At 68.9% G+C, this 57,207-nt stretch carries 47 protein-coding genes and 1 pseudogene (1 of these 48 only partly in view); 11 read left to right on the top strand and 37 right to left on the bottom strand.

What is annotated here, in order from left to right:
• The 5 genes from ACO2Q2_RS06370 to ACO2Q2_RS06350 all read right to left on the bottom strand — a co-directional run.
• On the bottom strand, window positions 1-754 hold the 5' portion of the coding sequence (locus ACO2Q2_RS06370) for an MFS transporter (protein ID WP_423254922.1). Its footprint begins 884 nt before the window's first position; only the first 754 of its 1,638 coding nucleotides appear in the window; its start codon is at window positions 752-754; its stop codon lies off the left edge, out of view.
• A 378-nt stretch (window positions 755-1,132) separates the two neighbouring features.
• Window positions 1,133-1,312: a hypothetical protein gene (locus tag ACO2Q2_RS06365; RefSeq protein WP_423254921.1), complete on the bottom strand. Its 180-nt coding sequence runs from the start codon at window positions 1,310-1,312 to the stop codon at window positions 1,133-1,135.
• A gap of 426 nt (window positions 1,313-1,738) precedes the next feature.
• Complete coding sequence (locus ACO2Q2_RS06360) at window positions 1,739-1,978, bottom strand: hypothetical protein (protein WP_423254920.1); 240 nt, start codon at window positions 1,976-1,978, stop codon at window positions 1,739-1,741.
• 78 nt (window positions 1,979-2,056) lie between these two features.
• The gene (locus ACO2Q2_RS06355; protein WP_423254919.1) at window positions 2,057-4,363 is read right to left on the bottom strand and encodes a transferrin receptor-like dimerization domain-containing protein; all 2,307 of its coding nucleotides are present in this window, start codon (window positions 4,361-4,363) and stop codon (window positions 2,057-2,059) included.
• 105 nt (window positions 4,364-4,468) lie between these two features.
• Window positions 4,469-5,425 carry a M14 family metallopeptidase gene (locus ACO2Q2_RS06350; protein WP_423254918.1) on the bottom strand — a complete coding sequence of 319 codons (957 nt, stop codon included), beginning with the start codon at window positions 5,423-5,425 and terminating at the stop codon, window positions 4,469-4,471.
• Window positions 5,426-5,597: 172 nt separating this feature from the next.
• On the opposite strand from ACO2Q2_RS06350, the gene ACO2Q2_RS06345 reads away from it, so the two are divergent.
• The 3 genes from ACO2Q2_RS06345 (at window position 5,598) to ACO2Q2_RS06335 (ending at window position 6,988) form a co-directional block, all read left to right on the top strand.
• Window positions 5,598-5,789, top strand: a complete 192-nt coding sequence (locus ACO2Q2_RS06345; protein ID WP_423254917.1) for a hypothetical protein — start codon at window positions 5,598-5,600, stop codon at window positions 5,787-5,789.
• 78 nt (window positions 5,790-5,867) lie between these two features.
• Complete coding sequence (locus ACO2Q2_RS06340; protein ID WP_423254916.1) at window positions 5,868-6,647, top strand: tryptophan halogenase family protein; 780 nt, start codon at window positions 5,868-5,870, stop codon at window positions 6,645-6,647.
• Window positions 6,581-6,988, top strand: coding sequence for a tryptophan 7-halogenase (locus ACO2Q2_RS06335; RefSeq protein ID WP_423255079.1), 408 nt, complete (start codon window positions 6,581-6,583; stop codon window positions 6,986-6,988). The genes ACO2Q2_RS06340 and ACO2Q2_RS06335 overlap by 67 nt, the downstream gene beginning before the upstream one ends.
• 70 nt (window positions 6,989-7,058) lie before the next feature.
• On the opposite strand, the gene ACO2Q2_RS06330 is transcribed toward ACO2Q2_RS06335, so the two are convergent.
• Window positions 7,059-7,673, bottom strand: coding sequence for an OmpH family outer membrane protein (locus ACO2Q2_RS06330; protein WP_423254915.1), 615 nt, complete (start codon window positions 7,671-7,673; stop codon window positions 7,059-7,061).
• A 400-nt stretch (window positions 7,674-8,073) separates the two neighbouring features.
• Here ACO2Q2_RS06330 and ACO2Q2_RS06325 point away from each other — a divergent pair, with 400 nt between their 5' ends.
• A complete protein-coding gene (locus tag ACO2Q2_RS06325; RefSeq protein ID WP_423254914.1) occupies window positions 8,074-8,667 on the top strand; it encodes an OmpA family protein in 594 nt (197 codons plus the stop codon).
• Here ACO2Q2_RS06325 and ACO2Q2_RS06320 read toward each other — a convergent pair.
• Both ACO2Q2_RS06320 and maiA read right to left on the bottom strand, forming a co-directional pair.
• Window positions 8,550-9,089 (bottom strand): annotated as a pseudogene (locus ACO2Q2_RS06320) (hypothetical protein); the annotation flags it as partial. The gene ACO2Q2_RS06325 and the pseudogene ACO2Q2_RS06320 sit on opposite strands and share 118 nt — an antisense overlap.
• 133 nt (window positions 9,090-9,222) lie before the next feature.
• The gene (maiA, locus tag ACO2Q2_RS06315; protein ID WP_423254913.1) at window positions 9,223-9,888 is read right to left on the bottom strand and encodes a maleylacetoacetate isomerase; all 666 of its coding nucleotides are present in this window, start codon (window positions 9,886-9,888) and stop codon (window positions 9,223-9,225) included.
• A 162-nt stretch (window positions 9,889-10,050) separates the two neighbouring features.
• Here maiA and ACO2Q2_RS06310 point away from each other — a divergent pair, with 162 nt between their 5' ends.
• Entirely contained in the window at window positions 10,051-11,229 is a 1,179-nt protein-coding gene (locus tag ACO2Q2_RS06310; RefSeq protein WP_423254912.1) for a phosphoglycerate kinase, read from the top strand.
• 159 nt (window positions 11,230-11,388) lie between these two features.
• Here the strand turns inward: ACO2Q2_RS06310 and ACO2Q2_RS06305 are convergent, their stop codons facing one another.
• Together ACO2Q2_RS06305 and tkt are read right to left on the bottom strand one after the other, a co-directional pair.
• Complete coding sequence (locus ACO2Q2_RS06305) at window positions 11,389-12,561, bottom strand: DegT/DnrJ/EryC1/StrS family aminotransferase (RefSeq protein WP_423254911.1); 1,173 nt, start codon at window positions 12,559-12,561, stop codon at window positions 11,389-11,391.
• 69 nt (window positions 12,562-12,630) lie between these two features.
• On the bottom strand, window positions 12,631-14,649 hold the full coding sequence (gene tkt, locus ACO2Q2_RS06300; RefSeq protein ID WP_423254910.1) for a transketolase: 2,019 nt from the start codon (window positions 14,647-14,649) through the stop codon (window positions 12,631-12,633).
• 517 nt (window positions 14,650-15,166) lie between these two features.
• Between tkt and ACO2Q2_RS06295 the strand changes: the two genes are divergently transcribed.
• Entirely contained in the window at window positions 15,167-15,760 is a 594-nt protein-coding gene (locus ACO2Q2_RS06295; protein WP_423254909.1) for an outer membrane protein, read from the top strand.
• 286 nt (window positions 15,761-16,046) lie between these two features.
• Here the strand turns inward: ACO2Q2_RS06295 and ACO2Q2_RS06290 are convergent, their stop codons facing one another.
• From ACO2Q2_RS06290 to ACO2Q2_RS06275, 4 genes are all read right to left on the bottom strand, one after another.
• A complete protein-coding gene (locus ACO2Q2_RS06290; protein WP_423254908.1) occupies window positions 16,047-17,054 on the bottom strand; it encodes a class I fructose-bisphosphate aldolase in 1,008 nt (335 codons plus the stop codon).
• Window positions 17,055-17,371: 317 nt separating this feature from the next.
• On the bottom strand, window positions 17,372-17,809 hold the full coding sequence (locus ACO2Q2_RS06285; RefSeq protein ID WP_423254907.1) for an energy transducer TonB: 438 nt from the start codon (window positions 17,807-17,809) through the stop codon (window positions 17,372-17,374).
• Window positions 17,810-18,066: 257 nt separating this feature from the next.
• Window positions 18,067-19,542 (bottom strand): pyruvate kinase, encoded by a 1,476-nt coding sequence (pyk, locus tag ACO2Q2_RS06280; protein WP_423254906.1) that lies wholly within the window; start codon window positions 19,540-19,542, stop codon window positions 18,067-18,069.
• Between the two features lie 76 nt (window positions 19,543-19,618).
• Window positions 19,619-20,491 carry a S1/P1 nuclease gene (locus tag ACO2Q2_RS06275; RefSeq protein ID WP_423254905.1) on the bottom strand — a complete coding sequence of 291 codons (873 nt, stop codon included), beginning with the start codon at window positions 20,489-20,491 and terminating at the stop codon, window positions 19,619-19,621.
• Window positions 20,492-20,682: 191 nt separating this feature from the next.
• Here ACO2Q2_RS06275 and gap point away from each other — a divergent pair, with 191 nt between their 5' ends.
• Window positions 20,683-21,684 (top strand): type I glyceraldehyde-3-phosphate dehydrogenase, encoded by a 1,002-nt coding sequence (gene gap / locus ACO2Q2_RS06270; protein WP_423254904.1) that lies wholly within the window; start codon window positions 20,683-20,685, stop codon window positions 21,682-21,684.
• 421 nt (window positions 21,685-22,105) lie between these two features.
• Here the strand turns inward: gap and tpx are convergent, their stop codons facing one another.
• From tpx to hppD, 9 genes are all read right to left on the bottom strand, one after another.
• Window positions 22,106-22,609 (bottom strand): thiol peroxidase, encoded by a 504-nt coding sequence (gene tpx / locus ACO2Q2_RS06265; protein WP_423254903.1) that lies wholly within the window; start codon window positions 22,607-22,609, stop codon window positions 22,106-22,108.
• A 131-nt stretch (window positions 22,610-22,740) separates the two neighbouring features.
• Window positions 22,741-24,627 carry a sulfate adenylyltransferase subunit CysN gene (gene cysN, locus ACO2Q2_RS06260; protein ID WP_423254902.1) on the bottom strand — a complete coding sequence of 629 codons (1,887 nt, stop codon included), beginning with the start codon at window positions 24,625-24,627 and terminating at the stop codon, window positions 22,741-22,743.
• A 252-nt stretch (window positions 24,628-24,879) separates the two neighbouring features.
• Window positions 24,880-25,815, bottom strand: a complete 936-nt coding sequence (cysD, locus tag ACO2Q2_RS06255; RefSeq protein WP_423254901.1) for a sulfate adenylyltransferase subunit CysD — start codon at window positions 25,813-25,815, stop codon at window positions 24,880-24,882.
• 133 nt (window positions 25,816-25,948) lie between these two features.
• Window positions 25,949-26,935 carry a fumarylacetoacetate hydrolase family protein gene (locus tag ACO2Q2_RS06250; protein ID WP_423254900.1) on the bottom strand — a complete coding sequence of 329 codons (987 nt, stop codon included), beginning with the start codon at window positions 26,933-26,935 and terminating at the stop codon, window positions 25,949-25,951.
• A gap of 10 nt (window positions 26,936-26,945) precedes the next feature.
• Window positions 26,946-27,350 (bottom strand): TA system VapC family ribonuclease toxin, encoded by a 405-nt coding sequence (locus tag ACO2Q2_RS06245; protein ID WP_423254899.1) that lies wholly within the window; start codon window positions 27,348-27,350, stop codon window positions 26,946-26,948.
• Complete coding sequence (locus ACO2Q2_RS06240; protein ID WP_423254898.1) at window positions 27,344-27,586, bottom strand: hypothetical protein; 243 nt, start codon at window positions 27,584-27,586, stop codon at window positions 27,344-27,346. Before ACO2Q2_RS06240 ends, ACO2Q2_RS06245 begins: the two co-directional genes overlap by 7 nt.
• Before the next feature lie 51 nt (window positions 27,587-27,637).
• Window positions 27,638-28,942: a homogentisate 1,2-dioxygenase gene (gene hmgA, locus ACO2Q2_RS06235; protein WP_423254897.1), complete on the bottom strand. Its 1,305-nt coding sequence runs from the start codon at window positions 28,940-28,942 to the stop codon at window positions 27,638-27,640.
• 138 nt (window positions 28,943-29,080) lie between these two features.
• Entirely contained in the window at window positions 29,081-29,494 is a 414-nt protein-coding gene (locus ACO2Q2_RS06230; protein WP_423254896.1) for an endonuclease domain-containing protein, read from the bottom strand.
• Window positions 29,495-29,761: 267 nt separating this feature from the next.
• A complete protein-coding gene (gene hppD, locus ACO2Q2_RS06225) occupies window positions 29,762-30,886 on the bottom strand; it encodes a 4-hydroxyphenylpyruvate dioxygenase (protein ID WP_423254895.1) in 1,125 nt (374 codons plus the stop codon).
• A gap of 130 nt (window positions 30,887-31,016) precedes the next feature.
• Here hppD and ACO2Q2_RS06220 point away from each other — a divergent pair, with 130 nt between their 5' ends.
• Window positions 31,017-31,496 (top strand): MarR family winged helix-turn-helix transcriptional regulator, encoded by a 480-nt coding sequence (locus ACO2Q2_RS06220; protein ID WP_423254894.1) that lies wholly within the window; start codon window positions 31,017-31,019, stop codon window positions 31,494-31,496.
• A gap of 144 nt (window positions 31,497-31,640) precedes the next feature.
• On the opposite strand, the gene ACO2Q2_RS06215 is transcribed toward ACO2Q2_RS06220, so the two are convergent.
• The 3 genes from ACO2Q2_RS06215 to ACO2Q2_RS06205 form a co-directional block, all read right to left on the bottom strand.
• Window positions 31,641-33,146: a peptide MFS transporter gene (locus ACO2Q2_RS06215; RefSeq protein ID WP_423254893.1), complete on the bottom strand. Its 1,506-nt coding sequence runs from the start codon at window positions 33,144-33,146 to the stop codon at window positions 31,641-31,643.
• Window positions 33,147-33,399: 253 nt separating this feature from the next.
• Window positions 33,400-34,908 (bottom strand): peptide MFS transporter, encoded by a 1,509-nt coding sequence (locus ACO2Q2_RS06210; protein WP_423254892.1) that lies wholly within the window; start codon window positions 34,906-34,908, stop codon window positions 33,400-33,402.
• A 53-nt stretch (window positions 34,909-34,961) separates the two neighbouring features.
• Complete coding sequence (locus tag ACO2Q2_RS06205) at window positions 34,962-35,840, bottom strand: tryptophan 2,3-dioxygenase (protein ID WP_423254891.1); 879 nt, start codon at window positions 35,838-35,840, stop codon at window positions 34,962-34,964.
• 434 nt (window positions 35,841-36,274) lie between these two features.
• On the opposite strand from ACO2Q2_RS06205, the gene pdhA reads away from it, so the two are divergent.
• The 3 genes from pdhA (at window position 36,275) to ACO2Q2_RS06190 (ending at window position 39,984) form a co-directional block, all read left to right on the top strand.
• Entirely contained in the window at window positions 36,275-37,375 is a 1,101-nt protein-coding gene (gene pdhA / locus ACO2Q2_RS06200) for a pyruvate dehydrogenase (acetyl-transferring) E1 component subunit alpha (protein WP_423254890.1), read from the top strand.
• A gap of 3 nt (window positions 37,376-37,378) precedes the next feature.
• Window positions 37,379-38,359, top strand: coding sequence for an alpha-ketoacid dehydrogenase subunit beta (locus ACO2Q2_RS06195; RefSeq protein ID WP_423254889.1), 981 nt, complete (start codon window positions 37,379-37,381; stop codon window positions 38,357-38,359).
• A gap of 200 nt (window positions 38,360-38,559) precedes the next feature.
• Window positions 38,560-39,984, top strand: coding sequence for a dihydrolipoamide acetyltransferase family protein (locus ACO2Q2_RS06190; protein WP_423254888.1), 1,425 nt, complete (start codon window positions 38,560-38,562; stop codon window positions 39,982-39,984).
• A gap of 92 nt (window positions 39,985-40,076) precedes the next feature.
• Here ACO2Q2_RS06190 and ACO2Q2_RS06185 read toward each other — a convergent pair whose 3' ends face one another.
• The 11 genes from ACO2Q2_RS06185 to ACO2Q2_RS06135 all read right to left on the bottom strand — a co-directional run bounded on the left by ACO2Q2_RS06185 (window position 40,077) and on the right by ACO2Q2_RS06135 (window position 57,010).
• Window positions 40,077-40,700 (bottom strand): TIGR00645 family protein, encoded by a 624-nt coding sequence (locus tag ACO2Q2_RS06185; RefSeq protein WP_423254887.1) that lies wholly within the window; start codon window positions 40,698-40,700, stop codon window positions 40,077-40,079.
• A 177-nt stretch (window positions 40,701-40,877) separates the two neighbouring features.
• On the bottom strand, window positions 40,878-42,254 hold the full coding sequence (locus tag ACO2Q2_RS06180) for a sensor histidine kinase (protein ID WP_423254886.1): 1,377 nt from the start codon (window positions 42,252-42,254) through the stop codon (window positions 40,878-40,880).
• The gene (locus ACO2Q2_RS06175) at window positions 42,241-43,638 is read right to left on the bottom strand and encodes a sigma-54-dependent transcriptional regulator (RefSeq protein WP_423254885.1); all 1,398 of its coding nucleotides are present in this window, start codon (window positions 43,636-43,638) and stop codon (window positions 42,241-42,243) included. Before ACO2Q2_RS06175 ends, ACO2Q2_RS06180 begins: the two co-directional genes overlap by 14 nt.
• Window positions 43,639-43,675: 37 nt before the next feature.
• Window positions 43,676-43,909 (bottom strand): type II toxin-antitoxin system RelE/ParE family toxin, encoded by a 234-nt coding sequence (locus ACO2Q2_RS06170; RefSeq protein WP_423255078.1) that lies wholly within the window; start codon window positions 43,907-43,909, stop codon window positions 43,676-43,678.
• A gap of 48 nt (window positions 43,910-43,957) precedes the next feature.
• Window positions 43,958-44,230 carry a CopG family ribbon-helix-helix protein gene (locus ACO2Q2_RS06165; protein ID WP_423254884.1) on the bottom strand — a complete coding sequence of 91 codons (273 nt, stop codon included), beginning with the start codon at window positions 44,228-44,230 and terminating at the stop codon, window positions 43,958-43,960.
• 76 nt (window positions 44,231-44,306) lie between these two features.
• Window positions 44,307-46,727 (bottom strand): ADOP family duplicated permease, encoded by a 2,421-nt coding sequence (locus ACO2Q2_RS06160; RefSeq protein WP_423254883.1) that lies wholly within the window; start codon window positions 46,725-46,727, stop codon window positions 44,307-44,309.
• A 2-nt stretch (window positions 46,728-46,729) separates the two neighbouring features.
• Window positions 46,730-49,171, bottom strand: a complete 2,442-nt coding sequence (locus ACO2Q2_RS06155; protein WP_423254882.1) for an ADOP family duplicated permease — start codon at window positions 49,169-49,171, stop codon at window positions 46,730-46,732.
• A gap of 5 nt (window positions 49,172-49,176) precedes the next feature.
• Window positions 49,177-51,630 (bottom strand): ADOP family duplicated permease, encoded by a 2,454-nt coding sequence (locus ACO2Q2_RS06150; RefSeq protein WP_423254881.1) that lies wholly within the window; start codon window positions 51,628-51,630, stop codon window positions 49,177-49,179.
• Window positions 51,627-52,391, bottom strand: a complete 765-nt coding sequence (locus ACO2Q2_RS06145; protein ID WP_423254880.1) for an ABC transporter ATP-binding protein — start codon at window positions 52,389-52,391, stop codon at window positions 51,627-51,629. Before ACO2Q2_RS06145 ends, ACO2Q2_RS06150 begins: the two co-directional genes overlap by 4 nt.
• Before the next feature lie 156 nt (window positions 52,392-52,547).
• Window positions 52,548-53,801, bottom strand: a complete 1,254-nt coding sequence (locus ACO2Q2_RS06140; RefSeq protein ID WP_423254879.1) for an efflux RND transporter periplasmic adaptor subunit — start codon at window positions 53,799-53,801, stop codon at window positions 52,548-52,550.
• A gap of 284 nt (window positions 53,802-54,085) precedes the next feature.
• Window positions 54,086-57,010: a phosphoenolpyruvate carboxylase gene (locus ACO2Q2_RS06135; RefSeq protein WP_423254878.1), complete on the bottom strand. Its 2,925-nt coding sequence runs from the start codon at window positions 57,008-57,010 to the stop codon at window positions 54,086-54,088.
• Window positions 57,011-57,207: the final 197 nt, after the last annotated feature.

Genomic DNA, 57,207 nt, shown 5'->3' with positions numbered 1-57,207 from the left:
GCTCCAGCACCGCCGCCGCACCGGCGGCGAGCAGGTAGCCGGCCGAGGTGCCGATGCCGCCCAGCGCCACCAGCAGCCAGCCGCGATGGGCCGCGGGAATCGCCTCGGCCATCAGGGTGAAGGCGATCGGCAGCAGACCGCCGGCCGAGGCACCCATCAGAAAGCACATCACCAGGTTCCAGCCGAACGACGGCATCGCGCCGCAGATCGCCGTGCCCATGAACATCAGCGCCGACAGCAGGATCGCCGCGCGCCGGCCGAACACGTCGCCGATGCGTCCCCACACCACCGAGCCCACCGTGGTGCCGGTCAACGCCACCAGCGCCAGCCAGGCGCCGCTCTCCTGGCTGATCGCGTACTCGCGCGTCATGCCGGGCATCACGAAACCGAGCGTGGCCGGCTTCATCACGTCCACCGCCAGCGCCACCACCAGCACCAGCACCAGGGTCCAGTGCTCGCGATTCAGCGGCACGCCGTCGGCGAGATGGAAACAGGCGCGGTTGCGCGAGCCATGCAGCGTGCGCCGCACCTGCTCGATGCGCGGCGCCAGGCCGTAGGCGGCCAGCGCCAGGCCCAGCGGAATCATCGCCATGCCGGTCAGCATGGTCGCATCCATCGGCATGCCGGCCAGGCGGTAGTGCATCGGCGCCCCCATCAGGAACATCGGCACATGCGCCAGCACCCCGGCCACCAGCAGCACACAGCCGGCCCAGAACGCCAGCGGATGGTGGAACGAAATGCCGTCGGTGCGCATGCCAGGGCCGGGGAACGAGGAGGCGACAGGCTAGCAGCCTGTCGGGCTTTGCTGGTCGAGGCGAGAAGTCGGCTGTGCGAGGACAGATTTTCGACGTTTCGCCGGCCCATAGTGGTGCTATGGGCCAAGAAGCGGCGGAAATAGGGACCGCACAGACGGATTCGCAGCCCGGCCGACCAAAGCCCGACAGGCTGCTGGCAGAGCGCCGTCGGCAGGCGGCGCTGGCGCGACAAAGTGAAAAGGTCCCGAACGGGGCCTTGCGGGAGTGGAACGTCCGCGGCACAGCGGGCACGACAAGGATGCGGACACGCGCCCCGGACGGCACTGGCCCGGGACACCGCGCGGCGGCCTGTCCCGGGAAACTTCGACGTGGCGGAGCTACCAGGTTGCCGGCACGTGATCGAGCGACCAGCGCTGCAGCTGCGCATGCAGATCGGCGATCACCGCCTCGGCCACGAACGCATCGGCATCGCGCAGGGTGTCGAAGCGCATCACCGGCTCGTCGCTGACCAGGTCATAGACGACGAAGCCATCCCGGTGGTTGCGCACGTCCAGCATGAGGGTCACTCCAGACAGAAAAAGCGCCCGGGGCACGGGCGCCAAAAGGCGGGCAATCGGGGGCGGCTGCCCAGCCATGCAGCACCCCGTCCGTCGGTTCCGCCAGGCATTCCGAGCCGGTCACTTGCACCAGGAAGCCTCGAAAAACCGCTCTTTGTTCGTCATTCCCGCGAAAGCGGGAATCCAGTGTCCTTGAGGGCCTTGGAGTCACTGGATCCCCGCTTTCGCGGGGATGACGAGCCTGATTTCGAGTTTTTCGAGGTTCTCACCAGACATCCGGCCGGCCTTGGTGCCGACTCGCGGGGTCGGTGCAGCATGCGCTCACGGCGAGGGGGGCTCCCATCGGCTATTGACTGACGTCGATGTAGGCCATTTCTGACGCACGGATGTGGCGAGGCGCCGGCAGCCGCAATGCGAAGCCCTGCCTCAGCCGCGCGACAGCGGCGTATCCGCCGCGATCTCCAGCGCCTGCAGCGACACCTGCTTGCCCGCGCCCAGCGTCTGCGTGCCCACTTCGCGAAAGCCCAGGCCGGCGTGGCATCCCGAGTCTGCATGCGGATTCCGGGTATTTTGAGGAGAGTGCGCGCCTTCGTCGGCCGCGGACCAGTAAAGCGATCGGCAGGAGTGGCGCCGACGCGTGATGCCGTCCGACCCAGCGGGCAGCACGCGGCGAGCGCCAAGGTCAAGCGGTCTGTATCGATGGCGCGGGGGTGCCGCGCCATCGCCCTGCCCCGCGCGTGCCGATCAGTGCCTGAGCAACGCCGTCAGCCGGTCGAGCCTGGCGCGATAGCGGTCGAGCACGCCGGCGGTGATCGCGGCGTAGCGGTCGGCCTCGGCCCAGCGCCGTCCCTCGATCGCCTCGCGCACGCCGGGCACGGTCTTCACGCCGTAGCCGGTGAGCATGCCCGGCGCGTAGATCATGTGCTGGAACCACGGACGTCCGGGCAGGCCGGCGGGACGGGTCAGCGCCTGCTCCATGCGGGCGATCTGCGTGTCGAGCGCGTGTCGCTGCGCCGCGGGCATCGTGAAGCCGCCGGCGGCGCGGCGCGCGTACGCCGCATCGAAGGCCTGCGCGCTCTGCCTGAGGCGTTTGGCGGCGAGATCCAGCGGCGCCAGCCGGATCGCCGGCATGTCCGAATCGCGCGCCGGCGGTTGCACCGGGCGGGTCGGGTCGCTGGCCAGCTGGTAGGCGTGGCTGTCGAGCAGCCGGTGCTGCGCCAGCGTGGCCTTGCGGGTGCGATCCACCAGCGCGTGCAACTCGCCCACGTAGCGATCCAGCGTGCGGCTGAAGTCGCCGAAGCGCAGCGGCAGCACGTTGGCATCGGCCGCGCGCAGCACGATGTGTCCGGCCACTTTCGACAGCGCCACGCCGTAGGCGAAGTCCGGATCGCCGAAGCGCAGGTAGTGATCGAACGAGTCGTAGCGCGAGTGGTAGATGCCGGCGTCGTCGTCCTCGCCGCCGAAGCCCAGGTTGAGCGAGGCGATGCCAAGGTGTTCGAGGAAGGCGCTGTAGTCCGAGCCCGAGCCCAGCGCGCCGATCGGCAGATCGCCGCCGGCAGCGGCCAGCTTGGCATCGGCCTTCGCTTCGGGTCTGGCCTGCGCGCCTGCGCCATCGAGCTGCATGCGCGCGCGCAGGCGCTGGCCGACGCTGGCCTGGGTTTCCGGATCGGTCACGCCGTCGATCACCTGATTGACCAGATGCTGCAGCGAGTGGCTGCCCTCGGCGCCCAGGAAACCGCGGCCGTTGGTGTCGGTGTTGACGTACATCACCGCCTTGGCCTGGAGCTCCTGCGCATGCGTCTCGGCCCATTCGGTGGAGCCGATCAGGCCCGGCTCCTCGCCGTCCCAGCTGGCGTAGACCAGGGTGCGCTGCGGCCGCCAGCCCTGCTTCACCAGCGTACCGATCGCCTTGGCCTCGGCCATCAGCGCCACGTTGCCGGCCAGCGGGTCCCACGCGCCGAACACCCAGGCATCGTGGTGGTTGCCGCGCACGATCCACTGGTCCGGCTCACTCGCGCCCTGCATCACGGCGATCACGTCGTATACCGGCTGCTGCGTCCAGTTCGACTTCACCACCAGGTGCGCCTTCGCCGCGCTGGGGCCCACGTGATAGGTGAGCCCGAGCCCGCCGCGCCAGCCGCCGGGCGCCACCGGGCCGCCCAGCGCGCGCAGCAGCGGGGTGGCGTCGGCGTAGGAAATCGGCAGCACCGGGATCTTCAGAATGGTGGCCGCGTCGGCGATCGACAGCCGCTTGGCGTCCGGCGTGGAACCGATGCCGGGGGTGAGCGGGTCGCCGGGGTAGAGCTGCATGTCCTGCACCGAGCCGCGCTGCACACCGTCGGCCGGGCGCCAGCCGCCTTGCGGATAGGCATCGCCCTGCACGTAGCCGTCATCGTGCGGATCGGAATAGATCAGGCAGCCGACCGCGCCGTGCTGCTGCGCCAGCTTGGGCTTGAGTCCGCGCCAGCCGCCGCCGTAGCGGGTAAGCACGATCCTGCCGCGCACGTCGATGCCGCGGCGGGCCAGCTCCTTGTAGTCGTCGGGCATGCCGTAGTTGGCGTAGACCACCTCGGCGGTCACGTCGCCGTCGCCGCCGTAGACGTTGTAGGGCGGCAGCGCGCCGTCGCGGATGTCCGAGGTGGCATCGCCGGCCACCGCCGGCTCGCTCAGCCTGGCGGTGTACGGCTGCAGACCCAGCAACTGCAGCGCCACCGTTTTCGGCGTGGGATAGAGCACGTTGAAGGTCTCGATGTGCGCATCCCAACCCCAGGCGCGGAACTGCGCCAGCATGAACTCGGCATTGGCCTTGTCGTGCGGCGCGCCCACCTGGTTGGGGGCGGCGGACATCTGCTTGAGCCAGGCGCGCTGGTCGGCCGGATCGAGCAGGGCGTCGAAGCGCTGCTCCAGCTGCCGCTGCGCGCTCGCCGCGTCGGTGCTGAAGCCGAACATGGCCTCCGGCGCGGGCTTGCCGTCCCCGGCCGCCAGCGCCGGGCCGAACGCGGCCATCAACGCCGCGCTGAGCAGCAGCGGCCGCCAGGTGATTCGCATCATCGGAACTCTCCCCTTCTGGATGCATCGTCGCGCCCCGACCGGTGCGGCCTGCGCGGTCTGCCGGATCGCGGCAACCGCTCGGTTATACACGTCGGCGCGGCGAACTCAACCCGGCCGGATGCCGGCGGCGGCCCGCGCACGATCATGGGCCAGCGCGAAATCGATCGCCGCGCATACCGCCGCCACCTGGGCGTCGTTGCACTGCGCGGGGGTGGCGCGGGGGCTGTCGGGGTAGACCTCGGTGGTGGTGGTGTAGCGCGCGTGGGTGATGCCGGCGCACAGGCCCAGCTCTTTCAGCGGGTACCGGATCACGCCGGGAGCCATCATCGGCGAGCCGATGATCTCGCCCTTCGCGTCGGCCGGTGCGATGTGGGTAACCCTGGCCACCGCCTCGATGATCGCCTGCTGGAACGCCGGCTGCGGGTTCTCGGTGTCGTCCACCAGGTAGAAGCCATCGGGAATCTCGCCGGGCTCGTACGCCACGCCGTCGCGGGCGGCCAGCGCGGGGCGGAATTCCGACTCGTCGCTGTCGGTGGTTTCGTGCAGGTCGATGTGCATGAGCACGCGCTCGCGCAGCGGTGCCAGCAGCCGCAGCAGCGCGGCCGATTCCTGCGCCGGGCTGGGCTCGCGGAACGAGCGGTTGGGATCGATCGCATCCGGGTTCCAGCGGTGGATGCGCTCGTACGCCCACGGGCTCACGCAGGGCACCACCAGTAGGTTCACGCGGCCGGCGTAGCGCGCCGCGTCGCGTTCCAGAAACTGCAGCGCGCCGTGCACGCCGCTGGTTTCGTAGCCGTGCACGCCGCCGGTGACCAGCATGGTGGGGCGTTCATCGCGCCAGTCGCGGCTGCGCACGGCATACAGGGGAAAGCGCTCCGGCGCATAGTCGAGCGTGCCGTATTCGCTGACGTCGAAACGGCTGCGCAGGCGCTCGATCGCGGTCAGCACGTCGTCGGCGTAGCTGCGTTGGCGGGTCTGCCGGGCGCGCCAGGCCGCCACCTCGGCAGGACCCCAGACCACGCCGGGCGTGCCGATCGGATAGGCAGAAAGGGGCTGGCTCATGCGTCGCTCCGGGTAAGGGAAAGCTCCGGACTTTAGCATCGGCCTCGCGCTGAGTTTTCCCGATTCGCGACAGCCCAGCTTGCCGCTTCAAATGCGAATGCCTATCATCTGCTGAGCGCCACAGTCGCCTCGCCCGCAAGGATCCTCGCGTTGAAGCCAGACCGTGGCGTTGATGACGCGCGCCACGCTGGAGGATCTCGCCCCGATCATCGGCGCAGCTCCGGAAGACCTGCTCGGGCAATTGCAGGCTCGCGGCTACAAGGCCAATTCCACCCGCGACACGCCTGGCGACATCGCCCGCGCCTCGGCGCTGCCGGCGAACGAGGTGCTGTTCGCGCTGATGCCGCCATCCGGCGGCAAGTAGTTGCGCCGACGAAGGCCGCCAAGCGCGCAACACCACACTAGAATCCCCGCTTCGACGAGGTTCGCGAGGGGATGGGGCATGGCGCAGATCGGCGACCGGCGCATACGCAGCGTGGTGATCGTGGGCGGCGGCACGGCCGGCTGGATGGTGGCCGCCGCGCTGGCGCAGGCGCTGCAGGGCAGCTGCCGGATCGAGCTGGTGGAGTCCGAGCAGATCGGCACCATCGGCGTGGGCGAGGCCACCATTCCGCCGATCAAGCTGTTCAACCAGACGCTCGGCATCGACGAGAACGCCTTCATCGCCGCCACCCAGGGCACCTTCAAGCTCGGTATCGAGTTCATCGGCTGGGCGCATCGCGGGCACCGCTACTTCCATCCGTTCGGCAGCTACGGCGCCGACTTCGACAAGGTGCCGCTGCATCACTACTGGCTGCGCGAGCGCATGCGCGGCGACCGCACGCCGCTGCAGGACTACTCGCTGGCCTGGGTGGCCGCGCGCGACGGCAAGTTCTCGCCGCCCTCGTCCGATCGTCGCCAGGTGCTTTCCACGCTGGACTACGCCTACCAGTTCGACGCGGGCCTGTACGCGGCGTTCCTGCGCAAGTACGCCGAGGCGCGCGGCGTGCGGCGCACCGAGGGCCGCGTGGTGGCGGTGGAACTGCGGCCGGAAGATGGCTTCATCGAGCGCGTGCGGCTGGAGGGCGGCGGCGCGCTGGAGGGCGACCTGTTCATCGACTGCAGCGGCTTCCGCGGCCTGCTGATCGAGGAGGCCCTGCACGCCGGCTACGACGACTGGCGCCACGCGCCGAATTCAACCGCCTCACCGCCCTGGAATACGAGCGCATCCGCGACTTCCTGATCCTGCACTACCACGCCAACCAGCGCGACGAGCCGATGTGGCGGCACGTCGCCCGCATGGACATTCCCGAGCCGCTGGCCTACAAGCTCGCGCACTTCCGCGGCCATGGGCGGCTAGCCGCCGAACCGCTGGAGTTGTTCCAGAACTCCAACTGGCTAGCGGTGATGGCCGGCCAGGACATCCACCCCGAGCGCTATGACCCGCTGGTGGACCTGCGCACCCAGGTGGACGCACCCGCACGGCTGGCCAGCCTGCGCGAGGTGATCGCCGAGGTCGCCGCGGCCATGCCCACACAGCGCGAGTACATCGACCGCCATTGCCGCGCGCCGGCGATCGGCTGAGGCCACACGCCAAGGTCGGGCAAGCCTGGCGGCGGCCGAAGCCGCCACGACGACCCGACGAACGACGTACCTACTTGCCCGGCGCGGGCGGCGGCGGGGCACCGGCCGGCAGCGGTTCGAGGTCGAAGCTGATGGTGGTGATCTTCGCGTCCAGCCCCTTCACCACGTCGGCGGTGAGGTCGTTGCTGGTATTGCCGCCGAGCACCGCGTCGCGGTTCAGCAGCAGACCGCAGCGATGGCTCTTGTAGCTGGCCGCGATGAGCGGCTGGGCCTGCGCGCCGATGCGCTCCATCGCCTTGGCCTGGGTAAAACGGACGCGCTCGGTCAGTTCACCCGCCTTGCCCTGGAACGCCTGCATGCGCTGCTGCAGCGCGCCGCCCTGCTGCTTGCGCTGCTCCTCGCTCAGCTTGGGGGCGTTCGCCTGGAAATTTTGGATGTCGGTATTCAGCGGGGCACGCTCGCTGGCGAGCTGGTTGCGCGCCTGCGACGCCAGCTGGTTCAGGCGCTGCGTGGCCGCCTGGCCCACCTTGGACTGCGCGAACACCGCCTCGCGCGACAGCATGCACAGCCCCGGCACGGCATTGCCGCCTAGTTCGTCCGCCGCGCGCGCCGACGACGCCGGCAGGGCGGACAGGCCGATGGCCGTGATGAGGGAAGCGGCAAACAGGGAACGGGAAGCGGTCATGGCGAGTCATCCAACGGGAGTGAACGGGAATCTTCCATCGACGCCTGCGGCGCCCGGAGGTTCCCGAGCATAGCGGGCGGTGGACGCCGGCGTGACACCCTCATCAACTTGCCTGCACAGACTGGCACGAACGACAAAGGCTGAGAAAAAAATCTCCCGCCTACTGCGTCTGCGTTTCGATGTCCCCGACACCATCGCATCCGCCATGTTCGTGCTCGGCGATCACATCATGCCCACGCGACGTTTACGGTTGATTGCGGTTCATTCTCCACGCGCAGGCGCGGGTTAGCCTGAAAAAATGCCATCTGCGCGCGAGGGGCGCGATGCAGATGCACCCGGCATGGCCTGAAGTACGCGATGACCCCTCTTCGCTACGGGCCCGATGCATGAGGAGACGACCATGACATTCCAAGCCGCACGCGTTGCATTCATTCCCCTGTGCCTGCTGGGGATCGCGCTGGGAGGCTGCTCCCAGTACGTCAAGAAGACCGACTACGACGCCGCCATCAGCGAGCTGCGCGCCAACGACCAGAAACAGCAGCAGCAGATCGATGCGCTCACGCAGGACATGCAGCAGCGCTTCGCCAAGTACGACGCCCAGATCACCGCGATGCAGGGCCGCGTCAGCGTCGACACCGCCGCGCACTTCGCCTTCGGCGACGCCACCCTTCGCGACCAGGACAAGCCGCTGCTCGACGACTTCGCCAAGGTGATCGGCCAGCACCATCCCGATGCCGTGATCACGGTGGAAGGCTTCACCGATCCGGCCGGCTCGGCCGCCTACAACAAGCAGCTTGGCCTGAAGCGGGCACAGGCCGTGCGCGACTACCTCGTCGGCACGGGTGGCTTGAACGCCGACAAGGTACGCGCCGTCAGCTACGGCGAGATCGGCAATCGCCAAGTGGCGAAGGGCCAAGTGCGTGACGCCGGCGCACCGAACCGTCGCGTGACACTGGTGGTGGACTTCGCCGGCAGCGAGACGCCGGCATCCTGAGTCACGGCGACGCTGGATGCGGGATCTGCGCGATCCCGCGCCGCCCGGTGAAGAAGGCGCCCGTGTGGCCTTCCTTTTTGCCCGCTCCCGGGGCGGTGGCAAGCCCCCGGTGGCCCGTGATCGCGCCACGTGTCGCACCGTCGGATCGCTGCGCAGGAAACCCGCGGCACACGTCGCGTTACCTGCAGCGTCTGAGCTTTGCGGACCCGCCGATCCACCTCGTCCGCGGCTTTCAGCAGGTGGCGGTCGCTGCGCCAGCGCCCCGCGCGGTAACCGTCAATGCCTCGTGATAGGCGATGTAAAGGTGCTTCGGATCCCATTTGGAGATGCCCAGCTCGCGATGGGTGCGGTCGGTGCACCAGCCGAGAAAAATCCAGCGAGCCGTCCATATTCTTGCGACTCTTGAACCAGCCATTCGCCTGGTGGTACTCCTTCCAGACCGAGTTCTGCGCCTGCGCATAGCCGTAGGCGCTGGAACGTTGCGGCTGAAGCCGCTTCTACAGCACACCCGGCTCCCTGTTGGAGGGGCTTCAGCCCCGACAGGCCTGGCCCGCCTCATCCCGCGACCGGCGCATCCGGCTGCAGCTCCGGCACCGCCGTGCGGAACGCCTCAAGCTCCACGCACGCCGCATGGATGCGCTGCACGTTGGGATACGGGTCAAGCGGAAGCTTCCAGCGCAGCGCGTTGTAGACCTGCGGCACCAGGCAGATGTCCGCCAGTCCCGGCGTGTCGCCGTGGCAGAACGCGCCGGTGGCGACGTTGTCGGCCAGCAGCGCCTCGATCGCCGCAAATCCCTGCGCCATCCAGTGCCGCACCCATTCGGTCCGCTGCGCCTCGCTGGCATTGAACTGGCGCTCCAGCTGTTGCAGCACGCGCAGATTGCCCAGCGGATGGATGTCGCAGGCGACGGCCTGCGCCAGCGCACGCACCCGCGCGCGGCCGCGCGGGTCGACCGGCAGCAGAGGCGGCTCCGGATAGGTCTCGTCCAGGTATTCGACGATGGCCAGCGACTGGGTGAACACGCGTTCACCGTCCTGCAGCACCGGCACCAGTTCCTGCGGATTGAGCGCGCGAAAACCCGCGCCGTGCTGCTCGCCGCCGTCGCGCAGCAGGTGGACGGGCCGGTTTTCCCAGGCCAGCCCCTTGAGTGCGAGCGCGATGCGCACACGATAGGCCGCGGTGGAGCGCCAATAGCCGTAAAGAGCGAGGTCCGAAACCATGCGTGCGTCCTCCGCGGAACGGTGGGTGGAATGCGCGGCAAGCATACCCTTGCGCGGGTTTGCATCGCCGGAAGGCGGCCACGACAATGTGCGGCTGCAGCGGGCAAGGCCGCGCGGTCTGCCCGATCCTTGCGCCACCCACGATCCCACAGGAGTCCTGCCGTGTCCTTTCTCCGCATGAGCGACCTCGATCTGCGCGGCAAGCGCGTGCTGATCCGCGAAGACCTCAACGTGCCGATCGAGGACGGCCGCATCACCTCCACCCAGCGGCTGGACGCCTCGCTGCCCACGATCAAGGCGGCGCGCGACGCCGGCGCGAAGGTGATGGTGCTCTCGCACCTGGGCCGTCCGAAGGAAGGCCAGTTCGACGAGGCTTCCTCGCTGGCGCCGGTCGCCGCCTGGCTGGGTGACAAGCTCGGCAAGCCGGTACGGCTGCTGCGCGACTACCTCGGCGGCGTCGAGGTGGCCGACGGCGAGGTGGTGGTGCTGGAGAACTGCCGCATGAACGTCGGCGAGGGCAAGGACGACGAGGCGCTGTCGAAGCAGTACGCGGCGCTGTGCGACGTGTTCGTGATGGACGCCTTCGGTACCGCGCACCGCGCGCAGGCATCCACCCACGGCGTGATCCGTTTCGCCAAGGTGGCCGCCGCTGGCCCGCTGCTGGCGGCCGAGCTCGACGCGCTGGGCAAGGCGCTGGAGCACCCGGCCAAACCGCTGCTGGCGATCGTCGCCGGTTCCAAGGTGTCCACCAAGCTCACGTTGCTGGAGAACCTGATCGACAAGGTCGACCAGCTGATCGTCGGCGGCGGCATCGCCAACACCTTCATCGCCGCGGCCGGCCACAACGTGGGCAACTCGCTGTACGAGCGCGACCTGCTCGATGCCGCCAGGAAAGTGATCGCCGACGCCAACCGCCGCGGCGCCGAGGTGCCGATGCCGGTGGACGTGGTGGTGGCGCCGGAGTTCTCGGCGCACGCCCCGGCCACGGTGAAACCGGTGGACCAGGTGAAGGACGGCGAGATGATCCTCGATATCGGACCGGAGACGGCCAGACGCTACGCCGAGCTGATCGCCAGGGCCGGTACCGTGGTGTGGAACGGCCCGGTCGGCGTGTTCGAGTTCGACGCCTTCGGCAAGGGCACCGAGACGCTGGCCCGCGCCATCGCCGCGTCGAGCGCCTTCTCGATCGCCGGCGGCGGCGACACGCTGGCGGCGGTGGACAAGTACGGCATCGAAAAGGAGGTGTCGTACATCTCCACCGGCGGTGGCGCGTTCCTGGAATTCCTGGAAGGCAAGGAGCTGCCGGCGGTGGCCGCGCTCAGGGCGCGCGCCAAGGGCTGATCACCGCTCGTGTAGGAGCGCACCCTGTGCGCGAACGCTCTCCGCGCTCAGGGCGCGCGCCAAGGCGCTGATCACCGCTCGTGTAGGAGCGCACCCTGTGCGCGAACGCTCTGGTTGCGGCATGGCAAAGAGCGTTCGCGCACAGGGTGCGCTCCTACCTCAGCTGGCGGGGGCGCCAAGGATGCGGCGCACGGCGGCGATCACCCGCTCGACGTCGCCGTCGGATAGCCCCGGTGACAGCGGCAGGCTGACCGTCTGCCGCCCCAGCCGCATCGCCTGCGGCCACCGCTCCGGCAGCCAGCCATAGCGCTGCTGGTAATACGGATGCTCGGGCACGGACAGGTAGTGCACGCCGGTACCGATCCGTGACGCGTTCATGGCATCGAGGAACGCATCGCGCGCGATGCCGCAGCGCGCCTCGTCGATCATCACGGTGTACAGGTGCAGGCCGTGCCGGGTATCCGCTTCCGGCGACGCCGGCAGGCCGACCGGCAGATCGGCGAAGGCCTCGTCGTAGCGCTGCCAGATTGCCTGCCGGCGCAGCCAGTGCGCTTCCACCCTGGCCAGCTGCGGCAGGCCGATCGCCGCCTGCAAGTCCATCATGTTGTATTTGAAGCCGCACTCCAGCACCTGGTAGTGCTTGTAGCCAGCGTCGCCGAAGCGGTGCCAGGCGTCCTTGCTCATGCCGTGCAGCGCGAGCATGCGCGCTCGCGCGATGCGCGCCGGATCGCGGCCCAGGATCATGCCGCCCTCGCCGGTAACCACGTTCTTGGTGACGTAGAAGCTGAAGCAGCCGAAGTCGCCGAAGCTGCCGGCCGGCTGGCCGCGGAAGGTGCTCTCGATGGCGTGCGCACAGTCCTCGATCACCACCAGGTCGTGAGCGCACGCGATCGCCATGATGCGATCCATCGCGCATGGCCGGCCGGCGAAATGCACCGGCACGATCGCCCGCGTGCGCGGGGTGATCGCCGCCTTGATCGCGTCCGGGTCGATGTTCTGGGTGTGCGGATCGACATCGGCCAGCACCGGCCTCAGCCCGGCATGCTCGATCGCGTTGACCGTGGCGCAGAAGGTCAGCGGCGTGGTGATCACCTCCGCACCGGGCTCCAGCCCGGCGGCCACCATGCTCACGTGCAGGGCGGCGGTGCAGGAATTCACCGCGGCGACCCGGTCGGCGCCCGCCTGCCGGTAGGCCGCGAACGCCTCCTCGAAGCGCGCGACGCGCGGACCGGTCCCGAGCCAACCCGAACGCATGCAGGCCGTGACCTCGGCGATTTCCTCCTCGCCGATGCTCGGTGCGCCAAAGACGATGTAGGGGTCGTGCTCGGCCATGCGGACGTCCTGGTGAAAGCGGCCGGGCCGCTCGTGCGGCCCAGCCGGGAGCGAGGTCAGCGGTTGAGGTCAGTGGTTTTGGCCGACCACGCGCCTGACCGCATCCACCACGTGGCTGACGGTGAAGCCGAAGTGCTCGAACAGCTGCGGCGCCGGCGCGGAGGCGCCGAAGCTGGTCATGCCGATCACCTCGCCATCGAGGCCCACGTACTTGCGCCAGAAATCGACCGTGGCCGCTTCCACCGCGACGCGGGCGCGGCACCAGAGCGGCAGCACCGCTTCGCGGTAGGCCTGCGGCTGGGCGTCGAACGCCTCGGTGCACGGCATCGACACCACGCGCACCGCCACGCCCTGCTGGGCCAGCGTGCGCATCGCCTCCATCGCCAGTTCCACCTCCGAACCGGTGGCGATCAGGATCGCCTGGAAGCGCGCATCGGCCGGATCGGACAGCACGTAGCCGCCGCGCACGATATCCGCCACCTGCTCGGCCGTGCGGTGCTGGTGCTTGAGGTTCTGGCGCGAGAACACCAGGCAGGCGGGGTGACCCTTGCGCTCGATCGCCGCCTTCCACGACGCCGCCGACTCCACCGCGTCGCACGGGCGCCACACCTGGTTGTTCGGGATGTAGCGCAAGGACGCGAGGTGCTCGACCGGCTGATGGGTCGGGCCGTCCTCGCCCAGGCCGATCGAGTCGTGGGTGTAGACGTGGATCGCATGCGCCGGGATCAGCGCGCTCATGCGCACCGCGTTGCGCGCGTAGTCGGAGAACACCAGGAAGGTGGCGTCGTACGGGATGAAGCCGCCGTGCAGCGCCAGGCCATTGGCGATCGCCGTCATGCCGAACTCGCGCACGCCGTAGTAGACGTAGTTGCCCTGGCCATCGGCACTGTTGCCGTTGCCGGCGTCCAGGCTGCCCTTCCACTTGGTGAGGTTGGAGCCGGCCAGGTCGGCCGAGCCGCCGATCAGCTCCGGCAGCAGCGGACCGAACGCGTCCAGCGTCATCTGCGAGGCCTTGCGCGAAGCCACCTCCGGGCCTTCCCGCTGCAGCTTGTCGATGTAGGCCTGCGACTTCTCGGCCCAGTCGGCCGGCAGTTCGCCGCTGAAGCGGCGCTGGAACTCGGCGGCGAGCTCCGGGTGCGCCTTGGCATAGGCCGCGAAAGCGTCGTTCCAGGCCTGCTCGGCAGCCGCACCCTTGGCCTTGTGGTCCCAGCCCGCGTAGATCTCGGCGGGAATCTCGAACGGGGCATGACGCCAATCGAGCGCGTCGCGCGCGCCGGCGATCTCGTCCTTGCCCAGCGGCGCGCCGTGGCTCTCTTCCTTGCCCTGCTTGTGCGGCGCGCCAAAACCTATGATGGTTTTGGCGCAAATAAGCGTGGGCTTGTCGCTCTGGCTTGTCGCCTGAACAAGTGCGCGTTGGATTGCCGCGGCATCATGCCCGTCGACACCGCGGATCACGTTCCAGCCGTAGGCCTCGAAGCGCGCTGGGGTGTCGTCGGTGAACCAGCCGTGCACCTCGCCATCGATCGAGATGCCGTTGTCGTCGTAGATCGCCACCAGCTTGCCCAAGCCCCAGGTGCCGGCCAGCGAGGCGACTTCATGCGAGATGCCTTCCATAAGGCAGCCGTCGCCGAGAAACACGTAGGTGTGGTGGTCGACCACGGCGTGGCCGGGGCGGTTGAAATGCGCGGCCAGCACCTTTTCCGCCAGCGCGAAACCCACCGCGTTGGCCAGACCCTGGCCGAGCGGGCCGGTAGTGGTCTCCACTCCGGGCGTCTCGCTGGCTTCGGGGTGGCCCGCGGTCTTCGAATGCAGCTGGCGGAACTTCTTCAGCTGCTCCATCGGCAGGTCGAACCCGGTCAGGTGCAGCAGTGCGTACTGCAGCATCGAGCCGTGGCCGTTGGAGAGCATGAAGCGGTCGCGGTTGGCCCACTTCGGGTTGGTCGGGTTGAAGCGCAGGAAATCGTTCCACAGCACTTCGGCGATGTCGGCCATGCCCATCGGCATGCCCGGGTGGCCGGACTTGGCCGCCTCCACGGCGTCCATGGCAAGGGCGCGCACGGCGTTGGCGAGTTCGCGGCGGGTGGTCATCGGCATCTCCGGAAGGGGCGTGAAAAGCCGTTATTGTCGCCGATTCCCGGAGGGCTGGTGCGGTCGTGCCGTGAAAATCCTGCCCACACGCCTTCAGCCGCAGAGCACCACGCCCGCGTAGTGGCCCCACGATTAATTGCCCCTTAATTTTTTCGGCCCGGATACCGGAACGCTTCAGCCTTGCCTTCGTTCAATGGCGTGGCGCCCATCCGGGCGCCCGGTCGCATCTGCCCCCAGTGCGGCCGGACAAAAACCAGAAGAAGGAGGAACCATCTCCATGAAGAAGTCATTGTCTGTACTTGCTTGCGCTGTACTTGCTTGCGTTTCCACCTCCGAGGCATCCGGGCACCGATGCTGTGTCCATTCTTAACTCGGGATTAATACTGTACTTCTCAGTATTGAATCTTTCCCGGCTCAACTCATCTCATTCCGGTGCGTTGCTGCCATGACGCACTCTCCGGCGGCCGCACCGGCGATCCCCACGCCGCGGCCGCAAACAAAACAAAGGAATATCCCGATGAAAAAGACTCTGTTTGCTTTCGCCCTCGTCTCCGCCGGCCTGGTGGCCGCCCCAGCCGCCTCCGCGCAGAACGCTTCCGCGGACAACGGCGGCTGGTTCGTCAACGGCAACGTCGGCCGCACCTCGATCAACAAGGGTCCGTACGACGGCCACGACACCGGTTACGCCCTCAACGGCGGCTATCGCTGGTCGGTGAATCCGAACGTGGCGCTGGGCGTGGAGGCCGGCTACAACGACCTGGGCAACATCCACGTCAAGAACGTCTTCAACAGCAATGACGTGGTCGACCACGGCAAGTCGCAGCTGCACGGCTGGACCGCCGGCGTGAACGGGCACTTCAATCTGACGCCGAACTGGTACGTCAGCGCACGCACCGGCCTGTACGCGTGGAAGGGTCACGGCCTGAGCAACGACGCCAACCCGATCCGCCAGAGCCTGGACAAGACCAGCTGGTATGCCGGCGCGGGCGTGGGCTACGACTTCAGCAACAACGTCAGCGTGGGCATCAACTACGACTACTTCGATGCCAAGAAGCACAACGTCGACCTGAGCACCGACATGGTTTCGGTGAGCGCCGAATACCGCTTCTGATCGATCCGCCATACGGCCTTCGGGCCGAACGGAAAAGGGGCGCCCGATGGGCGCCCCTTTTTTGTTTCCCGGCTTTGCCGCGTGGCGCGCGGCGGGCACATGTACGCAATTGCCATCAAGCATCAAGAATCCTGATGCCGTCATTCCCGCGGCTCCCTGCAGACGAGCGTCTGGTCGTCCATTGCCTCGTGCAGCCAGTGGATCCCCGCTTTCGCGGGGATGACGAGCAAAAAAAAGCAGCAGACGGTTCGCTGGAAAATCTCATCTCACCGGATGCGCTCCGGCATTACTTGCCGGTCCAGCGCCCCAGCGCGGCCTGGCCGTTTTCCTTCGCGCGGGCGGCGACGGTCTTCTGCGCCTCGGCGTAGTTGGCCTGCATGTCCTTCGCCCACAGCTTGAGCGCGGCCTGCTGCATGGCGCGGCCGTAGGAGAACGACAGCGGCCACGGATGCGGCCCGATGCGGTTCATCGCATTGAGGTGGGCGGTGGACTGCTCGTCGGTCTGCCCGCCGGAGAGGAACACGATGCCCGGCAGCGAGGCCGGCACGGTGCTCTTGAGCACGCGCACGGTGGCCTCGGCGACCTCCTCCACGTCGGCCTGCTCCTCGGCGTCCTTGCCGGCGATCACCATGGAGACCTTCAGGATGGTGCCCTCGAGCATCACGTTCTGCTCGTACAGCGCGTTGAACAGGCTGCGCAGCACGGCCTCGTGCACTTCGTAGCTGACTTCGATGCTGTGGTCGCCATCCATGATCACTTCCGGCTCGACCATCGGCACGATGCCCGCTTCCTGGCACAGTGCGGCGTAGCGGGCCAGCGCGTGGCAGTTCGCCTCGATCGCGGTGGAGCTGGGGTTGTCCTCGGAGATGTTGATCACCGCGCGCCACTTGGCGAACTGCGCGCCGAGCCTGGTGTACTCGGCCAGACGCTCGCGCAGGCCATCGAGGCCCTCGGTGACCACGTCGCCCGGGAAGCCCGCCAGCGGCACCGGACCCTTGTCCACCTTGATCCCCGGAATGATGCCGAGCTTCTTCATGACCTGGGTGAACGGCACGCCGTCCCTGGTCGACTGGCGGATCGTCTCGTCGTAGAGGATCGCGCCGGAGATGTGCACGTTCAGGCCAGGCGTGGTGAGCAGCAGTTCGCGATAGGCGCGGCGGTTCTCTTCGGTGTTCTCGATGCCGACGGCCTCGAACCGCTTCGCGATGGTCTTGGTCGACTCGTCGATGGCGATGATGCCCTTGCCGGGCGCGACCATCGCCAGCGCGATGCTTTCCAGATCTTCGATGCTCATGACGACTCCGTGGAAACGTTGGCGGCCGCACGACCGCGCCAGATGGATACCGCTCCACAGCGGGAGCGGCAAGGCTGAAAACGGCGGATTATAGGCCAGATCGCCCGCAGGCACCGGCGGCCGATGCCGGGCGGCGTCAGAGGCTGAGAAAAATTCGGCCGCCGTAGCGAGAGCGCCGCCAGGCGTTCGTGACAAGGTGCGTTGTGGGCCAATCCGGGGAGTTTGGTGAACCAAATGACCCGGATTGGCCCGCAGCGCGCCGCCGGCACGGGCGTTTGGCGGCGGTCGCAGTAGGCGGGCGATTTTTTCTCAGTCTCTCAGCCGGCGTCGTAACCCGGCAGCCGGCAGGGCGCCATCAGCGCCTGCTGGCCGGCCTTGTCGCTCGGCCCGTTGAACGGAATGATGTAGTAGGTGTCGATCGGCTCGCCGGCGCGATTGGTCAGCGACGGGCCGTAGGTGAAGTTCTTCACCGCGCTCTCGGCGACCTTGCCCAGGTCGCTGTCGGGCACCACCTTCACCGCCTTCACGTTACGCACCAGGCCATCGGAACCTACGGTATAGGTCACCGCCACGCAGCCGGGCTTGTAAAGGTTGCGGCCGCTGTTGGGCACGTCCACACCGACGTGCTGGTTGAGCAGGATCCAGTAGGTATTGAGCCGTTCCGGCGGCAGCCGGCGATTCTGCGCGGCAACCGGGAAAGCGGCCGCCATGGCGAGCAGGCAGAGCGGCAACTGCACGCGAAGCAGGGTGTTCATGGAAAGCCTCCGGGGATCGCGGATGAGGCGGCCAGTCTAGCAACCTGTCGGGCTTTGGTTGGCCGGGCTGCGAATCCGGCGGTGCGGTCCCTATTCCTGCCGCTTCCTGGCCCATGGAACCTCCATGAGAACCTCGAAAAACTCGAAATAAGGCTCGTCATCTTCGGTGTAGCCGGCGCGCAGCATGCCGCGATGGAGCCGTCGAACGCGGCGGGATGCACGAGCGCCGATCGATGGCGTATCCGCACCCGGCGGCCTCACAGGTCGCGCAGGCTGTCCACGATGCCGTCGGCGCCCACCAAGAGCAGCTTGAGCGTGTTGGTACCGCCGACGTGGCCGACGCGATCGCCGTAGGTGATGATCACGCGATCGCCCTCGCCCAGCTTGCCCTGATCGAACAGCAGGCGCACGGCGGCGCGGGTGGAGGCGGCCATGCTCTGCTGGTCGCCGTGGCTGAACGCCACCGGGTGCACGTCGCGCAGTACCTGCATGCGGCGGCGCGCCTCGCCGAACGGCGACATGCCGTAGATCGGCACCGCGCTGCGGTAGCGCGACAGCCATTGCGCGGTGGCACCCGATTCGGTCAACGCCACGATCGCGCGCACGCCCAGGTGGCCGGCCAGCACCATCGCGGCCAGCGCGATCGCCTGGTCGGCGCGATCCAGCTGCAGCCCGGCATTGAGCAGGCGGTCGTCCTTGGGCTCGAACTGGCGCTCGGCACCCAGGCAGATGCGGTACAGCGCGGCCACCGCCTTGTCCGGATGCGCACCGGCGGCCGATTCCTCCGACAGCATCACCGCGTCGGTGCCGTCGATGACCGCGTTGGCCACGTCGAGCACTTCGGCGCGGGTCGGGATCGGCGAGCGCACCATCGACTGCAGCATCTGCGTGGCGGTGATCACCGCGCGGTTGCGCTGCACCGCCTCGCGGATGATCTTTTTCTGCAGGCCGGGCAGTTCGGCGTCACCGATCTCCACGCCCAGGTCGCCGCGCGCCACCATCACCACGTCGGAGGCGTCGATGATCTCGCCCAGCACCGGGATCGCGTCGGCGCGCTCGATCTTGGCGACCATGCCGGCATGGCCGCCGGCCTCGTGCATGAGGCGGCGCGCGGTGTGCATGTCCGCTGCCGAGCGCACGAACGACACGGCGAGGAAATCCGCGCCGATCTCGGCGGCCAGCTTGATGTCGTTGCGGTCCTTGTCCGACAGCGCGTCGACCGAGAGCCCGCCGCCCTGGCGGTTGAGACCCTTGCGATTGGACAGCTTGCCGCCGATGGTGACGCGGCAGTGGATCTGGTCGCCGTCGATCGACACCACATCCATCGCGACCAGACCGTCGTCGAACAGCAGCACGTCGCCCGGATGCACGTCGTACGGCAGGTTGAGGTAACTCACGCCGACCCGGGTGGCGTCGCCATCGGGCGCATCGGCGCGGCAGTCCAGCGTGAACGCATCGCCCGGCTCCAGCATCACCGGGCCGTCGGCGAACTTCTCCACGCGGATCTTGGGACCCTGCAGGTCGGCCAGGATGCCGACCTCCACCCCGACCTTGGCGGCCGCTTCGCGCACCGCGTTGGCGCGGGCGCGGTGGTCGTCCGGCGCACCGTGCGAGAGGTTGAGGCGGGCCACGTTCACGCCCTGGGCGATGATTTTCTCGAGCATGCCCGGCGCGTCGGTGGCGGGGCCGAGGGTGGCGACGATCTTGGTACGGCGAAGAGGAGTCTGGGTCATCGGGCAAACCTAGCAGAAGCGGCGCTTCGCGCCATACTGCATTCGATTTCAATACGCGGCCGAACGGCCGTCCAAATCAACTGCCGAGCAGCTCGTTGAGCACCGCGGCCAGCCGCACCCCGCCCTGCTGCAGGCGGGTGCGCACCACCGGCCACGCGACCGCCTGGTAGCGCGCCGACCAGCCCGCCTGATTGCGCCCGTCCAGGTGCGCATAGGCCACGTCGCGGGCCAGGCGGTGCGACTCCATCGCCCATGCGACGGTCTGGGCGGACAGCTGCGCCGGCGCGCCGATGGCCGACCATGCGGCGCGGTCGGCCGGACGGATCGAAGCGTCCAGTAGCATCGCATCGGCCTGCACCTGGGCATGGTCGAAGGTGTAGTTCGGGCCGGGCATCAGGTTCAGTGCCTGGCGCAATACACCGCCATCCCACACCGCGTGCAGATTGGTGCCGCGCCCGAAGAACTGCAACTGCACGGTGTTGCCGCCCTTGTCGTCGTTGTCCACGGTATGCATCGGCTGGTGCACGTCGCCGACCAGATGCACCACCCACTTCAGCGCCTCCAGCCGCGCCGCCGGCGCCGCGGAACGATCCGCCAGCACCTGGCTGAAGTGGCTGATCTGCGCGATCACGCAATTGTCGAGGAGGCAGTCGCGCGGGGGCAGGTAGGCGTCGGCGCGCAGCGGGATGTCGACATAGTGCCAACCGCCGGTGCGGGGACGCTCCTTGCGGATGTTGTCGGCCCACGACGCGATGTCGTCCAGCCGGCTCCATCCTTCGAGCCGAAGCAGCGCCTGCACCTGCGCCGCGGCGCGCGCGTCCAGGTGCTGCTGGGCGATGTCGGCCACGATGGCGTGGCCCTCCGGGCCCCAGGCCTGGGCCAGCGGCGCGGCCAGCGCGAAGGCGCCGGCGCACAGGACGGAGGCAAGCCGGGGAAGACGCAAGAACATGAGGGGCAACTTGTGCAGGCCGGGGAAGCGCCGAAGTCTGCCACACGCCGGCGACGCCGGCGCGACGGCCTGCCCCGGTCCATCCTCGCCCACACTCCTAGACCAGCAAAGACCGAGACCAGCAAAGACCGACAGGCTGCTAGAATCGCACGCTGTTTCTCCAATCCACGCCAGGCGCAGGAGTCGAGGCAATGACGATCAAGGTGGGCATCAACGGCTTCGGCCGCATCGGGCGCAACGTGCTGCGCGCAGCCGTGCAGAACTTCCACGACGACATCGAGATCGTCGCGATCAACGACCTGCTCGAGCCCGACTACCTCGCCTACATGCTGCAGTACGACTCCGTGCACGGCCGCTTCAAGGGCACCGTGGCGGTCGAGGGCAACACCCTGGTCGTCAACGGCAGGAAGATCCGCCTCACCGCGGAACGCGATCCGGCCGCGCTGAAGTGGGACGCCGTCGGCGCCGAGGTGGTGATCGAGTCCACCGGCATCTTCCTGACCAAGGAAGGCGCGCAGAAGCACCTGGATGCCGGCGCGAAGAAGGTGATCCTGTCCGCCCCGTCCAAGGACGACACGCCGATGTTCGTCTACGGCGTCAACGACAAGAGCTACCAGGGCGAGGCGATCATCTCCAACGCCTCGTGCACCACCAACTGCCTGGCACCGCTGGCCAAGGTGCTGAACGACAAGTGGGGCATCAAGCGCGGCCTGATGACCACCGTGCACGCCACCACCGCCACCCAGAAGACCGTTGACGGCCCGTCCAACAAGGACTGGCGCGGCGGCCGCGGCATCCTGGAGAACATCATCCCCTCCTCCACCGGCGCGGCCAAGGCGGTGGGCGTGGTGATCCCCGAGCTCAACAAGAAGCTCACCGGCATGAGCTTCCGCGTGCCGACCTCGGACGTCTCGGTGGTCGACCTGACCTGCGAGCTGGAAAAGCCCGCCACCTACGCCGAGATCTGCGCCGAGATGAAGGCGCAGTCCGAAGGCGCGCTCAAGGGCATCCTGGGCTACACCGAGGACAAGGTGGTCGCCACCGACTTCCGCGGCGACGCGCGCACCTCGATCTTCGACGCCGAGGCCGGCATCGCGCTGGACGCCACCTTCGTCAAGCTGGTGTCCTGGTACGACAACGAGTGGGGCTACTCGAACAAGTGCCTGGAGATGGTGCGGGTGGTGGCGAGGTAAGCCTTCGCTTTCATTTTCATTGGCATGAAGAAAGGCGCCCTCGGGCGCCTTTCTTCATGCCGCGGCCTGGCGGAACCAGCAGGACCTGTATCGAGGCGCACTCTCCAGAATTCGTCATCCCGGCGAACGCCGGGATCCAGTGACTGAATGCATTCGGAGTACCGAAGCGCTGGATTCCGGCGTTCGCCGGAATGACGAGCATGTGAGGCACCGCGATGCTGTCCCACACGCAGATGCCCTAGGAGCGTGGGCCGTAGAAATCTTTGGGCTGCGATTGTGCTCTCATCCATAGGCTGTGCCTCTCGTCGGGTTTGCATAGTGTGACTATGCGCACCCTCCGATAGACGCATCCTATGGCGATAGCCCAATCTCGCTATCCAAAGTTTCTACGGCCCACGCTCCTAGAATCGAGTGATCGGCGTTACTTCAACACCGCCAGCGCCGCCTCGTAATCCGGCTCCCGGGTGATCTCCGGCACCAGCTCGGCGTACTTCACGTGGTCGTGCTCGTCCAGCACCACCACCGCGCGCGCCGCGAGGCCCGCCAGCGGACCGCTGGCCAGCGCCACCCCATAGTCCTTCAGGAAGTCGGCGCCGCGCAGGGTCGACAGCGTGACCACGTTGTCCAGCCCCTCGGCGCCGCAGAAGCGCGCCTGCGCGAACGGCAGGTCGGCCGAGATGCACAGCACCACCGTGTTGGCCAGCTGTGCGGCGGACTGGTTGAAATGGCGCACGGACGAGGCGCACACCGGCGTGTCCACGCTGGGGAAGATGTTGAGGATCTTGCGCTTGCCGGTGAAGTCGGCCAGCGAGACGTCGGCCAGATCCTTGCCGACCAGGCGGAAACCCGGCGCCTTGTCGCCGACGGCGGGAAAATCGCCGAGCACTTCGACCGGATTGTCCTTCAGGGTGATGTGATGCGACATGGGCGGACCTCGGGTCAGGGAACGGGACCGCTATCGTAGTGCGGGGTTGCACGCTTGACGACTCTTTCAGGGCCGTCATCCCGCCTTAGGGCAAGGCGCAGCCCGCCGCCCGACTGTCGCGGCCGCCATCGCTATTCGGCACGCAGCAATGCCTCGATCACCTGCTCGGCCAGCCGTTCGGGCGACTGATCGCCGCCGTGCAGATGCAGCTCCGGCGACTCCGGCACCTCGTAGGGCGAGTCGATGCCGGTGAAGTTCTTGATGCCGCCCGCGCGCGCCTTGGCGTACAGGCCCTTCACGTCGCGCGATTCGCAGATCTCGATCGGCGTGTCGACGAACACCTCGTGGAACTCGCCCGGCGCGAACAGCTCGCGCGCCATGCGCCGCTCGCCGCGGAACGGGCTGATGAAGGAGACCAGCACGATCAGGCCGGCGTCGACCATCAGCTTCGCCACCTCGGCCACGCGGCGGATGTTCTCCACGCGATCCTCGTCGGTGAAGCCCAGGTCGCGGTTGAGCCCGTGGCGCACGTTGTCGCCGTCCAGCAGGTAGGTGTGCCGGCCCAGCGCGAACAGGCGCTTCTCCACCAGGTTGGCCACGGTGGACTTGCCCGAGCCGGACAGGCCGGTGAACCACAGGCACGCCGGCGACTGGCCCTTGATCCGCGCCCGCGCCGCGCGATCGATGTCCAGGTGCTGCCAGTGGATGTTGTCGGCGCGGCGCAGGGCGAAGTCGAGCGTGCCGGCGCCTACCGTGGCGTTGGTCTGGCGGTCGATCAGGATGAACGCGCCCAGCTCGCGGCAGGCCGCGTAGGACTCGAACGCGATCGGCTGGTCCAGGCCAAGATTGCAGTAGCCGACCTCGTTGAGCTCCAGCCGCTTGGCGGCCAGCTCCTCCTGCGTGTTCACGTCGATCTTGTGCTTGATCTCGGTGATCTGCGCGCCCACGGTGCGCGTGCCGAGCTTCAGCCAGTAGCCGCGCCCGGGCAGCAGCGCCGACTCGTCCATCCACAGCAGGTGCGCGGCGAACTGGTCGGCCACCTGCGGCGGGTTGTGCGCGGCGGCGATCACGTCGCCGCGGCTGATGTCGCGCTCGTCTTCCAGCGTCAGCGTGACCGCGTCGCCCGTCGCCGCGCGCTTGCGGTCGCCGTCGGCGGTGACGATGCGCGCCACGCGCGAGCGCGCGCCGCCGGGCAGCACCACCACCTCGTCGCCGGGCGCGATGGTGCCGGCGACCACCTGCCCCGCATAGCCGCGGAAGTTCTGGTCCGGCCGCGCCACCCACTGCACCGGCAGGCGAAAGCCCAGCGTGTCGGCCGGGCGTTCGATCGCCACGGTTTCCAGCTGTTCGAGCAGGCTGGGGCCGGTGAACCAGGGCATCGTGGTGGCGCGCGCGCTGACGTTCTCGCCGCGCAGCGCCGACACCGGGATCGCGGTGACCTGGGCGATGCCCATGCCCTGCGCCAGCGCCGCGTAGTCGGCCTCGATGGCGCGGAAGGTGGTCTCGTCGTAGCCGACCAGGTCCATCTTGTTCACCGCCAGCAGCACATGGCGGATGCCCAGCAGCGCGGCGATGTAGGTGTGGCGGCGGGTCTGCGTCAGCAGGCCCTTGCGCGCATCGACCAGCACCACGGCGAGATCCGCCGTGCTGGCGCCGGTGGCCATGTTGCGGGTGTACTGCTCGTGGCCGGGGCAGTCGGCGACGATGAACTTGCGCCGCTCGGTGGTGAAGAAGCGGTAGGCGACGTCGATGGTGATGCCCTGCTCGCGCTCGGCCGACAGGCCGTCCACCAGCAGCGCGAAATCCAGCTCGCCGTTCTGCGTGCCGTGGCGCTGGCTGTCGCCCTCCAGCGCGGCGAGCTGGTCGTCGAACAGCAGCTTGGTGTCGTACAGCAGGCGGCCGAGCAGGGTGCTCTTGCCGTCGTCCACGCTGCCGCAGGTGATCAAGCGCAGCAGATCCTTCGCCTCGTGGCGCGCGAGATAAGCATCAAGCGACAGATCCGGATCAATGACGTTCATGGCGATACCTCCGCGCAGTGCAGCTCGCCTCAGGCTTCAAAGCACCGCTTCCCTTCTCCCCCCGGGAGAAGGTGCCGCAGGCGGATGAGGGTACGGGCGCAGCGATGAGTTGGGGTGTGAGGCCAGCCCGGCCCCTCACCCCACCCTCTCCCCGGCGGGGAGAGGGCTTCAAGGCGTCGCTCACCCCACCTTCTCCCCCGCGGGGAGAGGGCCTTGAGCTGATTTCGCTTGCTACGCGGAAGACCGTGCCCATCAGAAATACCCCTCCTGCTTCTTCTTCTCCATCGAGGCGGAAGGATCGTGGTCGATCGCCCGCCCCTGCCGTTCGGAAGTGCGCGCGATGAGCATCTCCTGGATCACCTTGGGCAGGTCGTCGGCTTCCGATTCGATGGCGCCGGTGAGCGGATAGCAGCCCAGCGTGCGGAAGCGCACCTTGCGCATCTGCGGCTGCTCGCCGGGTTCAAGCGGCAGGCGCTCGTCGTCCACCATGATCAGCGCGCCGTCGCGCTCCACCACCGGGCGCGGCGCGGCGAAGTACAGCGACGGCACCTCGATCGCCTCGCGATAGATGTAGAGCCAGATGTCCAACTCGGTCCAGTTCGAGAGCGGGAACACGCGCACGCTCTCGCCCTTGGCGATGCGGCCGTTGTACAGGTTCCACAGCTCCGGGCGCTGGCGCTTCGGATCCCAGCGGTGCTGCGCGTTGCGGAACGAGAACACGCGCTCCTTGGCGCGGGACTTTTCCTCGTCGCGACGGGCACCGCCAATGGCCGCGTCGAACTTGTACTTGTCCAGCGCCTGCTTGAGCGACTGCGTCTTCATCACGTCGGTATGCACGGTGGCGCCGTGGGTGAACGGGCCGACGCCCTGGCGTACGCCTTCCTGGTTGATGTGCACGATCAGCCTGGCGCCCACCTCGGCCGCGCGGCGGTCGCGGAAGGCGATCATCTCGCGGAATTTCCAGGTGGTGTCCACGTGCAGCAGCGGGATCGGCGGCGGGGCGGGATGGAACGCCTTCTGCAGCAGATGCAGCAGCACCGAGGAATCCTTGCCGACCGAATACATCATCACCGGGTTGGCAAACTCGGCCGCCACCTCGCGCAGGATGTGGATGCTCTCGGCCTCCAGCCGCGCGAGGTGGGAGACGTGGGCAGGCGGAGCAACGGGCGTCATGGGCGATCCGGTCATATGACCGCCGATTCTAGCCAGCCGCGCCCGCAGGCGTGATAACGAGTGCGCCTATGCATATGACGCGGCCGCGCGCAGCCGGCGGATCCGCAGGCGATCACTCCGCATGCCACGGCCCGCGGCCGCGCCGCGATCACGCCTTCAGCGGCGCGATCACCTGCTCGATGGCACCGAAGATCGAATGCCCCTGCGCATCGGTGACCTCGATGCGCACGGTGTCCTCGTACTTCAGGAACGGCGTGGCCGGCTGGCCGTCGCGCAGCGTCTCCACCGTGCGCTGCTCGGCCAGGCAGGAGGCGCCCTTGGCGGTGTCCTGGTTGGCGATGGTGCCGGAGCCGACCAGGGTGCCGGCGGTGAGCGGGCGCGTCCTGGCCGCATGCGCCACCAGCTGGGCAAAGTTGAACTGCATGTCCACGCCGCACTCGGCCTCGCCGAACCACTGGCCGTTGATCCAGGTGCGCATCGGCAGGTGCAGCTTGTCGTCTTTCCACGCCTCGCCCAGTTCGTCCGGTGTCACGAATACCGGCGACAGCGCCGAGCGCGGCTTGGACTGCAGGAAGCCGAAACCCTTGGCCAGCTCCCCGGGGATCAACCCGCGCAGGCTGACGTCGTTGACCAGGCCCACGAGCTGGATGTGCTCGGCGGCCTGCGCCGGCGTCACCGCCATCGGCACGTCGTCGGTCACCACCAGCACCTCGGCCTCCAGGTCGATGCCGTAGTCCTCGCTGGACACCACCACCGGATCGCGCGGCCCCAGGAAACCGGCGCTGGTCGCCTGGTACATCAGCGGGTCGGTGTAGAAGCTCGCCGGCACCTCGGCGCCGCGCGCCTTGCGCACGCGCTCCACGTGCGGCAGGTAGGCCGAGCCGTCGACGAACTCGTAGGCGCGCGGCAGCGGTGCGGCCAGCGCGTTGAAGTCCAGCGCGAAGCGGCCCTCGGCAGTGCCGGCATTCACCTCGTCGTACAGCGCGTTGAGGCGCGGCGCGGCGTTGTGCCAATCATCCAGCGCCGCCTGCAACGTCGGCGCGATGGCGGTGGCGCGCGCGGCGTGGGTGAGGTCGCGGCTGACGACGATCAGCGTGCCGTCGCGGCCGCCCTCCTTCAACGAACCCAGTTTCATCGTCTGTTCCTTACGTCGGTATCAGTTGGACCACGTCGGGGTGCAGCGCCGCCATGCCACGGTCCAGCGTGGCCAGACAGCCGCCATGGTGGCGTGCCAGTGCCGCAAGATAGGCGTCGGTCACCTGCCGGTGACCGAGTACGCCGTGCCACGGGACGCTGGCGTACGAGACGGCATCGGGCCAGAAACGATGGCGCGTATCGGCCGCCAGCCGCGCCAGTTCGCGCTGGGCAAGCTCCGTACCGGCGCGGCCTTCGATGCGCACGATCCAGCGCACCAGCGCGCCCTGCACGATCGGACAAGTGGCGAACGGCCCCCTGGTGGCGATGAACCAATCGCGCACCACCTCGTGGTGCACGTGATCGGCGTCGAACAGCGCGATCAGCACGTTGGCGTCGAGCAGACGCGTCAGCATTCGTCGTCCAGCGCCTTGACATCGTCGATGGTGATCGGACGGCCGGAGCGGAACACGCCCAGCCCGGTCTGTGGATCAACCCGGTAGGCCGGCGTGGCTTCGACCACGGTCGCGGGCGCCTGCAGCCCGCGGCGCGCCAGTTCCACCACCAGCTTGCTGAGGCTGGTGCGCTGCGCGCGAGCAAGGCTGGCGAACAGGGCATGGTCGCGCTCGGGGATGTCGATGGTGGTTCGCATGATCCGGCTCCTTCACGGGAGATTGCATCATGATGCGCATGCATCACGACATCAACCCGGGCCGGCGAAGTGCTTCGCGATGCCCTGCCAGCAGGTGTAGTAGTCGTCCTGCAGCTGCGGCGCGGACAGCGCCAGCGTGGTGGGGCGGATCACCTTGCGCGTCTCGAACATGAAGGCCATGGTACCGGTGAGGTGGTCGGGCCGGCTCACGTCGGCGGCGCTGGCCTTCTCGAAGCTGGCCGCATCCGGGCCGTGGCCGCTCATGCAGTTGTGCAGGCTCATGCCACCGGGCGCGAAGCCGCCGGCCTTGGCGTCGTAGGCACCTTCGATCAGGCCCATGAACTCGCTGGCCACGTTGCGGTGGAAGTACGGCGGGCGGAAGGTGTGCTCGGCCACCAGCCAGCGCGGCGGGAAGATCACGAAATCCATGTTGGCGGTGCCGGGGGTGTCGCTGGGCGAGGTGAGCACGGTGAAGATCGACGGGTCCGGATGGTCCACGCTGATCGAGCCGACCGTGTTGTAGCGGGTCAGGTCGTACTTGTACGGCGCGTAGTTGCCGTGCCAGGCCACCACGTCCAACGGCGAGTGGCCGATGTCGGCCTGCCACAGCGCACCCTGAAATTTCGCGACGAGCTTGAAGTCGCCCTCGACGTCCTCGTACGCCGCCAGCGGCGCCAGGAAGTCGCGCGGCAACGCCATCGAGTTGGCGCCGATCGGACCGAGGTCCGGCAGCCGCAGCAGCGCGCCGAAGTTCTCCGCCACGTAGCCGCGCGCCTCGCCATCCAGCAGTTCGACGCGGAAGCGCACGCCGCGCGGGATTACCGCGATCTCCAGCGGCGCCACGTCCAGCACGCCGAACTCGGTGGCCAGCCGCAGCCGCCCCAGCTGCGGCACGATCAGCAACTCGCCGTCGGCGTCGTAGAAATAGCGCCCCTGCATCGAGCGGTTCGCCGCATAGACGTGCATGCCCACGCCAGCCTGCTCCGCCGCGCCGCCGTTGCCGGCGATGGTGACCAGGCCGTCGAGGAAATCGGTGGGCGCCGTCGGCATCGGCCATGGGTCCCAGCGCAGCTGGTTGGGCGTGGCGGGCGCCTCGTCGAAGCGGTTGTGGAACGTCGCGTGCGCCAGCGGCGCGAACGGCTTGTGCATCGCCGCCGGGCGGATCCGGTACAGCCAGCTGCGCCGGTTCTCGCGCCGCGGCGCGGTGAACGCGGTGCCGGAGATCTGCTCGGCATAGAGACCGTACGCCACGCGCTGCGGCGAGTTCTGTCCCACGGGCAGCACGCCCGCCAGCGCCTCGCTGGCGAACTCGTTGCCGAAGCCGGATTGGTAGCCGCTCGATTGCATCGTGCTCATCGCTCTTCGCTCGTAGGCCCCTCGCCCGTCGGGAGAGGGGTTGGGGTGAGGGTTCGCCGCATCGCGCTCATCGATCTTCGCTCTTGAGCCCCTCGCCCGCCGGGAGAGGGGTCGGGGTGAGGGTTCGCCGCATCGCGCTCATCGCTCTTCGCTCTTGAGCCCCTCGCCCGCCGGGAGAGGGGTTGGGGTGAGGGTTCGGTTTTCGCAGGCGCTCAGGATGGACGCGAGCACCTTATCGGTGTGTTGAAGCGCCTCATTGTCCCAGTAGCGCAGCACCTCAAGGCCCAGGGATTGAAGGAACCGGGTACGCGGTGCATCCCCGGTCTCGTCATGTTGCGAGCCATCGAGTTCCACCACCAGCTTGCACGCCTCGCAATAGAAATCCACCACGTACGGCGGAACCGGATGCTGGCGTCGAAATTTGAACCCATGGAGCCTTCCCGCGCGCAAGTGGAACCAGAGCCTTTGCTCGGCATCCGTGCCGCGCTGCCGAAGATCCCGTGCCTGCTGCTTTTTGTTTGTGGGCAGTGGTGGCTTGATGTGTCCCGGCATGACCGTACCCTCTCCCCCACCCCTCTCCCGGCGGGAGAGGGGCTCAAGATCAAAGCACCCCGCGCTTCAGCTTGTTTGTGGGCAGTGGTGGCTTGATGTGTCCCGGCATGACCGTACCCTCTCCCCCACCCCTCTCCCGGCGGGAGAGGGGCTCAAGATCAAAGCACCCTGCGCTTCAGCTTGTTTGTGGGCAGTGGTGGCTTGATGTGTCCCGGCATGACCGTACCCTCTACCCCACCCCTCTCCCGGCGGGAGAGGGGCTCAAGATCAGAGCACCCCGCGCTTCATCTGATCGCGCTCGATCGACTCGAACAGCGCCTGGAAGTTGCCCTCGCCGAAGCCTTCGTTGCCCTTGCGCTGGATGATCTCGAAGAAGATCGGCCCCACGCAGTTCTGGGTGAAGATCTGCAGCAGCTTGCGCTGCTTGGTGTCCGGGTCGGCGTCGATCAGGATCTTGTTCGCGCGCAGGCGCGGCACGTCTTCGCCGTGGTCGGGGATGCGCTGGTCGATGACGTCGAAGTAGGCGTCCGGCGTGTCCAGGAATTCCACGCCCTGCGCGCGCATCGCCTCCACCGTGGCGTAGATGTCGTCGGTGAAGCAGGCGATGTGCTGGATGCCTTCGCCGTGGTACGCGTCGAGGTACTCGTTGATCTGGCTCTTCGGGTCGCTGGACTCGTTGAGCGGGATGCGCACGATGCCGTCCGGCGCGGTCATCGCCTTGGACACCAGGCCGGTCTTGGCGCCCTTGATGTCGAAGTAGCGGATCTCGCGGAAGTTGAACAGGCGCTCGTAGTAGTCCGACCACTTCTGCATGTTGCCGAAGTAGAGGTTGTGGGTGAGGTGGTCGATGAAGGTGAGCCCGACGCCCTTCGGGTTCGGCTCGGCGCCCGGCACCGGCTCGTAGTCGCCGTCGTAGATGCTGCCGGCGGCGCCGTAGCGGTCCACCAGGTACAGCATGCAGTCGCCGATGCCCTTGACCACCGGCGCGTGCACCGCGCGGGTGTCGGCCTTGTGCTGCACCGCTTCGCCGCCGTTGGCCAGCACCGCGGCCAGCACCTCGTCGCCAGGCTTCCTGAAGCGGATCGCGAAGCCGCAGGCGCTGGGGCCGTGCTGGGCGGCGAAGTCGGCGGCGAAGGAATCGGGCGCCTCGTTGAGCAGGAAGTTCACGCCGTTCTGCCGGTACACGGTGATCGCGCGCGTCTTGTGGCGCAGCACGGCGGAGAAGCCCATGCGCCTGAACAGGTCGTGCATCGCGGCCGCCTGACCGGCCGGGGCGGCGAACTCGACGAACTCGAAACCATCGATGCCCATCGGGTTCTCGAACGTGGTCACCTGCATGCCGGGATTGGGCCGGGTGGGATGGGGCCGGGCGAGGTTGGGCTGGGCGGTCATGGCGCTCTCCTGCATTGGCTGCGCTAATGTCACGGATGCGGCTGCGCCAGCATGATCTGCCGGCGGGAAAGACCGCATGAGCCCATTGTTATAGTTGCATATGTAACCAAATGCAAGGAACGTTGCCGCCGTGACCACCCCCCGCAAAACCACGCCACCCGGCCTTCAGCATGCCCCGCTGCAGCTGGAGCATTTCCTGCCGTACCGGCTGTCGATCCTGTCCAACACGATCAGCCAGGGCATCGCCGACGACTACCAGCAGCGCTACGACCTGAGCATGACCGAGTGGCGCGTGATGGCCGTGCTGGCCCGTTACGAGGGACTGTCCGCGCGCCAGGTGGCCGACCGCACCGCGATGGACAAGGTGGCCGTGAGCCGCGCGCTGGCGCGACTGGTGGAGGCCGGCCGGGTCAGCCGGCACATGGACGACAACGACAAGCGCCGCTCGGTGCTCGACCTCACCGAGGAAGGCTGGGCCATCCACGAGGTGGTCGCGCCGATGGCGCGCGCGCGCGAGCAGGCCGTGCTGGACAAGCTCGACGAAGAGGAACGACGCTGGTTGGTGCGCATCCTGGACAAGCTGCAGGAACGAGGAAGCAGGAGTGAGTGAAGAGGAGTGAGGAGTGAGAGGGAGCGATTCTCGCTCCACGCCGGTATCCGGCAGCAGCGACTTTCACGTCAGACAAAGCACCGGGACGAAGCGTGAGCGAGCAGGCAGCGGGAAGCGCCCCGCCTTCTCTCACTCCTCACTCGATCACTTGACCCCGTGCATCAGCCGGTTGATCAGCGGCGCGAGCGCCAGCAGCACCAGGGATGCACCCAGCAACAGCCAGAAGCTGAAGGTGAAGCCGGACAGGGCCGAAGCCACCGTCATGCCGCTTTCGCCGCTGACGTGCCCGGCGAACAGGCCCGACAGGTTGTTGCCGATCGCCGTGGAAAGAAACCAGCCCCCCATGCCCAGGCCCACCAGGCGCGCCGGGGCCAGCTTGGTCACCATCGACAGGCCGATCGGCGACAGGCACAGCTCGCCGACGGTCTGCAGCACGTACACCAGCACCAGGGGCCAGAAAGGAATCTGCCCGTCCGTGCTGACGAGACTGGACAGCGCGTAGATCAGCACCACGAAGGCGATCGCGTTGAACAGCAGGCCCAGGCCGAACTTGCGCGGAATCGAAGGCTCCGCCCCCTTGCGGTACAGCCACGCCCATCCCAGCGACACCAGCGGCGCCAGCAGCACGATGGCCACCGGGTTGACCGACTGGAACCAGCCGATCGGGAACTCCCAGCCAGCGAACAGGCGCCGGTCGACGATGTGCTGGGCCAGGAAGTTGAACGAGCTGCCGGCCTGCTCGAAGAACATCCAGAACAGCACGTTGAAGGCGAAGATGATCAGCATCGCGATCACCCGATGTACCTGCACCGTGCCCGTGCGCAGCGCCTCGACGATCAGCATGGCGCCCACGCCCACGAAGATCGCGCTCAGCAGCCACTGCAGCCCCAGCGCACCGACCCTGGCCATCAGCAGATACACCAGCGGGATCGCCACGATCACGCCAATCACCACGTAGGCCACACGCGCCATCCCGGCCTGGTCCGCGGGCGGGCGGCCGATGCCGGCCAGGCTGCGACGACCGATGGCAAACCAGACCAGGCTCAGCAGCATGCCCACGCCAGAGGCCAGGAACACGGCGCGGTAGTTCTGCTGCATCGGGGCGTGGCTCAGCACGCTGGCCAGCCAGCCGGTCAGCAGCGGCGCCACCAGCGCGCCACCGTTGATGCCCATGTAGAACAGCGTGAAGCCGCGGTCGCGGCGCGGGTCATCCACCCCGTAGAGCTGGCCGACCATCGAGGAGATGTTCGGCTTGAACAGGCCGTTGCCGACGATCACCGTGGAGAGTCCGAGCAGGAACACCGACTGGTTCGGCCACATGATCAGGAACAGGCCCGAGGCCATCACCACCGCGCCGAGCAGGATCGAACGCTGGTAGCCGATGATCTTGTCGGCCACGTAGCCGCCGAACACCGCGGTGGCATACACCAGCGCCAGATAGGCGCCATAGGTGCGGCTGGCGTAGCCCTGGCCGGCGGCATCCCCGTCGAAGAACTGCGCGACGATGTAGAGCGTCAGCGCCCAGCGGATGCCGTAGAACGCGAAACGCTCCCAGAACTCGGTCATGAACAGCATCCACAGCGGGCGCGGATGGCCCAGGGTCTGCGGGTACTCCGGCGCGGTCGCGGCCGGCGTGGCGGTGTCGGTCATACAGCCCCCTGATTCGCAAAATATTGCGGAACCGTAGCTGGTCGGGATGGCGAATGCACCCTGGATGACCGGAAAAACCGGACGCAGCAGAAGACGACAACGCCAGAGCCCGACCAGCGACCCATGCCGGCGGAACAATCGCGCACCCGCCCTGTAGGAGCGCACCCTGTGCGCGAACGCCTTTGCTCCTGATCGATATCAAAGCCAAAGGCGTTCGCGCACAGGGTGCGCTCCTACAGGTTCTTCGCCAGGCTCACTTCACTCCGTGCATCAGCCGGTTGACCAGCGGCGACACCAGCAGCAGGAAGGCACCCGCCCCGGCCAGCAGCCAGAAGCCGAAGGTGAAACCGCCCAGCGCCGAGGCGGCGGTCATGCCGGTACTGCCGCTGATCGAGCTGGCCAGCAGGCCCGACAGGTTGCCGCCCACGGCGAGCGAGAGGAACCAGCCGCCCATCGCCGCGCCGACCAGCCGCGGCGGCGCCAGCTTCGTCACCATCGACAGGCCGATCGGCGACAGGCACAGCTCGCCGGTGGTCTGCAGCACGTAGCACGCCGCCAGCGGCCAGAACGGAATCAGCCCGGCCGGCCCCAGCAGCCGTGACAGCGCGAACATCAGCACGGCGAAACCCAGCCCGTTGAAGATCAGCCCCAGGCCGAACTTGCGCGGGATCGACGGCTCGGCGTTGCGCTTGGCCAGCCAGCCCCACACCAGCGTGAGCGGCGGCGCCAGCGCGAGGATCGCCAGCGGACTCACCGACTGGAACCAGCCCACCGGGAACGTCCAGCCACCGAACATCTTCCGATCCACCAGGTTTTCGGCGAGGAAGTTGAACGAAGTGCCGAGCTGGAAATAGAACATCCAGAACAGCACGTTGAAGGCGAAGATGATCAGCATCGCGATCACCCGGTGCACCTGCACGGTGTCGTGCCGCGCCGCCTCGGCCAGCAGCAGCACGGAGATGCCGATGAACAGCAGGCCGAGCATCCACTGCAGCCCGATCGGGCCGATCTGGGAGAGCAGCCCGTAGATCACCGGCACCGCCAGCAGGGCGCCGGCGATCACGCCGATCGAGCGCCCGGCCCCGGTCCTGTCCGCCGCTGGCCGACCTACGCTGCCCAGGCTGCGCCGGCCGAACCAGAACCAGGCGAAGCTCAGCACCATGCCCACGCCGGCGGCGATGAACACCAGCTTGTAGTTCTGCTCCAGCGGTGTGTCGGTGAACTGCGCCGCCATCCAGCCGGTGAGCAGCGGCGCGACGAAGGCGCCGGCGTTGATGCCCATGTAGAACAGCGTGAAGCCGCGGTCGCGGCGCGGGTCATCCACCCCGTAGAGCTGGCCGACCATCGAGGAGATGTTCGGCTTGAACAGGCCGTCGCCCACGATCACCAGCGACAGCCCGAGCAGGAACAGCGGCTTGGTCGGCACCGCCAACGCGAACAGGCCCGCCGCCATCACCGCCGCGCCGATCAGGATCGAGCGCTGGTAGCCGATCAGCTTGTCCGCCACGTAGCCGCCGAAGATGCCGGTGGCGTAGATCAGCGCGGTGTACGCACCGAAGATGCCACTGGCCCAGGCCTGGCCGGCGGGATCGCCGTGGAAGAACTGCGCCACGATGTACAGCGTCAGCGCCCAGCTCACGCTGTAGAACGCGAAGCGCTCCCAGAACTCGGTCATGAACAGCATCCACAACGGACGCGGATGGCCGAACAGCTGCGGGAAGTCGGGCGCCGCGCTCGACACGGCGGTGGAGGTATCGGTCATGGTGGTCTGGCCCCCGGGAGGTCGCCGGATCGTGCCAGAGGCGGGCTGCCGCGTCAGCCGCCGCGGGGGATGCCCTGATCAACCCCGGGGCGCAAGGTCGTGCGCACCTCGAACAGCTCGGGGAAGAACTCCAGTTCCAGCGCCTTCTTCAGGAACGCCACCCCGGACGAGCCGCCGGTGCCGCGGCGGAAGCCGATGATCCGCTGCACCGTGCGCATGTGGCGGAACCGCCACAGCTGGAACTGCGTCTCCAGGTCGACGAAGTCCTCGCACAGCGCGTACTCGCGCCAGTAGCGGTCGGTATCGCCGTAGATGCGCTCGAACACCGGCAGCAGCGCCGGATCGGCCACGTGCGGCTCGCGCCAGTCGCGCGCCAGGTGCCGGCCCGGCACCGCGTGATCGAACCGCGCCAGATAGCACAGAAACTCGTCGTACAGGCTCGGCGCCTCCAGCACCGCGCGCAGCTGCGCCTGCCCCGCCGGGTCGTGGTCGAACACCTGGAGCATCGCCGCGTTCTTGTTGCCCAGCACGAACTCCATCACCCGGTACTGCAGCGACTGGAAGCCGGACGACGGCCCCAGCGTCTCGCGGAACTCCAGGTATTCCGACGGCGTCATCGTCTCCAGCACCGCCCACTGCTCGACCAGCTGGCGCAGCACCGACTTGCAGCGCGCCAGCACCTTGCGCACCTGCCACACCTGGTCGCGCTGCAGGAAATCGATCGCCGCGCGCAGCTCGTGGATCATCAGCTTCATCCACAGCTCGCTCACCTGGTGCTGCACGATGAACAGCATCTCGTCGTGGTGCGGTGGCTCGCTGCGCGGCTGCTGCGCCGACAGCAGCACGTCCAGCCGCAGGTAGCCGCCGTAGGTGAGGCGCCCCTGCAGGTCGGTTTCGATACCTGCTTCGAGGTCGCGCCGGTTGTCCGTCATGGTTGCCTCATCGCCGTAATTAAAGTGCATCCGCCCACGCCAGACTCCGGCGCGCCGAACCCGACCATACCCGACCCGGTCGCCGCCACCCCGCTCGCGCTGAGCGTAGCTTGCGCCAGCGAGCGAAGTCGAAGCGCCTGAATGGCGGCACTGGCTCTACGACTTCGGCGCTACCCGCCTGCGCTCGGGGCGAACGGGGATCGGGGGGGGGTGGCGATGCCTTCGGCGTCGACCCCGACATCCGCGCCCGGAACCGGTCGCGAAGGCGATCCGGGGCCCTCCGTACCGGCGCGCATGCTGCGCCGTGCCTTGCGATGCAACATCGCCGCCTGCTATCAATTGCAGGATTTTTTGGGACATTTGCGTGCCTGCGGGCGTTTCCCCGACCCGCGTCCTGCCGCCCCCGCCATTTTTGTCCACTTCCGGAGCGACTCGTGTCGATTGCCGCCAAGTTTGAGATCGAATACCTGCAGTACCTCGATGCCGAGGGCAACGAGGTTCGCAAGGATCTACCCGAATTCACCAGGAATCTCGACCACATGGTCGAGCTGTACAAGCTGATGCTGTCCACCCGCGTGTTCGACGCCAAGTCGATCGCCCTGCAGCGCACCGGCAAGCTCGGCACCTACGCCAGCTGCCTCGGCCACGAGGCCGCGCATGTCGGCATCGGCAGCGCGATGCGGCCCGAGGACGTGCTGGCGGTGAGCTATCGCGAATACGGCGCACAGCTCTATCGCGGCGTGCAGCCGCGCGAGGTCTATATGTACTGGGGCGGCGACGAGCGCGGCAACGACTACCAGAACGAGCCGGCGCGGCACGATTTCGCCTGGTCGGTGCCGATCGGCACGCAGTGCCTGCACGCGGCCGGTTCGGCACTGGCGTTCAAGATCCGCGGCGAGAAGCGCGTGGCGGTGTGCACCATCGGCGACGGCGGTTCGTCCAAGGGCGACTTCTACGGCGCCATCAACATCGCCGGCGCGCAGAACCTGCCGCTGGTGGCGGTGATCGTCAACAACCAGTGGGCGATCTCGGTGCCGCGCAAGATCCAGTCCGGCGCGCCGACGCTGGCACAGAAGGGCATCGCCGCCGGCCTGTACTGCATCCAGGTCGACGGCAACGACATCATCGCGGTACGCAAGGCGATGGAAGATGCGCTCGAGCGCGCGCGCAACGGCGAGGGCGGCAGCGTGATCGAGGCGGTCACCTACCGCCTCGGCGACCACACCACCGCCGACGACGCGCGCCGCTACCGCGGCGAGCAGGAAGTGAAGGACGGCTGGGCGAAGGAGCCGATGAAGCGTCTGCGCCACTGGCTGGTCGCCAAGGGCGTGTGGGACGACGCCAGGGAAGAAGCCTGGAAGGCCGAGTGCGACGACTGGATGGACAACGAGGTGAACGCCTACCTGCAGACCAAGACCCAGCCGGTCACGGCGATGTTCGACTACACCTTCGCCGAGGTTCCCGCCGATCTCGCCAGGCAGCGCGACTATGTCCTCTCGCTCGAATCCCAACTCGCATCCAGGAAGGGCCACTGAGCCATGGCACAGATCACTCTCATCGAAGCCGTCACCCAGGCGCTCGCCTACGAAATGAAGCACGACGACTCGGTCGTGGTGCTGGGCGAGGACGTCGGCGTCAACGGCGGCGTGTTCCGCGCCACCCAGGGCCTGCAGGAGAAGTTCGGCGAGCTGCGCGTGCTCGACACGCCGCTGGACGAGACCACCATCGCCGGCGTCACCGTCGGCCTGGCGGTGCAGGGCATGAAGCCGGTGGCCGAGGCGCAGTTCGAGGGCTTCATCTACCCGATGATGGAGCAGATCGCCTGTCACGCCGCGCGCATGCGCAACCGCACCCGCGGCCGCCTGACCGTGCCGGCGGTATTCCGTGCGCCTTGGGGTGGTGGCATCCGCGCGCCGGAGCACCACTCCGAGGCCAACGAGCACCTGTTCACCAACATCCCCGGCCTGCGCGTGGTGATGCCCTCTTCGCCGGCGCGCGCCTACGGCCTGCTGCTGGCGGCGATCCGCGATCCCGACCCGGTGATGTTCTTCGAGCCCAAGCGCATCTACCGCCAGTACAAGGAGGAGGTGCCGGACGACGGCGAGGCGCTGCCGCTGGACGTGTGCTTCGTGCTGCGCGACGGCACCGACGTCACCCTGGTGACCTGGGGCGCGCAGGTGAAGGAGGCGCTGGAAGCGGCCGACGCGCTGGCCGAAGACGGCATCAGCGCCGAGGTGATCGACGTGGCCACGCTGACCCCGCTGGACTTCGATACCATCGCCGAATCGGTGGCCAAGACCGGCCGCTGCGTGGTCGTGCACGAGGCGCCCAGGACCGCCGGCTTCGGCGCCGAGATCGCCGCGCGGCTGGCCGAGGAATGCATGTACGACCTGCTCGCCCCGGTCGAGCGCGTCACCGGCTTCGACACGCACATCCCGCTGTTCCGCCTGGAGATGAAGTACCTGCCGAGCGTGGAGCGCGTCGTCGATGCGGCCAAGCGTACGCTGGCCGCCTCTTAAGCGAAGGGCCAAAAAGAGCGAACGTCATTCCCGCGAAAGCGGGAACCCATTTTGATCTTCCGGCACACGAGCAAGATGGATTCCCGCTTCCGCGGGAATGACGGCAGAAAGGCAAAAGCCCGCCGCTCGCGCACTGCGCGACGGCCAAAAGCACGACATCTCCCGCCTGCGCAACACGCGCCAGACAACGGAAAACCACCATGGCTGACATCAAGACGTTCTACCTCCCCGACCTCGGCGAAGGCCTGCCCGACGCCACCGTGGTCGAGTGGCACGTGAAGGAAGGCGACAGCATCAAGCTCGACGCGCCGCTGTGCTCGATGGAAACCGCCAAGGCGGTGGTCGACGTGCCCTCGCCGTACACCGGCAAGGTCACCAAGCTGTACGGCGCGCCCGGCGACATCATCGAGACCGGCGCCGCGCTGGCCGATTTCGTGCCTGACCCGAACGCCAAGCAGCGCGCCGAATCGCAGGAAACCGGCCACCACCACGGCCCGAAGAAAAGCGTCGGCAGCCCGGCCCCGGATGACAGCCAGAAAGTGGTGGCTTCCGACGAAGGCGGCGAAGTCAAGACCGGCGGCAAGGACCGCGAGGACGAAGGCACCGTGGTCGGCGCGATGGTCAGCGGCAGTCACGTGCACGTCGAACAGGCCGCCAGCATCGGCGGCGTCAAGGCCGTGCCGGCGGTGCGCGCGCTGGCGAAGAAGCTCAAGGTCGATCTCGCCCGCGTGCGCCCCAGCGGCGCCGATGGCGTGGTCACCCTGCAGGACGTGAAGAACGCCGCCGCGAATGGCTCCGCTCCGCTCCCCTCTCCCGCCGGGAGAGGGGCCGGGGGTGAGGGTGCGGCCGGCGCGCAGCGTTACGCTTCGCCCGAACCCTCATCCGCCCACCGGGCACCTTCTCCCGAAGGGAGAAGGGAAGAGCAGCGCACCGCCGTCTCGCTCGCCGGCAAGCCGGTGCGCACCGCGCCGCCCAGCGTGCAGGCCAGCGGCCAGCCGGAGCAGCTCAAGGGCGTGCGCCGGAACATGGCCCGCGTGATGGCCGAAGCCCATGCCAACGTGGTGCCGACCACCCTGGTGGACGATGCCGACCTGCACGCCTGGATCGGCAAGCAGGACATCACCGCCCGCCTGGTGCGCGCGATCGTTGCCGCCTGCAAGGCGGTGCCGGCGCTCAACGCCTGGTTCGACGGCAAGAACCTCAGCCGCACCCTGCACCCGCACGTGGACATCGGCATCGCCGTGGACACCGACGACGGCCTGTTCGTGCCGGCCCTGCGCAACGCCGACATGCTCGACGGCCACGGCGTGCGCGCGGCGATCAAGCGCCTGCGCACCCAGGTGGAAGACCGCTCGATCCCGTCCTCGGAGCTGTCCGGCTACACCATCAGCCTGTCGAATTTCGGGATGTTCGCGGGCAGGTACGCCACCCCGGTGGTGGTGCCGCCGACCGTCGCCATCATCGGCGCCGGCAAGCTCAGCCACGACGTGGTGGCGGTGATGGGCGGCATCGAAGTGCACCGCCGCATGCCGATCAGCCTCACCTTCGACCACCGCGCCGCCACCGGCGGCGAGGCGGCGCGCTTCCTCAAGGCGCTGCTGGACGACATGGCACAGCCGCACTGAGTCCGCTGGTCGTGATGTAGAGAAGCCCAGGAGGTTCGCGCCTCCCGGGCTTTTTGTTGGCTCGCATGCATGCCCACTTTGCGTCAGAAGCGTCAGTGGCCGTCGCGCACGCGGACGACGCCGGCCTGCATGATGCGGTCGGTCCAGGCGATGCCGATCGCCGAGACGATGAACACCGCGTGGATGATGGTCTGCCACATCACGCCCACCGTGGTCAGCGTGGAGCACTTCAGCGTGCTGGCGGCATTCATGCCGTCGGCCATCGTGGCGAGCACATCGGGCGAGCAGAACGGCAGCCCTTCGAGCGCACCGGCGGCGATGAAGGTCTTCAGCAGGTGGATCGAGGAGATGCCGATGATCGCCATCGCCAGCTTCACCTTGAGCACCGAGGCGTTCACGTGGCTGAGCCATTCGGGCTGGTCCGGGTGGTCCTCCAGCCCCAGCCGCGAGACGAAGGTCTCGTAGCCGCCGACGATCACCATGATCAGCAGGTTGGAGATCATCACCACGTCGATCAGGCCGAGCACGATCAACATGATCTCCTGCTCGCCCAGGTGCGACGCCTCGTGGATCAGGTGCCACAGCTCCTTGCCGAACAGGAACACGTAGACGCACTGCGCCACGATCAACCCCAGGTACAGCGGCAGCTGCAGCCAGCGCGAGCTGAAGATGAAGAGGGCGAGCGGGTTCAGGCGGGGCGGGACGGAAGCGGTCATGGGGTGCGGCATGCGATGTGGGAGCCAGAGCGTACCCGGGCGCGCATCGCGCCGCCATGCACCCATGCCAGCAAGGGACACCGTCCACCATCGCGACCGCAACTGAGCCCGCTCGCGGGCGATGCTCTTGGGCTTTGATGTGGCACCAGAGCAACAGCTTCGCCCGCTGGCGGGCTCCTACGATGGTTCCGGATGGTTGGGCGGCCGGGGCAGCCAGAGCGTCGCCACGGCGCCGCGCGTATCGGTGCGGGCCAGCAGGCTGACCCCGCCCTCGTGAGCCTCCGCCACCTGGCGCGCCAGCGCGAGGCCGATGCCCGAGCCGCCCGGCTTGGTGGTGAAAAACGGCACGAACAGGTTGTCGCTGGCCGGTGGCCCCTCGCCCTGGTCGAGCACCTCGATCACCACGCAGTCCGGTTCCTCGCGCCAGCGCAGCAGCACCTCGCCTTCGACCGGCAGGCTCGCTTCCACGGCGTTGCGCACCAGGTTGATCAAGGCCTGCTCCAGCTGATCGGCGTCCACGTTCACCGTCACCGATGGACCGGGCTCCAGTTGCACCGGCCAGCGCGCCTCCAGGCGCGCCACCTTGTCCAGAAGCGCCGGCAAGGCGACCGCCGCCGGCTGCGGCGGTGGCAGCCGGGTGAGCCGGCTGTAGCTGGCGAGAAAGCGCGACAGCGCGCCGGCGCGGTGGCCGATCAGCTCGAGTCCGCCGCGGAAATCCTCACGCCAGTCCTCCGGCAGCGGCTCGCGCAGCGCCAGGCTGGCGAGGGTGCCGGCCATCGACTGGATCGGCGCCAGCGAGTTGTTCACTTCGTGGCCGAGCACGCGCAGCAGGCGTTGCCAGGCCTGGCGCTCTTCCTCACGCAGCACGCGGCCGACGTCGTTGATCACCAGCAGCCGGCCGCTGCGCCCGCCGGTGCGCAGCGGCGCATGGCGAATCTCGAAGCGACCGCTGCGTCCGCTGAAGCGATGATTCACCAGCTGGCCGGAGGGCAGATCCAGCAACGACTGCAGGCCGAGATCCTGCGCGAGACGGCCGAACAGCTGATGGCGCTCGGCCTGCAGCAGCCGCTGCGCCGCCGGGTTGAGCAGACGCAGGCGCGCGTCCTGGTCGAACACCAGCACGGCGTTGTCCAGCGCCGCCAGGGTCTTGCCGAGCAGGTAGGAGGATTCCTCGAACTGCAGCCGCTCCTGCTGCAGCCGTTCGGCCAGGGCGTTGATGTCGTAGACCAGGTCGTCCAGCGCGCCGCCGGCGGTGCCGCGCAGGCTGTAGTCGCCCATGCGCAACGCATCGAGCAGGCTCGACAGGGTGCGCAGCGGGTAGACCAGGCGGCGGCACTGCCAGCGGATCAGCAGCGCGGTGGCGATCAGCGCGGCGAGCACCAGCCAGAGCCCGACCGCATGCACGGCGGCATGGCCGCTGAGCAGGACCGCAGCAACGATCAGACCCGGCGCGGCGATCACGACGCTGCCGTCGAGAATGCACCGCTCATAGGCCGGCAGCCGCGCCGACGCCGGGCGTGCCGGTGGCGTCGGCGATGGCTCAGGCGTCGCCATCGTCGGCGTCCGCCGGATCGCGCAGGCCGTGTTTCTCCAGCCGCCGATACAGCGCCTGACGGGTGATGCCCAGCGCCTCGGCGGCACGCTGCAGGTTGCCGTCGAAGCGCTCCAGCGCGCGGCGCACCAGCCAGCCCTCGGCCTGCTCCAGCGTCATCTGCTCGAAGCCGCCATCGGCCGATTCGGTGCGGCCAAAAGCCAGCGCCGCGGCGCCCACCTCGTCGTGCTCGGCGAGCAAGGCGGCGCGCTCCATCAGGTGGCCGAGCTCACGCACGTTGCCCGGCCAGGCGTAGGCCAGCAGCGCGCGTTCGGCCGAGGGCGCCAGCCGCAGTCCGATACGCCCGTAGCGCTGCCCACTGCGCGCCAGCGCCGCGCGCGCCAGCGGCACGATGTCGTCGCTGCGCTCGCGCAGCGGCGGCAACACGATCTCCAGCGTGTTCAGGCGATACAGCAGATCGCGGCGAAACCGGCCGGCGGCCACGTCGGCGGCGAGGTCGGCATTGGTGGCCGAGATCAGCCGCACGTCGGTGCGCTGGGTGCGCGAGGAACCCAGCCGCTCGAACTCGCCGTCCTCCAGCACGCGCAGCAGCTTGGGCTGCTGCGAGGCCGGCACGTTGCCCACCTCGTCGAGGAACAGCGTGCCGCCGTCGGCCAACTCGAAGCGGCCGATGCGCTCACTCTTGGCGTCGGTGAACGCGCCACGCACGTGACCGAACATCTCCGACTCGAACACCGTCTCGGCGATGCCGCCCATGTTGACCTTCACGAACGGCTGCGCCGCCCGCGCCGACAGCGCATGGATGCGCTGCGCGATCACGCCCTTGCCGGTGCCGTTCTCGCCCAGCACCAGCACGTTGGCGTCGCTGGGCGCGACCCGCGCCACCAGCGCCAGCACCCGCCGCATCGCCGGCGACTCGGCAATGAATTCGGCATCGCCCTCTTCGCGCAGCAGCGCGTTCTCCGCCTCCAGCCGACGCTGCCGCCGCGCGCCCTCGCCAAGCGCGATCTGCGCCCGCAGCACGCTGACCAGGCGCGCGTTGTCCCACGGCTTCTCGATGAAGTCGGCGGCGCCGCGGCGCATCGCCTCCACCGTGAGCGGCACGTTGCCCCACGCCGTCATCGCCACCACCGGCAGGTCGGGGGCGGCCTGGCGCAACTGTTCGAGCAGTTCCAGGCCTTCCTCGCCCGAGGTGGTGTCGCGCGAATAGTTGCAGTCGATCAACGCGCAGGCGAACTCGCGCCTGCGCACCGCCTCCAGCGCCGCCGCCGGGTCGGCCACACCGATGCTGGCGAGGCCCTCGGCCTTCAGCAGCAGGCGCAGCGCCTCGCGCACGTCGGCCTGGTCGTCGGCGATCAGGACGGCCGCTTTCACATCGGAAGTCATGTTTCGGCGCTCAATCGTGCACTTGGGCCTGCGCCCCTCAATATCCGGCTTCTTTCTGGTGCCGGAACGCCAGAACGTACACGGCATCCTCCTCCGGCACGTGGCGATAAAGAGCCACGTAGCCCGAGTCGCCGAACGCGACCACCCCTTCGCGCAGTTCCGGCGGATCGGGCAAGGGCCGTCCCATGCCCGGCGTCGATTCCAGCAGCAGGAGCTGCTGCGCGATGGCCTGTGCTGCGCGCCGCGATGCTTCCGGCGCCTTGCCTGCCAGGAAAGGAACGACAGCGTTCCAGTCCCACCACTGCTGCCGCCGTGACGATTACCCGTGGCACCCGGGCGCTTCCTTCTCGTCACCCGTGCCCCAGGTATCCAGCCATGCACGCGCTTCCTGGCCGGTCAGATGCCGCCCGGTTTCCCGACAGGCCTGCCACGAAGCCAGCGCCTCCTGCCGGAAACTCTCGCGCGCTTCCTCGCGCTCGACGTACTGCTGGATGGCCTCGCGCATGATCCAGTGCGCCGAGCGTCGGCGCAGCCCGGCCAGGTGCTGGATGCGTTTCTTGAGGTCCTCGTCGATCTTGACCGAAGTTGCCATCGCACGCTCCAGACATGAAAAGGTATTGCGTTGGCATACCGTAGCCGCCCGCCGGCGCTTTGCCCACCATGCCGCCTCACTCATGGCGCAGCGCCACCACCGGATCGACCCGAAGCGCGCGCAGCAACGGCACCAGCGCGGCGAGTGCGGACACGCCGAGCACCACCAGCAGCACCGGCACGAACACGGCCGGGTCGCGGGCGCGGGTATGCAGGCCCGGATCGGCCAGCACGCCCGACCACGGCACCGCCAGCACGAAGCCCACGCCCAGCCCGATGCCGAGCTGCCACGCCAGTTGCCGCGCCACCGTGCGCACGATGGCGCCGTGGCCCGCGCCGATCGCGCGGCGAATGCCGATCTCGCGCGTCCGCTGCTCCATTGAGAACGCCAGCACGCCGTACAGCCCTGCCCCCGCAAGCAGCAAGGCGACCAGGCCCAGCGCACCGAACACGCCGGTGAGCACGGTGAGTCCGACGCGGCCTTGCGCCATCGCCACGGCCTGGCTGCGCACGTCGTACACCGCCGCCTGCGGCTCGACCGCATGCACCGCGTCGGCGAGCGCGCGCTCGAAGCGACCGGCGTCGGCGTGCGTGCGTACCGCCAGCCCCACGCCGTGCAGCGGCGACTGGCCGCCTGACTGGTCCAGCGGCAGCAACATGCCCGGCAGCGGCTTTTCCAGCAAGCCGTCCATCTGCAGCGGCTCGATCACGCCGACCACGGTCAGCGTGCGGGCCTGTGCGCGGCCCGGCCACAGCACCAGCCGGCGGCCCAGCGCATCGCCGTGCGGCCACATCGCCTGCGCCATCTTGGCATCGACCACCGCCGCCGGCGCGCTGTGCGCCTGCTCCCGCGCATCGAAGAAACGGCCTTGGCGCAGGCGCACGCCGTAGACATCGAGGAAATGCGCATCGACGATGCCCATCTGCGCCCGTGGCCAGCCGTCCGCGGGTTGCGGCTGGCCCGGCAGCGATACATCCTCGTGGCTGCCCAGCACGGCGCCGGGCACGGTATCGGACGCCGTGGCGTCGACCGCGCCCGCGTCCTGCCGCAAACGCTCGACCACCCCGTCGAAGAAGCGGATGCGCCTGGCGTCGTCGGCATAGCCGGCCGGCGGCAGCATCACGCTCGCGGTGAGTACCTCGGCGGCATGCGCGGCCCCCGCCACCGGCTGCGAGAGCACGCTGTCCACCGCGCGCACGAAGGTCCCTGCGCCCACCAGCAACACCACGGTGAGCACGACCTCCGCCACCACCATGACCCTGGCCATGCGGGCAAAGCCGCCGCCGGAGCCCTTGCCGCCGTCGCGCAGCGCGTCCTGCAGGTCGGCGCGCGAGGCGCGCCATGCGGGGATCAATCCGGCCAGCGTCGTGCTGAGCACGGCGGCGGCCAGCGCGGCGGCAAGCACGCGGGCGTCGAGGCCGAAATGCCGGAAAGCGGCGCTGTCCGGCGCATTGGCGAAGTACAGCGAGACGATCCAGCGGTTGCCCCAGTGCACGATGGGCAGCGCCACCGCCAGCGCCGCCACGCTCACCAGCAGGCTCTCCGCCAGCGTGCCGACCATCAGCCGCGCACGGCCGCCGCCGAGCGCGCCGCGCAACGCCAATTCGTGTTGCCGCCGCAGCGTCTGTACCAGTTGCAGGTTGGCCACGTTGACGCACGCCAGCAGCAGCACCAGCGTGGCCGCGCCGAACATCAGCCACACCCAGCGGCGCATGTCCTCGGGCACGAAGCTGAACTTCCACGGCTTGATCGTGACGCCGCGCGTGCGCTTCCCGGTCGGCAGCGCCGCCTGCAGGCGGGCATCCCAGGCATCCAGTTCCGCCCGTGCCTGTGCCAGCGACGTTCCCGGCGCCAGACGGGCCACGCCCCACAGGGCGCGGTGCTGCCCCGGCTGCAGCTTCAACGGCAGCCAGACCTGGTTGCCGGTCACCGGCATGCTGGTCGCCTGCGCGGGCACCACGCCCACCACCGTGACCCAGTCGCCGTTCACCCGCACGGCGCGGCCGAGGATGTGCGGATCGGCCTTGAAGGCGTGCCGCCACAGGGTTTCGCCGAGCAGCGCCACGTCCGGCGCGCCGGCCGCCTCGTCCGCGGGCAGGAGGGTACGCCCCAGCAAGGGCTCGATGCCCAGCAACGGCATCATCGAAGCGGTCATGCGGCTGCCCGCGTGGTACGTGGCGCCGCTGCCCATGTCCACTCCCACGCCGATCGGCACGTAGGCGCCCATCAGGTCGATGCTGCGCAGATGGCCGCGCAAGGCCAGGTACGGGTCGCTGTCCAGCGTGGCGATGCCGTTACCGTTGTGCGAAGGCCGGCCCAGGGCCATGACGCGCGCGGGATGCGGCACGGGCAGCGGTTCGACGATCAGCGTGTTGATCAGGCTGAACAGGAACAGCACCACCCCCAGCCCCACGCCCAGCACCGCCACCGACAGCAGCGCATAGCCCGGCCGCCGCCGCAGGCGGCGCAGTGCTTCCCAGCATTCGCGCACGAGCATGGTCATTCCCCCCGCAAGGCGCGCATCGGCGCCACCCGCGCCGCGCGCAAGGCCGGCAGCAGGCAGGCCAGCAGGCCCGCCGCGGCCAGCACCGTGCTGACGCCGACCACCGTGGCCACGTCAAAACCGCCGCCCCGGTTGAGCAGCGTCATGAGCAGGGCGGACAGCGCGTGCGACAGGGCCAACGCGGCGGCGACGCCGATCAGCAGGCCGATGGCGATCTGCCCCAGGCCGCTGCGCAGTACCAGCCGCGCCAGTCGCCCCGGGGGCGCCCCCAGGGCCTGGCGCACGCCGAACTCACGCTCGCGCGCGGCCACTACCACGGCCATCACCGCATAGACTCCGGCCACCGCCAGCAGCAGCGCCAGCGTGGCGAACACGCCGATCAGCAACAGGTTGAGCCGGGCATTGGCGGTGGTCTGCTCGACGATGCTGCGCATCGTGCGCATCCTGGCGATCGGCTGTTCCGGCGCGACCTCGGCCAGTGCCGCGTGTACGCCCGCGCGCCAGTCGGCCGGGTTGCCGTGGCCGCGCAGGGCGAAGCGCAGCGACTCCAACTGGCGGAGGATCGCCATCTGCGGCGCCGGCATCTGCGCCAGCGGCAGATACACCACCGGCTGTCCGGGATGCAGCGGGCCACGCTGGTAGGTGTTGCCGACCACGCCGACGATGCGCGCGTGCACCGGCGGATCATTAGGCCGCTCCACACCGATCACCTGCCCGAGCGCGTGGCCGTCGTAGTACGCGTCGGCCAGGTCCTGACTGACGATGGCCACCGGCTCGCCCGCGCGCATGTCCCCCCTGGTGAAATCCCGGCCTTCATGCAGCGGGATCGCGAACAACCGGAAAAAGCCGGCACTGACGCCGTGCAACTGGGCTTCGAAGTGGTCGTCGCCCGACGTGCGCATGCCGTTGTTGAACTGGCCGTACATGTCGTCGCTGGTCGGCAGGTTGGTCGTTACCGCCACGTCGGTCACGCCCGGTATCGCGTCCAGTCGATCCTCAAGCCGGCGCGTGAGGTCGAGCATGGCGGCGGTATCCGGGTAGTGATCCCTGACCGGGGCCAGTTCGAAGGTGAGCACGTTGTCGGCGACGTAGCCAAGCTGCGCACGTGACGCGTCATAGAGCGCATGCATGAACACCCCCGCGGCAAACAGCAGGACCGCGGCCAGCGCCACCTGCGCCACCACCAGCACACGGCTGAAACGACCGCTGCGCACACCGATGCCGCTGCGGCCGCCTTCGCGCAGTTCCTCCAACGAGGCCGCCGTGCGGCTGCGCCACAAGCCGAGCACGGCGGCCAGCAGCGCGCCCAGCAGCCCCACCCCAAGCGCCAGCCCCCAGTCCGCGATGCCGATGTGCACGCGACCGCCCCAGAGCCACACCGGGGGGATGCGCCCCTGCAGCAGCGCCAGCCCGGCGGTGGCCAGCGCCATGCCGAGCAGGGCGCCACAGCCACTGATCAGGAGGCCTTCGCCCAGCGCCGGCAGCATCAATCGCAGCAGCGGTGCACCGAGCGCACTGCGCACTGCCGCGTCGTGGTTGCGCGACAACGCGCGCAGCAGCATCAGGTTGGTCAGGTTGACCAGCGCGATCAGCAGCACCAGCGCCGCGCTGGCCATGAACAGCATCAGCATCGGGCGCACGTCCTGCTGGTAGGCCGCCGCCAGCGGCTCGGCGCCGAAGCGCGGGCGTTTCCAGTTGCCGCCCATGCCCATGTCACGGAACATCGTCCGTTCGCTCGCATCGGCCTGCGCCGCCACGGTGGCCACGTCGGCGCCATCGGCCAGCCGGCCGATCACGATGTCGCCGTCGTGGTTGTAGTCGCGGCTGACCGTCGGCAATGCCTTCGGCAACATGACGTCGCCCGGTCCCAGCACCGCGTTGAAGGCGGTCGGCAGCACGCCGACAATGGTGTGGGTGGCGCCCTCGACCTGCAGGCTGCGGCCGACGATGCCGCGGTCGCCTCCGAAGGCGCGTTGCCACAGGCCGTAGCCGATGAGCACCGCCTTCGGGCCGTCCGGGCGGTCCTCCTGCACGCTGAAGTTTCGTCCGAGCACCGGTCGCAGGCGCAAAGCAGGCAGCAGGCCGCGGTCGAAGTAGAGCACCGGAACCTGCGCCGGCATGCCGGTCCCGGCGATGTTCACCTTCGAACCGAAGTGCACCAGCCCCAGCGCCTGCAGGCCCTTCGGCGGCCCGAGGAACTGGTACTCGTGCGGCGAGATGCTGGCCACGTGGCCGTTGTCGTGGAGCGGCCCCAGCACTACCAGCCGGTCCGCCTGCGGCAACGGCAGCGGCCGCCACAAGGTGTTCTGGACCAGCGCGAACACCGCCACGCTGGCGCCGATGCCCAGCGCCAGCACCCCGCCGGCCAGCAGCAGGAAGCCGGGCTTGCGCAGGCTGGCGCGCCAGGCGCGCCAGATTTCCGTGAGCAGGATCGTCATCGCCCCTATTCCCCCCGCAGGGCGCGCATCGGCGCCACCCGCGCCGCGCGCAAGGCCGGCAGCAGGCAGGCGGTGCAGCCGGCGAGCGCCAGCACCACGCAGACGCCCAGCGTCGCCATCGGATCGAAGGCATCGCTTCGCCCCAGCAAGCCCGTAAACAGCAGGGGCAGCAGGGGCAGCATGCGCGAGAGGCCCAGTGCGGCGCACACGCCGACCGCCAGTCCCGCCGCGACCTGTACCAGTCCGCCTTGCAGTACCAGCCGCAGCAGCGTCGACGGCGCCGCGCCCAGTGCCTGGCGCACGCCGAACTCGCGCTCGCGCGCGGCCACGGCCACGGCCATCACCGCGTACAGCCCGGCCACCGCCAGCAGCAGCGCCAGCGCAGCGAACACGCCGATAAGCAGCAGGTTGAGGCGTGCATCCGCCGTTACGGCGCGCAGGATGCTGCGCATCGTGCGCAGGTTGGCGACGGGTTGCCCGGGCGCGATCTCGGCCAGCGCCGTGCGCACGCCCCCACGCCAGTCCTCCGGATTGCCGTGGCCGCGCAGCACGAAGCGCAGCGGCTCGAAGCGGCGGAAGCCCGCCAGCATGGGCGCGGGCATCTGCGCCAGCGGCACGTACAGTACCGGCTGCTTGGGCTGCAGCGGGCCGTCCTGCCAGGTGTCGCCCACCACGCCCACGATGCGCGCCGGCCACACCACGTTGCCCCGCCCCTCGACCTCGATGGTTTTCCCCAACGCGTTTCCGCCATAGCGCGCAGCCGCAAGGTCCTGGCTGACGATGGCGACCTGTTCCGCACCACGCATGTCACCACGGGTGAAATAACGGCCCCGCTGCAACGGGATGGCGAACAGCTCGAAGAACCCGGGGCCGACGCCGTGGTACTGCGCATTGAACGTCGTGCGGCCAGGCACGCGCACACCGGTGCTGAAATGGCCAAAGCTGCCGATGCTGTCCGTGCTGGTGGGCAGGTTGGTGGTCACCGCGGCCTCGGTGACCCCGGGTATCGTGCGCAGCCGCTCGACGAGCCGTCGCGCGAGGATGTTCACCGCTGCCGCATCCGGGTAGGTCGCTTCCAGCGGCGCCAGTTCGAAGGTGAGTACCCGTTCACCGTCGAAACCCAGGCGCACTTGCGAGGCGTCGTACAGCGCATGCACGAACAGGCCGGCGGCGCTCAGCAGCAGCGTGGCCAGCGCCACCTGCCCTACCACCAGCACGCGGCCTAGCCGCCCGGCATCGCGGCCCGCGCCACTGCGGCCGCCTTCGCGCAAGACCTCCACCGAGGCCGCGCTGTGGCTGCGCCACAGGCCGAGCGCCGCCGCCAGTAGCGCGGCCAGCACGCCGCCGGCCAGCGCCAGCATCCACGCGGTGACGCCGACATGCAGCGCGCCGCCCGCCAGCCACTGCGCCGGGATGAAACCCTGCAACAGGGCCAGTCCGCCGCCGGCCAGCGCCATGCCCAGCACGGCGCCGACCAGGCCGACCAGCAGCCCCTCGCCGAGCGCCGGAAGCATCAGGCGCGGCAGCGAGGCGCCCAGCGCGCCGCGCACCGCGGCGTCGTGCCTGCGCGCCAGGCTGCGCAGCAGCATCAGGTTGGTCAGGTTGACCAGCGCGATCAGCAGCACCAGCACGGCGCTGGCCTGGAACAGCAGCAGCACCGGCCGCGCGTCGCGATGCAGCCAGTCGGCGAGGCGTTCCACGCCGTAGCGCGTGCGCGGCGCGGCATTGGCAGCGGCGTCGGCCTGGTCCATGGCGTGCAGGCGGGCGTCGACCTCGGCCGCCACCGCCGCCACGTTGGCACCCACAGCGAGCCGCGCGACCGCCATGTAGTTCGAGCCCTCGTCATTGCTGGCGGCCGGCAGCGCCAGCGGCACCACCACGTCGCCCACCCCCGCCACCGCATTGAAGGCGGCCGGCAGCACGCCGATGACGTCGCGCTCCATGCCCTCCACGCGCAGGCGGCGCCCCACCACGTGCGGGTCGCCCCCATAGTGGCGCTGCCAGAAGCCGCTGCTGATCAACACGGCTGGCGGGCCGCCAGGGGCATCCTCGCGCGCGTCGAAGTTGCGGCCCACGATCGGCCGCAATCCAAGCGTGGGCAGCAGGCTCCGGTCGGCATAGATACGCGGCACCTGCACCGGCTCCCCGCCGGCAGCGACGTTTGCCATCGAACCGGCCTGCTTCAGGCCAATCGACGCCACGCCCCCGAGGGCAGCAAGCTGCTGGTAGTAGCGCGGCGAGATCGTGCCGACGTGTTCACCATTCCAGCGCCCCACCACCATCACCTGCGATGGTTGCGGCAACGGCAGCGGCCGCCACAAGGTGTTCTGGGTCAGCGCAAACACCGCCACGCTGGCGCCGACGCCCAGCGCCAGCACGCCGCCGGCCAGCAGCAGGAAGCCGGGCTTGCGCAGGCTGGCGCGCCAGGCTTGCCGGATCTCGGCCAGCCAGACGTTCACGCGCCCGCCTCGATGCGCTGGCCGATCAGCGCGTCCAGGCGCGATGCGTCCTCGCGGCGCAGGCGGTCGAAGGTTTCCTCGTCGACCACGCGGCCGTCGAACAGGCGGATCTTGCGTTGCGCCAGTTCCGCGTAGCGGGCGTCGTGAGTGACCATGCAAAGGGTGGCGCCGCCCTGGTGCAGTTCATCGAGCAGGGCCATCACCGCCTCGCCGTTGCGCGAGTCGAGGTTGCCGGTGGGCTCGTCGGCGAGCAGGATCGCCGGCTTGCCGACCAGCGCGCGCGCCACCGCGACGCGCTGCTGCTGGCCGCCGGAGAGTTGCGCGGGATAGTGGCGCATGCGGTGCGCCATGCCCACGCGTTCCAGCGCCTCCTGCACGCGCGCGCGGCGTTCGCCGGCACCGATGCCGCTGCGGTAGGTCAGCGGCAGCTCGACGTTCTCGAAGACGGTGAGGTCGCCGATCAGGTTGAACGCCTGGAAGATGAAGCCGATCTCGGCGTTGCGGATGCGCGCGCGCTGGCTGGCAGTGAGCGCGGCGACGTCGTGGCCGTTCAACACGTAGTGGCCGGCGCTGGCGGTGTCGAGCAGGCCGAGGATCGACAGCAGCGTGGTCTTGCCGCAGCCGGAGGGGCCGGAGATCGAGACGTATTCGCCGCGCGCGATGGACAGGTGCACGTCGGAGAGTGCGTGGGTTTCCACCTCGTCGGTCTGGAACACCTTGCGGATGCCGCTGAGGGCGATGACGCTGGCTTGCTCGGTCATGGGTCGGTCCGTTCTCGGTTGATCGGTTTGTCCTTCTCCCTCCGGGAGAAGGTGGCCCGAAGGGTCGGATGAGGGTTCGGGTGCCGCGCGACGTTCGTCTTCGGCCGTACCCTCACCCCTGCCCCTCTCCCGACGGGAGAGGGGTGATGCATGTGTTCACTCCACGCGAATCTTGTCGTAGCGGTCCCACTGGCTGGTGTCGGAGAGGATCACCTGATCGCCCGCCTTCAACCCGCGCACGATCTCCACCCGGTCCACCGAGGCCGCGCCGATGCGCACCGGCACGCGGGTGGCCACGCCGGAGGCCGGATCGAGCCGGAACAGGGTGATGTCGGCGTCCGCCTTGGCCAGCGCCGGGCGACCGACCGAGAGCACGTGGTCCAGCGTGGCGATACGCACACGGCCGTCGACCGACAGGTCGGGACGGGAGCCGGGCGGCAGCTTTCCGTCCAGCCGCACGTCCACCTGCACGCTGCCGTCGCGCACGGCCGGGTCGATCCGCTCCACCGCGCCGGCCACGGTGCCGTTGTGGGTGTCCACGCTCACCGGCATCCCTGATGCCACGTCCTTGGCCTGCACTTCCGGCACCTGCAGGCGGGCGATCAGCACGTCCGGTCGCGCCACCCGCGCGAGGTTGGCGCCTTCGGCCACCTGTGCGCCTTCCTGCGCCGCCACCTCCTGCAGCACGCCGGCGATGCCGGCCTTCACGCTCAACGCATCGGCCTGGCGCTGGCGCAGTTGCAGGTTGCTCTGTTGCTGGCGCAGCTTGGCCTGCACCGCGTCGAGCTGGGCGCGCATGTTGCCGGCGAACGCGGCGACACGCTGCTCCTCGATGCCGCGGCGCGTGTCCAGCTGGGTGAGTGCGATCTGGCCCTGGCGAAACTGCACGTCGGGAATCAGGTGCAGCGCGGCGGCCTTGGCGTCGGCGTCCGCCTTGACCCTGGCCGAGGCGTAATCGGACTGCGCCTGCGCCAGCGCCGAGCGCTGGTCGAGCAGCTGCGACTGCAGTTCGGCGCGCTTGGCCACCACGTCGGCCTCGGCCGCGGCGACCTGCGCCTGCGCGTTGCGAAGCGCATCTTCCACGGCCGGGTTGGAGAGCTTCATCAGCACGGTATCGGGCTTCACCGCGGCGCCCGGCCAGATGAGGATCTGCTCGACCTGCGCCGCCGTCGCTGCCGCCAGCCAGCGGCTGGAGCGCGGCACCAGCGTGCCGGTGGCGCGCACCTCGCGCAGCATCTGCCCCTGCTGCACGGTGTCGATCCACAGGCTGGAGCGCTCGGCCACCGGCAACGCCGGCCCGAGCCGCATCAGCAGCACCACGATGGTCACCAGCACCGCCGCGCCCCCGGCGATCGACCACTGCAACCGCCGGCGCCGGCGGATTTTGAACTGGGGGTTGGCGATATCCATGCCCTGGATATGGCAATTGGCGTGCCAAGGACCCGTCGGTGCACATATCCGCATGGGAGCGCGGTTCGGCAGCGCCGGACGCATGCCGCGACCACCCGAACCCGTCCGGATACGGACAGCGCCATCCGCTTGCGGACACGGCAAGCGGACTCCTACCCCAGAGCACCGTCGAAATCGTGTAGGAGCGCACCCTGTGCGCGAATGCTCTTGCTCCTGATCGACATCAAAGCGAAAGGCATTCGCGCACAGGGTGCGCTCCTACACGTAGAAGGGGCGGGCCATGATCAACCGGTGTTCTGCAAGCCCTGCGAGACGCCGTTGACGCAGGCGACCAGGGCGCGCAGCAGGGCGTCGTCCGCGCCGCCGGAGGCGCGCCAGCGCTTGAGCAGGTCGACCTGCAGCACGCTCATCGGGTCCACGTACGGGTTGCGCAGGCGGATCGACATGGCCAGCCGCGGCGCCCCTTCCAGCAGGGCGCGCTGACCCTTGAGGCGCAGCACCCAGCGGCAGGTGCGCTCGAACTCGTCGCGGATCAGCCCGAAGAACGGCGCGTGCAGCTCGCCGGACAGCTGCGAGAACGCCTCGGCGATGTCGAGGTCGCACTTGGCCAGCACCATCTCCACGTCGTCGAGCATGTTGCTGAAGAACGGCCAGTCGCGCGCCATCTCGGCCAGCGCTTCTTCGCCGAACTCGGCCGCGCCCTGCTCCAGGGCGGTGCCCAGGCCGTACCAGCCGGTGATGATCGAGCGGCACTGGGTCCAGGAGAACACCCACGGGATCGCGCGCAGATCCTGCACGCCGCGCATGCTGCGGCGGCGCGAGGGGCGCGAGCCGAGCGTCATGCGTTCGATCACGTCGATCGGCGTGGCGGTGCGGAAGTACTGCACGAAGCCGTCGCGGTCGATGAAGGCGCGGTAGTGCCTGCGGCTGGCGGCGGAGAGCCGGTGCATGCGCTCGCGCCATTGCGCTTCGCGCGGATCGTCCTCGCGCGGGCGCAGGCTGGCACGCAGCACGGCGCCCACGGTCTGCTCCAGGTTGCGCAGCGCCAGCGCGCGGATGCCGTACTTGCGGTGGATCACCTCGCCCTGCTCGGTGACGCGCAGCACGCCGGCCACCGAACCGCGCGGCGAGGACATCAGCGCCGGCGTGATGCGTGCGCCGCCGCGGCTGGCCGAGCCGCCGCGACCGTGGAAGAAGGCGAGCTGGATGCCGGCCTCGTGGGCGATCTCCAGCAGTTCCACCTGCGCCCGCTGCAGGCCCCAGCGCGAGGCCAGCGTGCCGCCGTCCTTGCCGCTGTCGGAATAGCCGAGCATCACCCACTGGCGGTCGTTGCGGGTTTTCAGGTGGCTGCGATAGACCGGATCGGCGAGCAGCGCGCGCAGCGTGGCCGGCGCGTTCCTGAGGTCGTCGACGGTTTCGAAGAGGGGGGCGATGTCGAGGGGCACGTGGCTTTCCGCGCTCGCCTCCGCGCCTCCCTGGGGAGAGAGCCTGCCCGCGACGCGATCGGGGGATTGAGGTGCGGGGCGGGTGCTCGCGGGAATGTCTGCCAAAGCTCGCTCCGACGGGACCTCGGCCCCAGCGTGGCCGCTCACCCCAGCCCTCTCCCCGGCGGAAAGAGGGAGCGGATGCTCGCGCTGGTGGTCGGCTTGCGCTCCCCGCGGGGGAGAGGGAGCAACCACCAGCCCGCCGTGGCGCGCGAGCGCCAGCACGGCGAGCACGTCGGCGGCGGTGCGCGCCATGGAGATGATGTACAGGCCGATCGCCTCGCTGCCGTAGCGACGGCGCGCCTCGCCGAGCTGCTGGAACACCGCGCGCATGCGCTGCGCATCTTCCTCGTCCACCGGCGCCAGCGACTGCTCGCCGCTGGCGAACGAATGCAGCCTTTCCACGCGCTGCCCGGGCGTGCGCTCGCCCCACTGCGGATCGGCGAGCAGCGCGGCGAGCGCGTCGTCGTGCACCTGCGAATCCTGGCGCACGTCGAGCCGCGCCAAGTGCAGGCCGAAGGTGCGCACGCGGCGGATCACGCGCTGCACGGCGTAGGCGCCGGCGTGCAGGCCGTGGTGCTCGATCAGGCTGTGGGCGATCAGTTCGAGATCGCCGGCCAGTTCGTCGACCGAGGTGTAGCCCTCGGCGTGATCGTCTTCGAGGCTGGCCTCCAGTCGTGCGCCGATCAGGGTGAGCAGGGTGCGGTAGGGCATGTCGGCGTGGCGCGGGCGGATCTTCTTCGCCGCGGCGGGGAAGCGCGCGCGGTAGTCGTCCAGCCGCGCCGTCAGCTGCGGATCGACCGCCACGCGCCCCTGCGTCTGGCTGAGCAGGCGCGCCAGGCCGGCGACGTCTTCCATGTAGTGCTCGATCACGTGCGCGCGCTGGCTGGCCAGGCTGGCGGCGATGGTGTCGGCGCCCACATTGGGGTTGCCGTCCATGTCGCCGCCGACCCAGGTGGCGAAGCTGAGCAGCCGCGGCATCGGCGCGGCCACGCCGTAGACCTGCCGCAGCGCCTCGGCCAGCGCCTCGTACAGCGCCGGCACGATGCGGTAGATCGGGTTGGCGAGGTAGAAGCCGACGTGGTGGTGCTCGTCCTGCACGGTGGGTTGCACCGGCGAGGCCTCGGCGGTCTGCCAGCCGGAGGACAGCGCCATGAAGATGCGGTCGTCGTCCTCCTTGCGCTCCTGCGGCGTGCGGGTGGGATCGAAGTTGTCCACCAGCGAGCGCACGATCGCCTGCTCCTTCTCCAGCAGCGAGCGGCGCACCGCCTCGGTGGGATGGGCGGTGAACACCGGCTCCACGTGCAGGCGGCCGAGCCAGTCGAGCAGCTCGTCCGCGGTGACGCCCTGCGCCTTGAGCGCGGCGAGCACGTCGAGCAGGGATTCGGGCTGCGGCGCGCTGCCAGCGCGCTGGTAGTCGCGGCGGCGACGGATGCGGTGCACGCGCTCGGCGATGTTGACCGCCTGGAAATAGGTGGCGAAGGCGCGCGCCAGCGCCTCGGCTTCGTCGGGCTGCATGCCGCTCAGGGCACGACCCAGCAGGGCGACCGGCTCGTCCTCGCGGCGGCGGCGGATGGCGCTGGTGCGCACCGCCTCCACCCGCTCGAAGAAGGCTTCGCCGCGCTGCTCGGCCAGCATCTGCCCGACCATCGCACCGATGCGGCTGACGTCCTCGCGCAGCGGGGCGTCGTGCGGCAGGTCGGGGGTTTCGGGCTGGAAGGGCATGGTGTTCTCCGTGGGGCAACCGCCCAAGCCTAACGAAAAATGCTGCTTGTGCAGCAATCCGGCCGGCGATGTGTAGCTGCCAGTTAGTAGTGTCCCCTTCCTGCAAGTTACAAGTGTCCCCTTTTCCGTCGAGGGGGTGACCGTGGAGGTGGGGATGACGCAACGTGAGGTGGAACGGGCAGGCTTGATCGCCGAGG

This window comes from Dyella sp. KRB-257 (assembly GCF_049445995.1).
GTDB lineage: Bacteria > Pseudomonadota > Gammaproteobacteria > Xanthomonadales > Rhodanobacteraceae > Dyella_A.
This window is presented reverse-complemented; position numbering and strand designations above follow the sequence as displayed.

Coding starts and splice junctions, on each gene's coding strand:
- ACO2Q2_RS06365 (WP_423254921.1), bottom strand. CDS start 1,312: ATGCTGGACGTGCGCAACCACCGGGATGGCTTCGTCGTCTATGACCTG.
- ACO2Q2_RS06355 (WP_423254919.1), bottom strand. CDS start 4,363: ATGATGCGAATCACCTGGCGGCCGCTGCTGCTCAGCGCGGCGTTGATG.
- ACO2Q2_RS06350 (WP_423254918.1), bottom strand. CDS start 5,425: ATGAGCCAGCCCCTTTCTGCCTATCCGATCGGCACGCCCGGCGTGGTC.
- ACO2Q2_RS06345 (WP_423254917.1), top strand. CDS start 5,598: ATGACGCGCGCCACGCTGGAGGATCTCGCCCCGATCATCGGCGCAGCT.
- ACO2Q2_RS06340 (WP_423254916.1), top strand. CDS start 5,868: ATGGCGCAGATCGGCGACCGGCGCATACGCAGCGTGGTGATCGTGGGC.
- ACO2Q2_RS06330 (WP_423254915.1), bottom strand. CDS start 7,673: ATGACCGCTTCCCGTTCCCTGTTTGCCGCTTCCCTCATCACGGCCATC.
- ACO2Q2_RS06325 (WP_423254914.1), top strand. CDS start 8,074: ATGACATTCCAAGCCGCACGCGTTGCATTCATTCCCCTGTGCCTGCTG.
- maiA (WP_423254913.1), bottom strand. CDS start 9,888: ATGGTTTCGGACCTCGCTCTTTACGGCTATTGGCGCTCCACCGCGGCC.
- ACO2Q2_RS06305 (WP_423254911.1), bottom strand. CDS start 12,561: ATGGCCGAGCACGACCCCTACATCGTCTTTGGCGCACCGAGCATCGGC.
- tkt (WP_423254910.1), bottom strand. CDS start 14,649: ATGACCACCCGCCGCGAACTCGCCAACGCCGTGCGCGCCCTTGCCATG.
- ACO2Q2_RS06295 (WP_423254909.1), top strand. CDS start 15,167: ATGAAAAAGACTCTGTTTGCTTTCGCCCTCGTCTCCGCCGGCCTGGTG.
- ACO2Q2_RS06290 (WP_423254908.1), bottom strand. CDS start 17,054: ATGAGCATCGAAGATCTGGAAAGCATCGCGCTGGCGATGGTCGCGCCC.
- ACO2Q2_RS06285 (WP_423254907.1), bottom strand. CDS start 17,809: ATGAACACCCTGCTTCGCGTGCAGTTGCCGCTCTGCCTGCTCGCCATG.
- pyk (WP_423254906.1), bottom strand. CDS start 19,542: ATGACCCAGACTCCTCTTCGCCGTACCAAGATCGTCGCCACCCTCGGC.
- ACO2Q2_RS06275 (WP_423254905.1), bottom strand. CDS start 20,491: ATGTTCTTGCGTCTTCCCCGGCTTGCCTCCGTCCTGTGCGCCGGCGCC.
- gap (WP_423254904.1), top strand. CDS start 20,683: ATGACGATCAAGGTGGGCATCAACGGCTTCGGCCGCATCGGGCGCAAC.
- tpx (WP_423254903.1), bottom strand. CDS start 22,609: ATGTCGCATCACATCACCCTGAAGGACAATCCGGTCGAAGTGCTCGGC.
- cysN (WP_423254902.1), bottom strand. CDS start 24,627: ATGAACGTCATTGATCCGGATCTGTCGCTTGATGCTTATCTCGCGCGC.
- cysD (WP_423254901.1), bottom strand. CDS start 25,815: ATGACCGGATCGCCCATGACGCCCGTTGCTCCGCCTGCCCACGTCTCC.
- ACO2Q2_RS06250 (WP_423254900.1), bottom strand. CDS start 26,935: ATGAAACTGGGTTCGTTGAAGGAGGGCGGCCGCGACGGCACGCTGATC.
- ACO2Q2_RS06245 (WP_423254899.1), bottom strand. CDS start 27,350: ATGCTGACGCGTCTGCTCGACGCCAACGTGCTGATCGCGCTGTTCGAC.
- ACO2Q2_RS06240 (WP_423254898.1), bottom strand. CDS start 27,586: ATGCGAACCACCATCGACATCCCCGAGCGCGACCATGCCCTGTTCGCC.
- hmgA (WP_423254897.1), bottom strand. CDS start 28,942: ATGAGCACGATGCAATCGAGCGGCTACCAATCCGGCTTCGGCAACGAG.
- ACO2Q2_RS06230 (WP_423254896.1), bottom strand. CDS start 29,494: ATGCCGGGACACATCAAGCCACCACTGCCCACAAACAAAAAGCAGCAG.
- hppD (WP_423254895.1), bottom strand. CDS start 30,886: ATGACCGCCCAGCCCAACCTCGCCCGGCCCCATCCCACCCGGCCCAAT.
- ACO2Q2_RS06215 (WP_423254893.1), bottom strand. CDS start 33,146: ATGACCGACACCGCCACGCCGGCCGCGACCGCGCCGGAGTACCCGCAG.
- ACO2Q2_RS06210 (WP_423254892.1), bottom strand. CDS start 34,908: ATGACCGATACCTCCACCGCCGTGTCGAGCGCGGCGCCCGACTTCCCG.
- ACO2Q2_RS06205 (WP_423254891.1), bottom strand. CDS start 35,840: ATGACGGACAACCGGCGCGACCTCGAAGCAGGTATCGAAACCGACCTG.
- ACO2Q2_RS06195 (WP_423254889.1), top strand. CDS start 37,379: ATGGCACAGATCACTCTCATCGAAGCCGTCACCCAGGCGCTCGCCTAC.
- ACO2Q2_RS06190 (WP_423254888.1), top strand. CDS start 38,560: ATGGCTGACATCAAGACGTTCTACCTCCCCGACCTCGGCGAAGGCCTG.
- ACO2Q2_RS06185 (WP_423254887.1), bottom strand. CDS start 40,700: ATGACCGCTTCCGTCCCGCCCCGCCTGAACCCGCTCGCCCTCTTCATC.
- ACO2Q2_RS06180 (WP_423254886.1), bottom strand. CDS start 42,254: ATGGCGACGCCTGAGCCATCGCCGACGCCACCGGCACGCCCGGCGTCG.
- ACO2Q2_RS06175 (WP_423254885.1), bottom strand. CDS start 43,638: ATGACTTCCGATGTGAAAGCGGCCGTCCTGATCGCCGACGACCAGGCC.
- ACO2Q2_RS06165 (WP_423254884.1), bottom strand. CDS start 44,230: ATGGCAACTTCGGTCAAGATCGACGAGGACCTCAAGAAACGCATCCAG.
- ACO2Q2_RS06160 (WP_423254883.1), bottom strand. CDS start 46,727: ATGCTCGTGCGCGAATGCTGGGAAGCACTGCGCCGCCTGCGGCGGCGG.
- ACO2Q2_RS06155 (WP_423254882.1), bottom strand. CDS start 49,171: ATGACGATCCTGCTCACGGAAATCTGGCGCGCCTGGCGCGCCAGCCTG.
- ACO2Q2_RS06145 (WP_423254880.1), bottom strand. CDS start 52,391: ATGACCGAGCAAGCCAGCGTCATCGCCCTCAGCGGCATCCGCAAGGTG.
- ACO2Q2_RS06140 (WP_423254879.1), bottom strand. CDS start 53,801: ATGGATATCGCCAACCCCCAGTTCAAAATCCGCCGGCGCCGGCGGTTG.
- ACO2Q2_RS06135 (WP_423254878.1), bottom strand. CDS start 57,010: ATGCCCTTCCAGCCCGAAACCCCCGACCTGCCGCACGACGCCCCGCTG.